Below are 57,671 nucleotides of genomic sequence, written 5' to 3'. Positions count from 1 at the left end.
CAACTAATTTAGCAGATAAAGCCGATAGTTTTGAAACTCAACTTGTAGAGCGTTTTCGCAACGAACCGAAGACTTTAGAAATTACTGGCTTTCGCACCTTGTCAGAAGGCGAAGTATTTTATATTGCCCAACCACTCAAGATTACACAACAGCAATGTCTGCGATGTCATACTACACCAGATCAGGCTCCTAAGAGTCAACTGGTAACTTATGGATCGGAAAATGGTTTTGGCTGGAAACTGAATCAGATTGTTTCTGCCCAAATAATCTCTGTTCCCTCTCAAGAGATTTTTGCTAATGCCAAACGGACTTGGATATTGATAATGGGAATTTTAATTACTATCTTTGCGCTTGTACTTTTCTTAATTAACTTTTTAATCAAAAAATATGTGATTCAGCGGATTAGAAGAATAGAGAAAATAGCCCAAAAAGTTAGTGTGGGTGATATGAGTGCTGATTTTGAAGAAAGCTCTAGTGATGAAATTGGCGGGTTAGCAGAAGCATTTAATCGAATGAAAGCTAGCTTAAAAATAGCTCTGGAGATGCTGAATAATTAGAGCTAATTCCATTTTAGATTTTATATTTTGGCTGATGAAATCAAGCGAAATACAACCTACCCATTTGTTACATTTTTCTCAAAATTGGTATCAGCTAAAAATTTAAGAAAGTAGACGTTGCTGAAATTGCAAAGCTTTTTGAGGATCGGGAATTTGTAATGCTAAAACTTTCACAAATTCTGCACGAGAAATTTGCCCAGAAGACTTAACAGCTTTTTGGACTAAGAACGTAGCTATTGGACCAATTAAATTAGCTAATTCCCGTTCGCACTGATGCACAAAGCTATTACTGATTCCTTGAGGTTCTTGGCTTGGTAAATTATTTGACTTAATTTCCGATTTAACAGTAAGTTCTTGTAGTAGAGTAGGTTTCTCTAGTAGAAACATTGTTTTCTTCTTAAAATCAATTTGTTGATTTCCTCGAAGATAAAGGGCCAATTGATTAATTAATTCTTCGGGGTTGGGCGCTGATGCTGCAACTTGTCGTAGTAATCTTGAGGCAACGGGGCCGACAAATTCTAAAAGAATTGTTTCCAACCGACTGTAATTTTCTGGAGACAGGATAGAAGCAGGCGGATACCCAATTGAGTTTTGTTGAGAAAGTAAAGCTTGAGGCGGTTGTGTAAAAGATAGTGGTTGAAGTGATTGCGCTTCTACTTTAGTATCGAGATCCTTAAGCGCCTGTAGAACTTCAGCCGCAGACTGATAGCGTTGTTTAAAGTGGTGTAGTACCATCTTAGATAGTACAGATGCCAACCCAGAACTGACGTTAGCCTGATGCTGCCAAGAAATTTCTCCTGTATTTGGGTCTTCCTCAAAGTTTATAGGATGTAACCCGGTCAGCGATTGAATACCAATAATTCCCAAGGAATAAATATCGCTGTTGGGGCGGGGCTTACCTTGCCCCTGTTCTGTAGACATATATCCTGGGGTACCAATGATAATACTAGCCCCTATCTGTCCTAAAACTGTAACCAGTTGAGTTTGGACTTGTTTAACTGCACCAAAGTCAATCAGCACTAACTTGCCGTCTTGTTGCCGCCTGATTATATTGTCCGGCTTGATATCTCGATGGATAACGTTGTGGCTGTGAATAAATTGTAGAATACCCAACACCTGTTGGAGCAGTTGAATTACTTGATCTTCTGTCCAAGGTTGATTGGGGAATAGTTCCGCTTTGAGAGTATGCCCTTCAATGAACTCTTGCACCAAGAAGAACTCTTGGTTGTCTTCAAAATAGGCTAAAAGCCGAGGAATCTGGTCATGGTTGCCCAGTTGTTCTAGTGTTTCTGCTTCACTAGTAAATAGCCGTCTAGCAGTTTCAAGAAATTCAGGGCTACGAGTGACAGGCTTAAGGTGTTTGACAACGCATTTCGGCAAACCTGGTCGATGGGTATCTTGGGCCATGTAAGTTTGACCGAATCCACCTCCACCTAAGACTTGAAGGACTTGGTAACGTCCGTCTAATAATTGTCCTAACATTGTCTCACTTGCCTAAGTCCTCAAATTAATCTTGGCACAACTACCAGCTTTGGCAAGGTTTGTTGAGAAATAAACTAGGTAGGTAGTGCTGAAATACCAAGGTTTTTTGAGGATTGTACTACAAGTTCATGACTTCCTAAACTCCAGATCAGCTTGTAGCCATTTTATTGTTGAAGCTTTAATTTCTTAGAGGATGTTTGAAAAGTATTTTTTTTAACATCAAAGCCTCTGAAACCTAACCCCCCTACCTCGCTTCCCTACAAGGGGATGGGAGTTTCAAAGCCTCTCACCGAAAGGTCGAGAGGAATGGAAGCGAGGTTTCTAATATACTTTAAGACTTTTCAAACATCCTCTTAGAAATCGGCAGTACTTCAACTTGGAAATACTTGCTGGTTGAGAGACTACGGTAACTTCTCCCTGTGCAGTTTTATTTACAAAGTAGGTGATTCCCCGAAAGCTCAATTTATAGACTACTGGTGCTAGGGGAGCTTTCGCCGCTTTGGAATTTGGATCAACACGATAAGTAACGCCACGGTACATCAGATTATAAGCTGGCCCAATTTGAGGAGCCGGTTCAAACGGCTGTTCTGTTTTTTTGCTGGCAACTTTGCTTGGGTCGTATTCGTAGCTCAAACCACGATAGTAAAGTTTCATAATTTTTGCCTCCTGAATAACTGTTGTTCAGCAATGCTAATGAGTTATCAGAAGTCAATTGGAGAGTTATGCAACAGCTAATATAAACTTACACTTTTTAAGGAACTGGTTAAAGGATTAGGCGTCTACAGTGAAGAGTCATACAGCATTGGTCATTGGACATTAGTCATTTATTCCCTTTTGCCCCTCTGCTCCCCCACCTCCCGTATGCTTACCCTTTTCATTCGGGGGTTACGTGGTTAACAATGGGTTGAATGTTTTTCAAACGATCCAACCTTATGCCTAGAACTGCAAATGAATATGCCGTATACCTCCTACTGGAAAGCGGTCACCGGGAAGAAGTACGTTTTCCTACTATTCAAGAGTTTCAGAAGTGGTATAGTGGCGAACTTGTGCCAAAGTCTGCTTCTAATGACTTTATTAGCGTGCCGATCAAAAATATTCAAGGGGAGTATATGGTCATCCGCCCTTCTCGGATTGTGGCAATCCGGGTAGAACCCGTTTTTAGTTCCAGTGTTGAAAGATTCAACTAAATGATGAGAAAAACCCTTGCTTTGCTTTCCTTGAGTTTGGGAATTGCCCTTATAAACCCTCTCTGGTCGGCTGTTGCTCAGGTTCCTTACTTACTGCCGTTGCCAGTACCCACAACTCCTGATCTTCCACCTCTACCAGTACCAATTACTCCTGAGTTAACGCCACCGCTAAAACCAATCGCTATTGCAAGCGATTGTACGTTCGGGCAGACTTGTTTGGGTTGGGATGACCAAATTTGGAGTCAAACAGGTAAAATAGGTGATCGCAATGCGTTGTTGGCTTCCATTGACAACAGTCTGCTTTACCTAACAAAGAAGGAGGCGATCGCAGCATATCAAAATTATCCAGTTAAGGAAATTACCCTTGATCGCGTCCGCACGAGTTTGCTACGTTTCCGCGAACTGGTTATCGGTTCTAAATCAGCAGCGCAATTACAAGCCGCTGTCCGCCGTGAGTTTGTCTTCTACCAGTCTGTGGGCAATGATGGCAAGGGTACTGTTAAGTTTACTGCTTACTATGAGCCTGTTTACACCGCTAGCCGTGTCAGGACTTCGATATATAAGTATCCTCTTTATCGGCTACCACCTGATTTCAGCCAATGGCCTAAACCCCACCCAAAACGAATTGATTTGGAAGGGAAGGATGGTTTAAAAGGGAATAAGAGCAAGTTGCGCGGTTTAGAACTACTTTGGTTTCGCGATCGCTTTGACGCATACATGGTACATATCCAAGGTTCTGCCCAAATTAAGTTAACTAATGGCAAAACAACGTCAGTTGGCTATGCAGGTGGAACTGATTACCCTTGGACTAGTATCGGCAAAGAACTAGCCAAAGATGGCAAACTTCCACTAGATGGATTGACACTGCCACGGATGACTGCTTTCTTCCGGCGACGGCCGCAGGAGTTGAGCAATTATCTGCCACGCTGGAAACGATTTATTTTCTTTCAAGAAACTGGTGGTACCGCAGCTACAGGCTGTATTCATGTGCCAGTGACAGCAGAACGTTCCATTGCTACAGATAAGTCTCTCATGCCACCGGGAGCGCTAGCCTTGATTCATAACTCATTTCCCTATCCTGCCAGTGGTGGCAAACTAGAGAGGCGTACTGTCAGCCGCTTTGTGCTTGACCAGGATACAGGAAGCGCCATCAAAGGCCCAGGAAGGGTAGATTATTTCATGGGGTCTGGTAAACTAGCAGGCGATCGCGCTGGCATCACAGGCGGTAATGGTTCACTATATTATTTGCTGCTCAAAGAATAAAGTTAGGAGTTAGGAGACGCGATTAATCGCGTCTGTACAGGAGTTAGGAGAGACGCGATTAATCGCGTCTGTACAGGAGTTAGGAGTTATTAATTCAAAATTCATCATTTATCACTCCTCACTCCTCACTTTTTTAGTACGGCGGATAAGCAAAATCATCTTCATCAGCATAAACGTAAGAGTTGGAAACTCCTGCCATCGCCAATTTAGGCGTTTCTGATTTTACAGGTTCTTTCCCAAAATCTTTGTATTCTTCAAAAGTCTTGCAAATCATTGCAGACTCAAGAGAATCGGAAGCAATTAAGTATTGTGTTAAAGTTGCTACTGTCGGATGTTTGTAGTCTACAGTTGAAGCGACCAGAACTGTATTTGGTTCAATACCTCTTTCTTCACACTCAATTATCGGGCAAAAAATCCCGTGAGCGTGGAACAAAGGGCCTTTTGGTGTCAAAGGTTGCTTGCGGTAAACAGCATAAGCCTTTTCTAGTTCAGCAACGAATCCACTAACTACTTTACCTTGTTGATATTCGCAGTAGGTTTTGCTGAAACTTGCTCCGGCGGCACCATTAAGAGTTAGTTGTAGTGGTGATTCATGTAAAAACTTTTTATTCTCACCCACTATAAAAATTAGATAGCGAGTAAAGGTTTTAAATTTAAGTTTGTCAGCTAAAAAAGCATCATAATTTTCTTTGAGCGTACCCAGTTTTAGACCACTTTCCCGGTCTTTGACAGACAATGGTCCTCGACGCACTAAAACCAAGTGTGGACTAGTGCTAATAAACACCGTTTCGACTCCAGAGCTAAATTCATGCTCTACCTGCTGCCAATTATCATCTGGCACAAAGCCGACAGCATTGGCATTATCTAGCTTAATCGCCAAACCGTGGGATTGCATACCATCTGCGCCATACCGAGGATTAATCATCTGACACCAGGGGATGACTTGAGAAGGCGGTGCATTGAATTTCTCGTCTTCAAAGTCGAAATTAGCAGATGCTTTCATCGTTTTAGGCTATCAAAGTGTTTTATTGAACAAGTTTATCAGCACGCTGATCCTGGAAAGCCAGAAGGAGAGCGTTGGTACGAGCGTCACCCGTCCTTTGCACGTCGCCCTCAAAAGAAGGGCGAACCTGGCATCAAACTGGCTTAGTAGTTTTTCCAGATTAAGGCAGAATCAATCTATGTTGCAATCCCTGTTTCGTTTTGTAACAACAAATCCTCATCGAAATAGTGCTAGGCAATCAGCACTTATTGCTCAGTATTGTTTCGGTGAATTCCCGTGCGATTTATTTTTGGGGTTGTGGCTGTGGCGTTGGAGGTTGTTCCCCAGATGTAGGCGATAAATTGGTCTAACTCGTAAATGACTAGAGTCCTTGTATCAACTAGCTTTGATGATATTTTTTGTTTTCTCATTGGTTAACAAATTGCTTTAAAGCTAATCGCTCGCGCACTTCACCAAGAGCACCAGCGCCGCGCGATGGCGTACACGCTCTTTCTGGTGGCGATCGCACCGGGGGGAAGCTGCACCGCGATCGCACAAGGGCAGCAGCCCGATGGCGTACACGCTCTTTCCGGTGGCGATCGCCTACCGTCCCAGCGGATAGCGATCGCAGTATTGTTAAAATTCGGGAACTGGTGCTCAGACTTGCCCACCTAAACCGGGTTCAGTCACCTATAATTAACCGCATCCGCCAGGATTTAGCGTGGCAGTTTCCAGAGGTGGCGCTGGTGCGATGGCGTACCCGCCCACCGTAGGTGATCGCGCCGGGGTGAATCGGGTGAAGTGCCGCTACTATGGGGGTGGCTAGCAAATGAGCGCTTTAGCACCCGCTACGATCGCCTCTATTCCCAAACTGTGGGCTTGGGCATTACTGACTGAGGAGTAATTTAGCCTAGTTTGTGCCTATTCCTCTTGCCATTATTGCTGCCAATAACGGAATCAAACCAAAAAGTGACCAATAATTCAGATTTTCATTGACTACGAACCCACAATCATTAGCAGGGGTTGCTACCGCATTCCCTGGTGATTCCAGCTTTGACTCGGAAGAATTAGCTGGTATCAGCTTTGTTGTAGCCTTTGTTTTAAAGTTTGATGGTTGTAGATGAATATAGGAATAATCGAGCCTTACAGTAACGGGTTTTTAGAAGTTGTACCAGAGGGTGAAGACAGCGATTATTGGCAGATTGCAGCTATACACATCAATGGCCAAGCTTACTGCCCTACCCCTCGGCTTTATCGTTCAGAAAGAGTGGCATTAGCAAAAGCTACACAAATTTATGATTGGATAGCTGACCACGAAGGAGAAATTATTAATGGGGCTTGCAACTGCTCTGAATTGAAACTCATCCTATGGCAGCAACCAAAAGTATCTTAGTTGCGCTACGTTTTCAAGATTGTCCAGAAATGCTTTATTGATCGGATCGTTGAGTTCGACACCAATCATAGGCGCTATACCATCTTTGGGACTGCGATCGCTCCTCACCCCATCAGTATAATTTATGCACCTGTATGAGAAATTGAAGAAGTTTTGCTTGCAGCGATCGCTTCATCACCCAAAGTATCCAGCAAAAAGGTTTATTGTTTGGGGTAGTATACAGGAGAGAGATTAGAAGTAGGAGGTTAATTCGCGGTGAAAAATTGGGGAAAGAAAAGTTGCTACTAGAAACAGCGAGCGCTTCTTGAGTGCAACTTTGACTCGCTTGTATTTTCTAAAAGCGATTTTTCCTCAGTAATAGTCTTCACAGTATTTAACCGTATTTTTTAGGAAAATTTGTATAATTTTTTAACTTCTACCCTAATCATCAAATCACACCTTTGACTGAATATGAATTCAATTTAAGTTAAGTAAACGCTAAAAAATAGCTGTGTATTTACTTAATAAATATATAAATAATTATACCATAAATTCAAACTTATGGGACAAAACACTTCACGTCGCTCAGTTTTACAAGGTTTGATTACCAGTGCAATTGTTATCGGGTTTGATTTAACTACTCGTTCCTGGGTAACATCTGCCAGTGCCACATCTGTTTTTGAAAGTTTACCTTCCTTAGATGGAGTGCTTTACACTGATAATATGACACTTGCTGATGCCAGTATTGACTTTGGTAATATCGTGCATCGTCAACCGATAGCAGTACTTAAACCAGGCTCAATTGAGGATATTATTCAAGTTATTCAATTTGCTCGGACTCACAAGCTCAAGGTTGCCCCACGCGGTCAGGGTCACTCTACCTACGGTCAGTCACAAGTAGAAGCAGGCATTGTCATTGATTTAAGTCCGCTCAACAAGATTCATTTCATTGGTACAGACCGAGCAATTGTTGATGCTGGAGTGGTATGGAGTCAGTTATTGCAACAGACACTTAGGCAGGGATTAACACCGCCTGTTCTCACTGATTACATTGAGCTTTCTATCGGCGGCACTTTATCAGTGGGGGGTATTGGCGGTGCAACTCATCGCTATGGTGTGCAAGTGGATAATGTTTTAGAACTGAAGGTGATAACTGGTACTGGTGATCTGGAAACTTGTTCACTGTTGTACAATCGCAATCTATTTACAGCAGTACTAGCAGGGTTAGGTCAATGTGGAATTATCGTACAGGCAACTGTTAAGCTAATTCCCGCCACTACCAATGCCCGTGTGTTTCAGTTGTATTATGACGATTTGGCTACCTTTACTCGTGACCAATACGAAATCATAAATGATCAGCGCTTCAACTATGTAGAAGGTCAGTTAGTTTCTAATAATACTGGTGGATGGCGTTATCTGCTAGAAGCGGCTAGCTTTTACAGTCCTCCAAGCATACCTAATAACAGTTTGTTACTTGCGGGGTTAAACTATACTCGCGGTACAGAACAAATAGAAGATAAAACTTACTTTGATTTTCTCAACCGTTTAGCTCCTGCAGTTGCCCTTCTCAAATCTATTGGTGTTTGGTCAAATCCTCATCCTTGGTTAAATCTGTTTGTACCTAGTAGTGCAGTTAACAGTTTTGTTGGTGAAGTCGCTGCCACCTTAACCCTAGCTGACACTGGTCAAGGGCCAATTCTGCTGTATCCAGTTAAAACTAAACGCTTTGGGCTACCCAATTTCCGGGTTCCGAACCAAAAGGTTGTGTTTCTGTTTGCCCTATTGCGAACAGCAGTACCACCAGATGATTCTGTAATTAAAAAAATGCTCAATGATAATCGTAGACTCTTTGAGAAAAATCGTGATTTGGGTGGTTATCAATATCCTGTAAACGCCCTGTCCTTCTCCCATCATGATTGGCAGCAGCATTTTCGTCCGATTTGGGGAAATCTGGTAAGTGCAAAGCGACGTTACGATCCAGATAATTTACTAACGCCAAGTCAGGGCATTTTTGCAAACTGTTAGCCCAAACTTTTCTCTCAACGAGACGCTGAACGCGAACGCTTGTATATTTTTAGCTGGGATACTCAGTCTTAATGAGGAGGAATAGAAGTGAAATAATAAACTAGTATGCCTTGCTAGGAGATACAGCCAATCAGTATTGAGATTGTGATCATCGCTTCTAACTGACTTGTAAAATGTCAACCCCAAAAAAATCCCTCTACCGTTATGACTGTAAAAATCCAGACCGAAAAAGACTTTTTTACTGCAAGCATTAATATAAATATCAATCAAGAAACAGAAAAGGAAAAAGTTTTATGTTGTCATTGCCAGCGCACAGCTACGAACGGTATTAAATGTAAAGGAATTTGTGTGGCTGACAATGACTATTAAGGGATGATTTTCTGACAACGCATACGCTCGTGAATCGTGTGAACGGATTGCAAGGCTTGATCACTAAACTGAAAATTTTCCCTCATATTACATTAGGAGAGTAGCAATACTCTCCTTTTTTTCACTAAGCTTGATACAGAAAAATAAATATTAAAGCTTCAGATAACATATAAAATATGTAGTGTTAAATAAGATTTTTTATCCAGGATAAAAATATGGAAAACAATCAAGAATACCATATGTCCTCAGATGAATTTCGTCATTGGGGATATAAAACTATTGATTGGATAGCTAATTATTTAGAAACAGTAGAGCAACTGCCTGTTTTATCTCAAGTAGAACCTGGAGACATTAGAGCCAAACTACCAGAAACAGCCCCGGTAAAAGGAGAGTCTTTTGCAGACATTTTACAAGATTTAGATGAAATCATCGTACCAGGATTGACTAATTGGCAGTCTCCAAACTTTTTTGCTTTCTTTCCTACAGGTATTTCTGCACCATCAATTTTAGGAGAATTAGTCAGTGCGGGACTTGGAGTTCAGGGGATGTTGTGGGCAACTTCTCCAGCTTGTACTGAGTTAGAAACTCATGTTCTAGACTGGTTAATAGATATGTTGGAACTTCCCTCGCAATTTAAATCTTCGACCACAGGAGGAGGAGTAATTCAAGACTCAGCCAGTAGTGCTTCTTTAATAGCTTTGATAGCAGCTAGAGAACAGTTAAAAGCAGATATTAATCAACTGGTTGTCTACACTTCTATTCAAGCACACTCTTCAATTGAGAAAGCTGCCATTGTAGCGGGAATTAAGCGAGATAATTTCCGTTTAATTGAGGTTGATGCTGATTATAGAATGCGTCCAGAATTACTACAACAGCAGATTATTTCAGATATTGAATCTGGGTTAATCCCTTTTTATATTACTGCTACTGTGGGGACAACATCATCTCATGCCATAGATCCATTAACAGAAATAGGTGCGATCGCTCAAATACATAACATTTGGTTCCATGTTGATGGTGCAATGAGCGGTACAGCAGCTATATGTCCTGAGTATCGGTGGATTCATCAAGGATTAGAACTAGCAGACAGCTATTGTTTTAATCCTCACAAATGGATGCTAACTAATTTTGATTGTACCTGTTTTTATGTGAAAGACCGAGCTAAACTAATTCACGCACTATCTATAATGCCTGAATTTCTTAAAAATCAAGCTAGCACGTCTGGTAAAGTTATTGACTATCGAGATTGGCAGATTTCTTTAGGACGTAGATTTAGAAGTCTCAAACTGTGGTTTGTAATTCGGCACTATGGCATAGAAGGCTTACAGCATTATATTCGTAAGCATATTGCTTTAGCACAAGAATTTGCTGAATGTGTAAAATCTCATCCTCGTTTTGAACTGGTTGTGAATCCCCCGTTAAATTTGGTATGTTTTCGCCATAAATTGGGTGATGCAATTAACCAAGAAATTATTAACAATATCAACTCTTCGGGTAAAATCTATCTCACTTCCACTAAGCTTGAGCAAAAATTAACTTTAAGAATGTCAATTGGACAAGCAACCACAGATAAAATACACGTACAGCGCGCTTGGCAATTAATTTGTCAAACTGCTGAGAATATAGAAAATCATTAACTCACTTTTTGCCACACACGCTCAACAGCTAAACCATTAAGTATACGTTGAGCGTGCAGCTTGACTGAATCAATTTCAGCCTGACTGATTTGGAAGCCTTCATCCCTTGTCTGTTGCCTGCTAGCGTGTAGAATACAAGCACGGAATACAGCGCTAACGTGCTTGTTTATCAAAGGTTTTCGGTATTTATCTTACAAGGTTTCAGGTGGACTGACCAGGCTTGAGTACAATCTTGATACAGTTGTCCTGCTTGTCCTTGAAAATTTGGTAGCCGTGCGGTGCTTGATCTAGCGGCAGACGATGGGTAATCACGAATGATGGATCGATATCGCCATTTTGAACGTGATCGAGCAAGGGACGCAAGTACCGATGAACGTGTGTTTGTCCCGTTTTCATCGTCAAACCTTTATTCATGAAAGCCCCCATAGGTATTTTGTCTACAAAGCCCGTGTAAACACCGGGAACGGACACAGTGCCGCCTTTGCGACAGGCAACGATCGCTTGACGCAGCACATTGGGGCGATCAGTCTCTAGACGTACTGTTTGCTTGGCCTTGTCATAAAAGCCTTCCAAACCCAAACCGTGAGCTTCCATGCCCACCGCATCCATTACCGAGTCGGGGCCACGCCCACCCGTCATTTCTTTCAGGGCTTCACCCACCTCGACTTCTTCATAGTTGAGGATTTCTGCCCCACCGTCTTTCGCCATCTGGAGGCGTTCAGGAACGCGATCAATTGCAATCACCCGCTCTGCACCTAGTATAAAGGCGCTTCTAATCGCAAATTGCCCTACGGGGCCACAGCCCCAGATCGCGACCGTATCTCCAGGCTGGATGTCACAGTTTTCCGCAGCCATATATCCGGTGGGGTAGATATCAGTCAAAAACAAAACCTGTTCGTCTGTCAATCCATCTGGAATCTTAAACAAACCAACATCAGCAAAGGGAACGCGGGCATATTCGGCTTGACCTCCTGCGTAGCCGCCTGTGAGATGGGAGTAGCCGAAAAGACCAGATGGGGAATGACCCAGCATTTTTTCTGCCATCCAAGCGTTGGGATTGGAGTTATCGCACAGCGACCATAAATCTCGATTGCAGAAGAAACACGATCCACAGGAAATAGTAAAGGGGACGACAACGCGATCGCCTATATTTACATTCTTGACAGCCCTCCCCAACTCAACGACTTCTCCCATGAATTCATGACCCAGGATGTCGCCCTTTTGCATCGTAGGGTTGTAGCCATTATAAAGATGTAAATCAGAACCACAAATCGCCGTTGACGTAATTTTTACAATAGCATCACGCGGATTAATAATTTTAGGATCGGGTACGGTTTCGACTTCTACTTTATTGGTTCCTTGCCAGCAAACTGCTTTCATTTGTTGAAATTTCCTCAAGTTAAGTTGTTTATTAATAGTAAGATACGTTTACCAAGACTTTTGTCAATTACCTTTCGGTCGAGCCGTGTTCACCGCAGCAAAACTGGTTGAGCGTCAATGCGGATGCGGAATAGGGTATAGGGCTTCTGACGCAGGTCTTTTCCTTTTTGGTATTTCGCCTGACGATGCAACTGGTTTGCAGTAACGTAAAGATACCCATCTGCTGCAACCGAGAGTGTATCTGTCCACATAAGATGCGGATCATGGACTACCGTTTCCCACTCTCCACCGGAACGGCGGCGGAGGATTGCCTGGTGTTCGTAATTTGTCGCGTAAATATATCCTGCCGCATCCGATTCGAGTCCGTCTGCACCCCCGCCTTTGTCTCCCTCATCAGTTACGGTTGCTGCAACGGCGCTATCATCTATTGAGCGATCCACTAGTGCGTCGGTGGCAACGCTGTAGAGCCGTCGGCTGGCGAGTGGGCAGTAGTAGAGGCGTGAGCCATCAGCGCTAATGGCAATCCCATCTGCCCCCATTTTGAGGGGCTTGGTTTTGCCATCCGGCTGACGCTCCATAAACGGACGACCTTCGACGATTGGCAGAAAGCTCGTCGGCTCCTGTGCCTTGGTTGAAGGGTGATCGTGAAGCTTTCGCCAACTCTCGCCCGATGCCAAATCTACTACAATAATTCCGTTCGCCCCTTGGTCAGACGAATCTGTGATGAATGCTACACCCTCGGCACCACGCCGCAGGTCAAAGCGGATATCGTTTAGATAAGTTGTTGGCAGAGCAACATCCTGGGGGAAGAGAATTGTCTTGATGACACGATCGCTTGCCAAATCCACACAAACCAGTTTTGGGCCGCCATACTGCGTTGGCTGGAACATTGGACTGCCAGTGTCGAGAATCCACAAGCGATCAACGGGATCGACAACGACACTTTGTACAGATACAAGTGTTGTCGCGAGGTCGTTTGGGTTGGTGCGATTGATCGCCTCATCTGGATAAGCCACAGGGCGACCTTCCCGGATCTCAGCCACTGTGAATGCCACCTCATCGCCCCACTTGGGAAAATTGACGAAGATCCGCCCTTGATGGGATACCGTTACACCGGTTGGCATTGCACCGTCGAAGTGAGTAACTGGTTCCAGTGTGCCTAGCAACTCATTTGTAGGCAACTTTTGTAACTGAATAACCATGAGTAATATCTCCTAAATAGGGCTAGGATTTGCCTGAAGGTCAGCAGCATGAATCAGTTCTGGTTTGGACAAATGATTAAATTTCTAGTTTTGAGATCCGCTAGATTGGTCAGCGAACGCTTTGAACTCGACAGCATCGTGACTACAGAAGAGGCGCACGCCCTTATTGCGATCGCTCGATAACGCGTGTAGCCGATCTTGATTGAGCAACCGAGCCTGGCGATCCACCTCCATCATCCATTGGTAGGCACGCAAACCTGGCGTACAGCGTCTTTTGGATGAGTCCATCTCGTGCCGATAAAAGTAGGCGTCACCTGCATGTAGAAGCCAACCCTCTGGTGTATCAATGGCGATACCAGCATGACCCCGCGTGTGACCAACAAGCGGGATAAAGAGAATCTCCGGCGGTAGTCCGTCGAGGTCACGTACTGCTTCAAAGCCGAACCAAGGTTCGCCTCCCGCCGAATAATACTTCCAGTGCTTAACCTCGTCCCACTGTTCTGGACGATAGCGCCTTTTGGCGATGAAGCCGCGCCGATTCTGCGCGGTTTCAATTTCTGTCTGCATTACATGCACGGTTGCTTCTGGGAAATCTTCTAGACCACCAGCATGATCGAAATCGAGGTGAGTAAGCACAATATGACGCACATCTGGCGCGGAAAATCCCAGCCGCTCAACTTGATCGAGTGCGGTGTATTTTTTATCAAACTGGATGCCATTGAAATGAATGAAGAACGGACTGAGGCGGGAGTAAGGGGACTTGATATCGCGCAGTCCGAAGCCAGTATCAATCAGAACAAGTCCCTGCTCTGTCTCCACAAGCAAACAGTGGCAGACGAGATGAGCTGTTGGGCCCCGACTGAAGCCATCGAAGAAAGCCCCACCAATCGGGCACATGCAGCCGCAATTGAGATGATGAATTTGCATGAATCCTCCGTTACGACTCTGATTCCTCAGAACCAGCCTAAATGTGTGAGATTGCCGACTGCGCGATTAACTTTGTTGATGCCGTTAGGGACTTCCAAATAGAAAAATGTCCCAAAACTGACGCAAAAACCCTCTCTATTTCTCCTCTCTCTGTGTTCTCTGTGTCTCTGTGGTTCGTTTATTTGGATAATTTATTTCTTGGAAGTCCCTTAGCCCAAGCGATGCCTACGGCGGGCTGCGCCAACGCTCTCCATTTCAAAACAGTGCCAACTGAGCATATTCCATTGATTACGCGTAAATTACTAGTTGCCTGATTTAGGCTCAGTGAGCTTGCGATGCAGTTCAGCACTTACGGTATCAGGTAAGACCTTGCTCACAGTGCCCTGAAGCTTCGTCTTCAGTGAACCTGCGATGATCTCATCCTTACCTGCCATCAAGGCGTCGAAACCCTGCTTGGCGACCTCAGCTGGATCGTCCTTTTTAGCCGCGCTTACCTTGGTGTCGTCCATATCCGCACGCTGGAAGAAGTTAGTATCAGTCGGCCCGGGCATGAGCGCGGTGACGGTAACACCCGTATCCTTCAATTCACTACGTAGCCCCTTTGAAAAAGAATGCACAAATGCCTTAGAGGCGGCGTAGACTATCTCGAACGGGCCAGGCATCAAGGCGGCTATCGACGATGTGAAAAGGATTCGACCCTTGCCAAGCTCAACCATATCTTTCACCACCCGTTTGGCAAGATGTACAGATGACACAACGTTCAAATTAATCAGATTTAGTTCTTCCTTCAGGTCGGTTTCACGAGCGAACTCACCACCGACACCGACACCCGCGTTAATCGCGATCGCATCCACTGGTCGGCCAGTCGCTTTAATCTGGTTGTAGAGCGTCTCAACACCGTCATAGTTAGCCAGATCAGCCTGCACCGTCTCAACCTGAGCACCTAAATCTTTGAAAGCTTGAGCAGCTTCATTGATACTCGATCCGGTGGCTGTGACTAAAAGGTCAAAGCCGTTTTGGGCAAACTGTTTGGCAAGTTCGTAGCCAATACCGTTTGAGGCACCCGTCACGACAGCAAGGGGTCGGGTCAAAGAACTGTTCATAACCGTTCGTTCAAACTCCTATATAACTGCTCCACGCTCGTAAATCTTGGCAAGCTTCTGTCTCATTACCAGACCGTCTGCGTGGACTGTAGGCTTTCAATTCTTATAATCTTAGGGAGGCAGCAGTGTAGTTACGTCTTTCCCAGGAAATATCACTGCTGTGTCTTTAAGGTTACTTTTATGGAGTTTTGGATATATTTTTAGCCCTCATTTAGTCGGATAGACTGTGCTTTACTTCTACCTCTGGCAAACCTCAGATTTTAAGGGACTAAGTACAGGTTTGCATAAAATTGTATCGTTTTTAAATGCACAGAGACGCATTGCCATTGCAGAGGGAGACATTGCCATTGCAGAGGGAGACATTGCCATTGCAGAGGGAGATATTGCCATTGCAGAGGGAGACATTGCCATTGCACAGGGATGCATTGCCATTGCACAGGGATGCATTGCCATTGCACAGGGAGACATTGCCATTGCACAGGGAGACATTGCCATTGCCAAATTTAATTCACTACGAATTAATGAAATGCTGTACTAATAAGTAGTGACAGTCACATAGCAATGGTGAAATAGGACTTTTAGCTAGCTTTGATAGTCTATTTTTTCCAAAATTAGGACTTACGCACAAGCAACGGAAAATCGAACCACAGAGGACGCAGAGAAGCCAGTGCGTTGGGCGGGTTTCCCGACTTGAAGCAACTGGCGTGACACGGAGGGGAAGAATAAGAGTTTGAGAGATTTTTTGCGTAAGTCCTAAAAATATTTAAACAAAACCTCAGCCCTATTTGCAGCAAACTCCAACTCTGTATTATGCGTGAGCTATCAAATTTAGATGTAGCACTTGCAGCAACTGATGGGTAGTACGTAATCTTGACAGTTAACTACGAACTTTGGTAAGGATTTTTTGAGAATAAAAGGAAGCTGATTCTTCATTTTTGGCACAATCTTGAGCAAACTTAATCAGATGGTGTCCCACAAGTCCAACGTGAATCAAATTTTCAATATCACCCGCTTTCAGGGCTGGCTTGGCCATTTTCCAAAAAGTCTGACGATAGTTACTAAATATGCCTATCCGCAGCAAAATATTCCCTAAATAAGTTAAACCTTTGCGAATATTAGCCCCAGAAGTGCGAGCTGGGCTGTTTGGTACTTTGATGCGGTTTGGGTAGGTGTGTTCCATATTATAGGCGAACCGCTGATATAAAAATTCTGGCTCATAAGCTGTTGTAATGCAGCGCCGCCACATCTCAATAACTTGCTCGTAGGGCATCAAAAATTCAACATTTGATTCCCGGCTTTCATCAAAGACAATTCGTCCTTCTGCTTCTAACCTCCGCCATAAAGGAGTTCTCGGTAATGCATGAAGGAGGTTAATTGTCAACATCGGAATTTGGGATGCCCGCATAAATTCGATAATTCGGTCTGCTGTTTCTGGTGTATCTGTATCTAACCCGATGATGATTCCTGATACTACTTCCATGCCATAGCTATTTAAAATCTGAATCGCTTTTAAAATCGGTAGACTTAGATTTTGGTCTTTGGAAATAGCATGGAGAGCATTTGGTTCAGGTGTTTCAATACCGCAAAAGACTGTGCAGAAATAGGCTTCGCGCATCATCTCTAGCAATTTTGGACTTTGAGCTAGGTTGAGCGTTGCTTCACAGGCAAACTGGATGGGATAGCCATTGCGTTTTTGCCAGTCAATCAGGTGAGGAAGCAACTTCATGGCGGCGCGGCGATCGCCAACAAAGTTATCATCGACAAAATACACTGCCCCCAAATTCCCAGATTGTCGCATTGCATCTAGCTCCGCAACTACTTGCTCTGGTGTTTTCATCCGGGGACTGTTGCCGTAGAGTTCTGGAATATCACAAAACTCGCAGCGATAAGGGCAACCACTGGAAAACTGGACATTTGCCAGGAAATAATCATTGATATTCAGCAAATGATAAGCTGGAGTAGGAAACTCTGTTAGGGGCAAACGTTCCTTAGTTTCAAAGCGAATTTGCGCTTGGGGACGTTCCAGGTTTTGGTCAAGATATTCGATCATGCGATCGTTCGCATCTCCCAATTCACCCAAACTTAAAATGTCAAACTCAGGATAATATTCTGGACATCCAGATACCGAGGGGCCACCCACAACTGTGATTTTGCCAGCTCGATGGGCAAGTTCATTAATTTGATTAATCTGTGGTTTCTGGATATGCATTCCACTGACAATCACCACATCAGCCCATTGGTAATCAGCCCTAGTTGCTGATTTGACATTCTCATCAATAAACTTTACTTCCCATTCTTTGGGTAAGTAGGCAGCCACAATTAAAATACCTTGGGGTGGCATAAAAGCCCGGACATTACCCATAAGTGGGTAGGCGTGATGAAAAGTACCAAAAGAGCGGCTGTATTTAGGAAAGATACACAGAATGCGTCGATGGTGCAAAGGAACGTAGCGGGTTCCTTGAGTAACAGGAGCGGTTTTAGAATCGGCCGCGACATTAATTTGTTGATCCAAAGACTTCATATTCACAGTCATCGCAAATTTCACCCCGGAAAACTGAGCAGCTAACTTGACAATCTACTGGCAGAATCAGTTGTAATTGCAACTAGCTTACCGTGATATTTCAGAAGTTTTTAACTGTAAAATATAAAATCTCTCCTAAAAGCGCAAACTGAATTGGTTTACAAGCTAGTGTGATGGAAATGGGGCATTGGGGAACCACTACTGAACGCGAATGTGTCTCCCTTAGGAGTAGACGGGTTTCCCTTATCTAGTTGGCGTTCGGGCAATGCCCAACTTGTACTCCTTTGGAGAACCCGTAGGGTAGCAACTGGCGTCATGGGGGTATGAGCGTTTGTTATGAATTTAATTTACTTTCTTTTGCGTTCTTCTTGGGGGATGGTAGCGATCGCGATCGCTACCGGATTCCTGAGTGGCGGTAGTAGTGCTGGCTTGATTGCCCTAATTAGCCGTGCTGCTAGTAGCAGTTCCACTTCCTGGCTGACATCCATAACTTGGGGTTTTGCGGGGCTGGCAATAGTTGCACTGATTACCAGTATCATTTCCCAAGTGATGCTGATTCGCCTTTCTCAGAATGCTGTTTTGCAATTACGGATACGTTTGAGTCGCCAAATTCTCGCTTCTGAGTTGAGTCATCTGGAACGCTTAGGGAATCCTCGATTATTGGCAACTTTAACAGAAGATATTCAGGCGGTTGCCAATGCTGTTTATCAGTTGCCTTTCATCTTTATTAATCTAGCGATCGTCCTGGGTGGCATAGCGTATATAACTTGGCTCTCTTGGTTAGTACTGCTGATGGTTTGTGGTGTTACAGTAGTAGCGATCGCTAGTTGTCAGTGGCTACTCAACAGAGGCGGGAAATTGCTAGCCCTAGCTCGTGAAGATGAAGATCATCTGTTTAAACATTTTCGCACCATTACCGAAGGAGTCAAGGAACTCAAGCTAAATTATGGGCGGCGTCAAGACTTTTTAGAAGAAAAACTGCAATCAACTGCTAACGAATTTCGTGATCACAACGTTAACGGTCTAACCCTTTTTGCCATAACTTCAAGCTGGGGTCAACTCGTATTCTTTTTTGCCCTTGGTTTTGTCCTGTTTGCGCTGCCCCATCTGCTTACCATCAATCCTCAAACTCTCTCTGCCTACATTTTGACCTTGACTTATTTGGTGTTACCAATGGATAACATCATCAGCAAACTTCCTCTATTAAGCAAAGCCAGCATTGCCTTGCAAAAAATAGAGTCACTGGGTTTATCTTTAGCTAGTCGAACTGAAATATCGACTGTTCCACCTGCCCTGAAATCTGACTGGCACAGCTTGAAATTTAAAAATGTTACCCACACTTACTACACAGATCAAGAAGACAATAGTTTTATCTTTGGCCCCATCGACTTGATATTTTATCCTGAAGAATTAGTCTTCATTGTTGGCGGTAATGGTAGTGGTAAATCTACATTAGCTAAACTAATTACTGGACTTTACATCCCTGACAACGGCGAAATTTGGTTTGATAGTGAGTTAATTAGCGAACAGAACCGAGAATGGTATCGCCAGCATTTTTCCGTGGTATTTTCCGACTTTTATTTATTTGAAGAACTTTTGGGATTAAAAAATTCTAACTTAGATGCTCAAGCGGCAACATATTTAAAACAACTACAACTAAACCATAAAGTTAAAGTTGAAAATGGGCAACTTTCCACCACTGCACTTTCTCAAGGACAACGGAAACGACTAGCTTTACTCACAGCCTACTTGGAAGATCGACCAATTTATCTATTTGATGAATGGGCAGCGGATCAAGATCCAATATTCAAAGAAATATTTTATACGAAACTACTCCCAGAACTGCGATCGCGGGGTAAAACAGTGCTGGTGATTAGCCACGACGACCGCTATTTTCATTTAGCAAACCGAATTATCAAACTTGACTATGGACAAATAGAATACGACAAAACTTAACCCAAGCGGATTGGGGTAAACGACTTACTTATTTGATTTGTGAGAATTGCAACCTCCAGCTTTCCGACTTTTTTAAGAAGTCGGAAAGCTTTTTTCTCACGAACGATTCAAGATTGCTATAGTTTTTCAAGTTAAAATCTGAAGGTAGTACGGAGCCAAGCAACTACACTATCAGGATTGTCAGCATCAAAGTCTGGTGCAGTAATCCATATTACACCGGGCGTGATCGCAATATTATCATTGAGTTGATATTGGTAAAAGCCCTCAATATGTAAGGAGGTATCTTTGTCTACTTGACCAAGGCCCGCTCCTAAATTGATGTTCTTACTCAGAGTAGTCAACTTTGGCTCCATGCCCACAAAAATGCCTCCCAAACTACCTTTGTGAAATAAATCGGGAAATGATAGTCCGGCACCCCAGTCCCAAACTTCTGCATCACCCCTCCCTAAGTAACGGTGCGCGGAATAACCTACCCATCCATTTAATGCCACAGATGGATTAATCCGATAAAACGCTTCTACACCATAAGTATTTGCTAAAGTTGCTTTTCCAGCCACGGTGCTGTTTGCTAAGTTACTGCCGATGACTGGACCGAAGTTTGTGCCACTTAGACCTGTAGTGTTTGGTGGACTATAAGTATTGGCGTAAGTCAAAGCCAGCCGGAAATTATTCTTGGGGCTGCTGTATAGTAATTGTCCTAAAGCTACATACCTGCCTGAAAATAAGCCATTATTCTCTGTAGGATTGTTACCGTTAATCGAGGTGTACTCCAACCCTAATTGAAATTGTTTACTAAAGTCATGGAGAATGGCAATTCCGGCTCCGGTATCTCCGTAGTCATAGACCATATTTCGCCGCGAATATCGTGAGATCCCATTAGCTGCTGACCCTTCAAAATACGGGTTGATGGTTCCACTCAAGCCTAGTTCAAAGGCTCCATCAGACTGAGCAAAAACATTAATTGCAGTATTACTACCAGCTAAAAAACGATAGCGCAGGCCAGAGAGGAAAAATTGATTGTTGGGGAAAAGTGGACTGGCGTAATCAGAAGTTTTGCCATCATTAGTTCCAAGTATTCCACTTCTTGTTCCTCCGGAAGCGGTAATATTTCCTCCTGTGAGTGCTATCCGCAGTTGATCTGTACCAGTGAAACTGGTGTTTAAGCGCAAAATAACCCGGTCTTGAAATATGAAATTGTGAGGTGCGGGTTGCTTGGTGACGACGTTATTGCCTGCAACAATTCCTCCAATCACAGTCTCAACTTCACCAACAAGTTTAGTTGTAGTAGAAAACTGCTGTGCTTGCAGAGTCGCTGTTCTTGCTTCCAACGAATCCACTTTCCCCCGTAGTTCGGCTAGTTCTGGCGCAAATTGACTTTGGAGTTTTTGCAATGTTTCTAAATCTTCTTTTCTCAGCAGATCGCTAGTTCCTGCACTTACCAACTCATTGATTCGATCCAGCGCTGCATTTAGTCCAGCGGCAAACTCGTAACGAGTCATTGCCCGATCACCTTGAAAGGTTTGATTGGGGTAGCCTGCAATCACCCCATACCGTTCCACTAAAGATCGCAAGGCTTGAAACGCCCAATCAGTAGGTTTGACATCTGATAACTGCGAAACAGAAGTTACCTGTTCCATTGCTGTATTGTCATCTGGCGATCGCACTTGATGTCTGCTGACTGTGGGATCGGTAGTCTTAAAAGTAGGTAATGGTTTAGGTATAGGTGAGAGTAATTGTGAAATAGGTGTAACCTTCTCAACCACATAATTGTTGCGATCACGAAAAAATACAGGTGACTGCCCAGAAGCAGGAACAAGGGTGGTATCACTCACAGTAGATGCAACAGATTCAGGTATATTAGCTTGACTTTTTGCAGGATTAATAACTGAGATAATTGAAATATTTACCAAAAAAAGTAAGCACAATCTAAATCTAGAATTCCAGCGAACAATCGACATGACTCCTCAACCTTAAAAGTGAAATAACTGACTAAAAATTGAACAGCAAAAGCCGCAGAAATATTTATCACAATACTTCTGCTTAAATGCCAGATTATTTACTAGCAAAGATTTAGCTGGCTATATATCTGAAATTTCAGAGTCTCAAACCAGCAATCCAGTGATTGAATATGAAAGGAAAGAAAATCGCATCCGATTATTTTTTATTTAAATACTGTAATCCGATAGGGTTATAGTACTTTAGCAACCTATTTTTGCATAGAGATTTGTAAAATGCAAGCATCGTTACTTTAGGACAGTAAATTTTAATTCAAGATTTGCCATACCCGAATTGCCTGCATCGTACTTGTAAAAAGGTGCGTTGTGATTTACACAGCACTATTTCGCGATCATTCTGGCAGCGAACAAGACTAAGGTGGTTACTTTGCGTTTGAAAGGTAAATAACACTAGTACCGCAAGGCGGAAGTCAAAAGTCAAAAGGCAAAAGTCAAAAGTATTATGGAATGGGATTTTTATAGTTTTTAAATGGTTACTCGTCTTGCAAAGTTCTGATGCCTGCGGCGGGCTGCGCCAACGGCAAGAACCGCCGCTCAGACTTTGCGCTATTTACGCCGTGACGTACTAGTAGCTGTAACCCGCAAATTGCTTTCCTCAACAACACAGACATTGTTAAGAGTAATGTTTATAATGTCAATTGCTGTTTAAAAGTTAACTACGTACTAATCTTCATGTCATTCTTCTGTCAATCTTATCTCAGAATAATTTTTTGTATAAAATAATTATCTGTGACAGCAAAAAATTATCAGGCTTTTATCAAGTCATATCTTCTGCCGCGCTAGTCGCCAAAAATTAAAAAAAATTAACTCAACTTTAAAGGCCAGCAGAACAGAGTTATTCCACTTCGCTGATTACAGAAAATCAGGTAATTGCTTTGAGGCTTGGAAAATAAATCAAACGAGAAATGCTGATTTTTTGGTTGGTTCTTAACCTTGGTTTTGGTCAAAACTAATTTAGATGCGATCGCCCTGCTTGTCTCTCTCATCAGGACAATCGTCTTTATTAGCAAGCGCATTCACATTTTTGACACAATTGTGTAATAGGTTTGTCAAAATCATGTGTTATACATAGTGAACACAATATCAATTAATTATATAAGGCAGGTAATCCCTGTCTTTTTTTATAAATACTTTGGGTACAATCAAGTAATATTGTCACATTTTTGACATTAACTCATCATAGTGCCAAGACAAAGTGCAGTATTTAATTTATTAACTGGGGTTTTTGTCAAGAATCATTTATATACCAATACGGTTCACTTAAGAAAATTGTAGGTTGGGTAGAACGAAGTGAAACCCAACAAAGTCACGGAAGTGTTGGGTTTCGTTCATTAACCCAACCTACGCAGAAGTTGAGTTTTAGGCTTAACTGAACTGTATTGATTTATATACGCTTACCCTGAGCCGAGCAACATTATTACAAGCGTCCATAGCAAAAATTCAACATCTCAACAGTCATCGATTAAGAAGTTTATACAGCAATCTGGAATCAAACGCGCAGGAAATTTTGATCGTTTTTCTTGAGTGAATAGCAAAGCGATCGCTAAAGTAATTGTTGAGAGACATCACCACAGCCTATTCTCTGGCAATAACTATATCGTTGGACTTAATAACGGCATAAGCCTCTTTCCCCTCAGACAAATCCAACTCTTCTACCGATACTCTGGTGATAATCGAAGTTAACTCAACTTTGTGAACAATCTCCAGGGTCACCTCACTATTAACGGCTCCAGTGACAACTCGTTTAACAATACCCTTGAGAATATTGCGGGAGCTAACTTTGAGTGGTTTCTTTTGAATACTAATTTCTATCTCAGGCTGTTGAGCGTAGATATCTTCCTCTTCTGTGTTTATGGTTGGTTGCGAGTTGGATGGTGAAGAGTGTTGATTAAGACCACGTACTAGTTCCCGGAGAATCTCGGTCTTGGTGCGCTGAGACTGGCCGCAGAACTCTTCCAAAATCTTCCGCTCCTCTTCTGAGGTTTGGAATGTGACCCACCCTTGGTCTTTTTTAGGCATAAATTTACTGATATAGTTGGGGAAATATTGGTATTATTATTATTCTATCTAGCATCAATTTTAGAAAAAAACCTCTCAAGCACCTTTTTTATGAAAAGAAGACAAATTCTTGGCTTCCTGGGTATAGCAGTTGCAGGCTTGCTTCTGGCAATTGGTTTACCATTGGTTACTCCTTCTGTTGTAATAGCACAGTCAAACACCAGCATACTCGTGTCCGCAGCCGCCAGCTTAAAAGAGACACTAGAAGAAATTAAGCCTATATACCAACAAACTAAATCAAATGTCAACATTACTTATAATTTTGGGGCTTCTGGTGCCTTGCAGCAACAGATTGAGCAAGGTGCGCCAGCAGATGTCTTTATTTCTGCTGGCAAAAAACAAGTGGATGCCTTAGAAGAAAAAGGACTTTTGGTACCAGGTAGCCGTACTAACCTGGCAAATAACCGTCTAGTCTTGATTGTGCCTCAAGATGTTGTTGGCATCAGCAGCTTCTACAATTTAACAGATAGTAAGATTAAAAAAATTGCGATCGGTGAACCCAGGAGTGTACCTGCTGGACAATATGGGGAGCAAGTCTTAAAGAAATTGAAACTTTATGATCGAGTCAAGTCCAAATTCGTCTTTGCTAACAATGTACGTCAAGTCTTGGCAGCAGTAGAAAGTGGCAACGCCGAAGCTGGTTTAGTTTATGCGACTGATGCCAAAATCTCCAACAAAGTAAAAGTTGTAGTCGCTGCTGACGATAAGTTTCACTCACCGATTGTCTATCCAATGGCAGTAATTAAAGGCAGCAAAAATATTCCCGCAGCCAAGGAGTTTATCGAGTTTTTATCTGGCAGTCAAGCCAAGACTGTACTCAAAAAATATGGGTTTATTGTAAGTTAGTCAAAAGTCAAAAACCCTTTTATTCTGAGTAGAAAATGTGTAGGGTGTGTTAGCGATCGCGTAACACACCGAAAGCATCTTCAATGGTGCCTTAGGAACGGAACACACCCTACAAAAGTTACACTTTATTGAAAAAATCCATCAGAGGACTTTTCAAATATCCTCTGAGGCGAATCGTCTAAGAAGCTGCGGACTGTAATTTTTCTAGTCGTGCCAGCACTTCTGAACTGTGGATGCTTGGGTTGACTTTGACAAAAGTCTCGCGCAAGATGCCCTGAGGATCGATGAGAAAACTGTGGCGCATCGATAAGAAACCGAGCCACGAACCGTAAGCTTTACTCACTGAACCATCAGTGTCAGCCAACAGCGGGAATTTTAGTCCCTCTGAATCACAAAATTCGGCGTGAGAATCAATGTCATCAGCACTTACGCCAATAATCTGGGCGTTTTTTTCGAGGTATTGCGGTAAGTCTTGCTGAAAACGGCGAGCCTCTATAGTACAACCAGAGGTGAAGTCTTTAGGATAAAAGTAGAGGACTAACCACTTACCGCGCAAGTCAGAGAGGGAAATTTTGCCATCCCCTGTATTGGTTGGCAAAGTAAACTCTGGTGCGGATTGATTAATTGCAGGAAGTTTACCACCAAGAGCATCAGCAGCAGGGGTAAAATTCAGCCAGCTGATCACAGAAATACAGCTGACAAATAATATGCTTAAAAAAGTACGGCGGGAAATCATAGTGCAAACCAGAATTACAACTTTACACAAGTTTACAATTCTTGGTTGCTATTAGTCTCGCTCTGAGTGAGATTCGGGAGGGGTATCTGTACTTTCGATGTATTGGCTATCTAGGAGAAAGGCTCCCTTAGCGAAGCGAATACCCCAATATCCACCGGGACGGCGGTCAATGACTATACCTTCCTCGCCAATGTGAATCACATCGGGAGGGCGCAGCATGGGCATAGGTTCAGCAGTTTTGACGTAGGGCGGTAGTGCCACAATCCGGACTTTACTACCAATAGCGAATTCTTTAGACATTTTGAAACAGCTAGGAGTTATGAGTTATATGATGTCCGGCAAATCACCTATAATATGTCATTGCGACTGAAACGACGCAATCACAGGGTTTTTGGGATTGCTTTCCTTCTCTACGAGACGCTCCTCGAACGCTCGCAATGACGGTTATTTAAGCGGACTTGATATTAATCAAAACTCATAACTCCTAACTTTTACTAGGGGTTATCCAATTTTCTATTTTGGTATGAAGAAAGAGGGAAAGGAAAAGGGGAAAAAATTTCATCCCTTTTCCTCATCTTCTGCAAGAAGTCTATTAATTTTTGACTATGGAAAACAATGCCTGGACATCAGTCAAGGGTAAGTGCCATAGGAATTCTGGTTACCAAGTATCTGGGTCAAAGCCCCAGACTTATTAACTATTTTTTGAAAGATTATTATTGAGGATTGCCTTGTTGACGGCGCGAAGGGGCATTTTGACGGAATTGCTCTATTTTTTGCCGCTGTTCGGGGGTTAAGACTGCTTGAATCTGTTGTTTCTCAGACTCCCGGATTTGTCGGATTTGGGTTTTCTGTATTTCACTCAGATTTAAGTCAGCAAAATCACCTTTTCTACGACCGTGATGCTGACCTGGTTGCCGTTGGCCTGTTTGCCCCTGAGCCTTACGCGCTTGCCACTCAGCCCGACGCGCTTGTTTCGCTGCCTCTAACTTGGCCTTTTGTTCTGGGGTGAAAACTGCCTCCATTTTGGTGCGGCTATCGCGGCGAATTGCCTGAATTTGGTTTTTTTGGGCATCTGTTAGATTCAAGTCTTTCCAAGGGCCCCTTTCTTTTTGTGGACTTTGTGCAAGTAATACGGGTGAAGGAGAGGCTGTTTGAGCATCAACAGTAAAGGAGGTTGCAGTTAAAGTTAAGGCGATCGCTCCAGCGACTAACGATAATGCTTTGAGTTTCATTACTTGTCTGGTGGTTTTTTCCTGGTTGGATGCCACCATCATAAGAACTTATCTTCAGTAGTCACATGAGGAGAAAGTCATGGTTTTACCCATGACTTTAGTCATGATGGAATTTTAACAAATTTGACTGACAATAAATAATTAGGAGTTAAGAGTTAGAACTGATAAGTTATGAATAATGCAGATTTTGATTATGATTAATTTATAAATCCTTATTTTGCGTATTATCTAATTTTTTGGACATTGCACTTGCTCTTAATTGCTCATTTAGCGATAGATTTAAACATCTGCTGAAGTTCTAATCGTTGGATGCCGCTCAAAAGTTCTGAACTCCTAACTCCTAATTCATAACTCATAACTCATAACTGGAATGAAGCGACTAATGAATCGTCCAATTGAAATTAAGAAACATCCTTTTCCATCTCTGCTTTATCTGGAGTGGATACTACTAGCAATCACTGCATTGACAGCAGTTATACCACCTCCGTTACGGCGATTTGGTCCCAAACCTCCAGAACTATCAATTTGTGGTATATTTCCAGACTTATCAATTTGCAATCTCTTGCCAGAACTGTCAATTTATAGTCTAATTATTTTTGCCTTAATGGGCTTAAGATTACCCAAAAGTAACCAGATAACTAAGGTAATATACACAGTAATTGAAATTATATTGATTTTAACAACTGGACTTTTTGGTGAAAGATTTGCTCGCCTTTTCCCCGTTTTATACATAATTTTAGTTACTCGCAGTTGCTTAATTTTTAAGTTACCTGGACGTTTATTCATTACAACTTTATCATTTACCTTATTTTTAATTACTACACAGCTAAAATACCAGTTATTCAATTATCAAGCATCACCACAAGCACAAGAACGAGCTCGTTTTTTTAGCTGGAATTGGTCTTTAACATTTGGCTTAAGTTTAGTTTTTGTGTTGTTGATGATGAATGCAGTATTATCTGAACGGCACAGTCGAGAAAAGTTAGCGATCGCTAATGAAAAACTCCGTCAATATGCCATGCAAATTGAAAATCAAGCTACCTTGGAAGAACGTAACCGCATTGCTCGTGAAATTCATGATTCATTAGGACATTCTCTGACTGCTTTAAATCTACAATTAGAAACTGCTTTAAAATTGTGGCAATCTAATCCAGGTAAAGCAGAAACATTTCTAGCAACAGCAAAAGAATTAGGATCAAAAGCTTTAAAAGATGTCCGTCAATCTGTTTCTACTATGCGTTTTAATCCTTTACAAGAGCAATCTTTAGAACGTGCGATCGCTAGTCTTTCAGAAAGTTTTCATCGCTCCAATGGCATTTTACCAATTTATCAAATCAATCTGGAATCTTCTCTCACACCTGAAATCAACACCGCTATTTACCGGATTACTCAAGAATCGTTGACAAATATATCTAAATATGCGTTGGCAACAGAAGTGAAACTAGAACTTACTGAGATCAGAGGAAATTTACGATTGATAATTCAGGATAATGGTAGAGGTTTTGATTTAAGGCAAAATACTACTGGTTATGGACTTCATAGTATGCGCGATCGCACTTTAGCACTTGGAGGTGAGTTTAATATTAATAGCGCTCCTGGTTCTGGTTGCAAAATTACAGTTAATATTCCTTTAACAAGGTTAACATGATGATTAAAGTGTTGTTGGTAGATGACCAAGGTTTAATTCGTCAAGGATTAAGAGCGTTATTAGAATTAGAACCAGATTTAGAGATAGTGGGAGAAGCAGAAAATGGTGAACAGGCGATTAATTTGGTTGCTAAATTTCAGCCAGATGTTGTATTACTAGATATCAGAATGCCCATTATGGATGGAGTTGCAGCTACGCGAGAAATTCAAAAACGTTTTGCAAAAACTAAAATTTTAGTACTGACGACTTTTGATGATGATGAATATGTGTCAGCAGCCTTGCAAAATGGGGCAATGGGTTATTTATTAAAAGATACGCCCTCGGAAGAATTAGCTGTTGCTATTCGTGCAGTTTATAAAGGATATACTCAATTAGGCCCAGGTATAGTTAAAAAGCTGTTAACTCAGTTTTCTAATAGTACACCAACTCAGTCATCGGCTGTACCATCTAATTTAGCTGAACTTACTCCTAGAGAAAAAGAGGTTTTGCGGTTAATTGCTACAGGCGCTAGTAACCGAGAAATTGCCCAGCAACTCTACATTTCTGAGGGGACTGTGAAAAATCATGTTACAAATATTTTAAACAGGTTAAATTTGCGCGATCGCACTCAAGCTGCGATTTGGGCAAATACATATTTATCCTATTTGAATGAGCCAAATTAAGTAATTTGTAATTCGTAATGACGCTCTCTACGATCCGCTACGCCTAACAAGATCCCCGTAGGGGTACGAATACTCGCTAACGTAATTCGTAATTTTAACGTCTATATAATTTATGGGGTGTGTTAACCCTGAAAGTACGACACCATTTCGGGGTTTTCGGTGCGTTGTGGAAGCCGTAATCCGCTCTACATCAGAATTCACACCCAGATAGATCCCCGACTTATTCAATAAGTCGGGGATCTAAATCTAGCTTATTTAGTAAAATGTCTTTTGTTACTTTGATATTATCTAAATGACTTATACCAATTCTCCGTGAGCTTGCACTTAATGATTACTCCTTCTGTCAAGGCGTACTTGGCCTACTTGGCGGTTCGTTTAATAATTAAGTGCATCTTCATAGCGAATTGGTATTAGCAATCACCTCTTCGCAAAAGATATTAATTTGTGATTGATTTACAGTGATTAAATCTTGAATTGAAGCACGATATACAATTTATAATACACCACTCCAAACACAAGCAGTTGTACACATCAGACAAAGTTTGGCAGTTGTATACATGTTATAACCTTCTAAAGAAGGGTTTTTAAGTTTAGGTGTTAAATTACGAATGACGTTGATTTATGCATGGGTTAATCAAGCGTTGTCTCTTTTCACAGTGTTATGAGCTATGTCCATGACTTCGTTATCTTTAACAATCACGGTACCGGAAGACACATCTCCTTCTTTTGCTTCTGCCAAAGCTAAAGGCATAAAATTTTCTGGGTTACTATAAGCTGAGGTTAACATAAGGATAATGATTAATAATATCGTATTTCTAATGTTATAACTGGGAATTAAGATTAGTTAATGGTCGAATATGTTACTGAGCAGACAAGAAACAGAATTTTACTTAACAGACCTGGAAACACCATTAGGGAAAGCGATTAATTTAACACTTGCTGCGATGGTGCTATTATCATCAGGAATTTTTGTGGCAGAAACTTATAATATTCCTGATTCTGTGCGGTTTCAATTACATGTAGCCGATACTGCGATCGTTATCATCTTTGCGGTGGAATATTCACTCCGTCTTTGGAGTGCAGAAAATAAAATTAAGTATATTTTTAGCTTTTATTCGATTATTGACTTAATGGCGATTTTGCCATTCTTTCTAGGAATGGTGGATATCAGCTTTATCCGCCTACTGCGATGGTTTCGGATTTTACGATTAATCAGATTTATAGATAGAAAATTTTTATTCGCCACTATCAGCACCGAAGATGGCATGATTTTTGTGCGAATCCTATTTACATTATTTGCAATTGTTTTTATTTATTCTGGCTTAATTTATCAAGTAGAGCATCCGGTTAATCCTCAAAATTACAGGACATTTTTTGATGCATTTTATTTCTCTGTTGTCACAATGACAACTGTGGGATTTGGCGATGTTATTCCAATTTCTGAATTAGGACGTTTGCTAACAGTACTGATGATTTTTACAGGAATTGCACTGATTCCTTGGCAAGTGGGAGATTTAATTAAGCGAGTGGTGAAAACTGCTAATCAAGTAGAAACAGTTTGTTCAGGTTGTGGTTTGGCTTTCCACGATGTAGATGCTGGGTTTTGTAAAAGGTGCGGGACTAAGTTACCTAGTCGCAGGGTTGATTGAGAGAGTAAGTGGTGGCGCTGACGGCGCGTAATTTAAGTGTGTGCTACAAAGTCCAGACGCGATGAATCGCCAAGCAGCGATCGCAATTTGGTTTCGGTTATTAGAGCGATCGCTACCTCCATAGCAGAGATAATAGTTTCATTTACGCTAAAATAATCTTTCTCCGGCAGCCGTTCAGGAAAGAGAATATAACCAATGCCTAACCTCAACCTCCTTTCAGAATATAAAAGCTTTGGTGGCAAACTTGGCTTTTATAGTCATCCCTCCTCAACCTGTAACGCTGAAATGTGCTTTGCTGTCTATCAACCACCACAAGCAACTCAAAAACCAGTGCCGATTCTCTATTTCCTCTCTGGTTTAACTTGCACTGAAGAAAATTTTATGGGGAAAGCGGGGGCGCAACGCTACGCAGCCGAGTATGGTTTGATGCTGGTTGTGCCAGATACTAGTCCTCGGAACACAGGTATTCCTGGTGAGGATGATGACTGGGACTTTGGCACAGGTGCGGGCTTTTATGTTGATGCTACAGAGGAACCGTGGCATCAACACTACCAAATGTATAGCTATGTCGTCCAGGAATTACCTGCTTTAATTACCGCAAACTTCCCCACGCAACCGGAGAGACAAGGTATTTTTGGTCATTCAATGGGGGGACACGGGGCGCTTGTCTGTGCAATGAGAAACCCAGAACTCTACAAATCAGTATCAGCCTTTGCACCTATCACTGCACCTATGCGTTGTCCTTGGGGTGAAAAGGCTTTCAGTGGTTATCTTGGCAGCAATCAAGAAAGTTGGCGTGCTTATGATGCCAGTGAATTAATCAAGCAAGTAGGATATCATAGTCCAATTCTAATTGACCAAGGGACTGCTGATAAATTTTTAGTTGAGCAATTACTACCAGAGGTGTTTGAACAAGCTTGTGCAGATGTTAAGCAGCCGCTAAACTTGCGTTACCAAGAAGGCTATGACCATAGTTATTATTTCATCGCCAGTTTTATTGAAGATCATATCCGCCACCATGCGTTAGCGTAGCTTACCGTAGGTATCGCTTTATTAATTACAGCAGTTTTCATCTATTTAAACCCCACATTTCTATTTTGATTTTTGAACCCAAGTGAAGTACTGACTCCCCTTAATCCCCTCCCCACCTGCGGGGAACTCAGGGTCACCTCTGGGGATTAGGGGCAGGGAGAGAAAGCATAACTTTGAAGGGGTGGGGTTCTTGGGGTTTAATTAAGTAATTAAGCGGATATGATATAGCGTTTCCCAATAAGAGTAGTGAATCGGTGATACATAACAGATATATAATTGGTTAAACTTTGTTTGTGAGCAAATAAACATGAGTTATTTTAACCATCATCAGCATCGAAAAGACTATATCATCCTCTTAATAATTTGGCTGATAGCATTAGCTATAGATAGAGCTTGGTTTTTATTAGATGAATCGATTCCATCTTATGATCAAAGTGCCCATTTAACGACAGCATTACATCATTATAGAATTTTTCAAAACCTCAATATCTTCTCAGGAAATTGGTGGTTATCTCTGTGGCAATTAACTCCTAGTTATCGCGCTCCTTTTGTATATATTTGCACCGTACCATTTTTGATATTGTTTGGACGTGGATATGATCAAGCAAGTTTGGTCAACTTATTGTATACTGCGATGATTATACTTTCAGTGTATCATTTAAGTAATTTTTTATTTCAAAACCGAAAAATTAGCATAACTGCCAGCATATTTTGTCTATTATTTCCTATTTTGGGAATTATGCGGACAGATTATTTATTAGATTATGGTTTGACAGCAATTGTTGCAGTAACTTTTACAGTTCTGACAATTTGGAAAGATAGTTATATTGGGTTTTTCTCATGGGGGTTAACTATCATATTGGGCGTAGGAATAGGTTTAATCTTGTTGGCTAAACCTACAGGCATTATTTTTATTTTAGTTCCTAGTATTTGGGCATTAATTAGTTTTATTAGAAAACGTAAATTCATCAAGCTAATTCAAACTTGCTTATCTTTGATGATAGCTTGGTTAATTTGTCGTTTTTGGTATGGCTTAAATTGGTTAACAATTATCACATCGGCATTAAACGCTAACCAAGCCGGAAAAGGGGAGGGCGATCCTTCTGCGACAACTATTGCTGGATGGTTATACTACCCACAAATGATCCCAGAAAGCGTTGGTTTACCAATATTCTCTGTGAGTATTGGTATTTTATTGGTTTATCTTATTAAATATCAATTTACTACTGATTTAATTCCAGGATATGTTTATAAATCGGCTCGAATTTGGTTATTAGTTACCTTAGTGAGTAGCTATATAATTTGTTCTTTGGGCACAAATAAAGACATTAGATTTATTCTGCCATGCTTTCCTATAATTAGTTTAATTTTAGCGGATTTATTCAATTTAATTGAGAATATATATTTTGATAGACTGAGATTAGCAACTCTGGTATTAAGTTGCATAGTGTTACTCAATAATTTGTTCCCATTACCCCTAATTCAAGCATGGGGTGGTAAACATTTACCTAATAATGATGGCAACAAATATCCTTTAGGTAAACTGATAAATCAAATCACCGAAAAAAATTTATATTTAAGGTCAAATTTAGGGGTAATTCCCGTTTCTATACCTCAAGTAAATGAGTTTACTTTCAATTATTTTGGGGCTTTAGCAGATTTTCGCGTATATGGCAGAAAATTAACAACGAAATTATCTCAGATAGAGGAAGATTTACAATATTTTTGTTGGTATGTCACCAGAGAAAATGAATCATACAAACCAGGAGAAAAGGGAGAAACTAAACGGAAATTAAAATCTTTAGTCGAATCTTCTACTGATTTGAAATTAGAGGGCGATTGGATATTACCTAATGAAGATAAACTTAGATTATATAACTGCAAAAATCCTCATGTAGTTGTGCAAAAATTAAGTAATACTGAGTCTGTAATTAATATAGAAAAAGTGGCGATTTCTCAGGAACTAATTTTAGATAAAAATAATCCTGTAACCTATCAAATAACAGGTTCATGGGATGATTTGCAAAATGGTTTATTACTGTTAAAATGGCAAAATAGCCAATCATCTTGGGATCACGATCATGCCATTGGCTTGGGTAATTTATACTGTGGTATCAAATGTCATCCTCAAGGAACTTTCCGGGTAAAAGAAGCCTTAGCCACATTTATTCCTAAAACACTACCAGTAGGAAGATATCAACTATCAGCACTATATTTAGATAGAAGAAACAGCAAAATCACATCTTTAAATATTCCAGATATTACTGTAAATGTGACAGATTTAGGAACAGTAGAAAAATCGCCAGCTTTAGATTTAGTTACCCGCACTTCACAACTAGCACAAGATTTACAACAGGGTAAATTAAAGAATATATTTGTGCAGATATATAATTTCAATCAATACGATCCTACTCAAGATTATTTAAAACAAATTGAATTTGCAGGTAATTATCATTTGCAAAAAGAGCCAGATAACTTAAATTGGCGTTACACTCTAGTTTTATCACAACTTTTACAGCGCCAAGTTCCAGAATTAATCCAAAATTTAATAGAATTAACTAAATATGATGCTCAAAATCCTTACACATGGCTTTATTTAGCTTTTGTTTATTTATATAACTTTCAACCTGCACAAGCTGAACAAAAATTAGCGATCGCAGAACAATTAAAACCAGATATACCAGAATTAAAAACTTTAAAAACTGTAACAAATATTATGAAGTTTTTGCCATTAATCCACTTTTAAAATATCAGTAATGAACAAAATAATGTAGCAGTCCTATTTGAATTGTGAAAAATATAGACAAGAAAACAAATCACCAATAACGCTTTCTCTACGAGAGGCTTCCACCAACACGCAGCGTCTCGTAGACAAGAACGTAAACGGAAGAAAGAAGAAAGAGATATATAATTTTCACAAATGATTTAGAACTGCTATAGTCAATTTACCTTTCTTTAAAGGGACTTGCAAAGAAATAAAATTGCTCCTACAAAAATCATCCGATTTTGCTAAAACAAACTATTTTGTCAATTAAGCACTCACAATATAAGGCGAGTCGATCGCCGCTACACGTCTAGCATCCACCAAAGCTTGATATACCATCGCCGCTACCTCTGCGCGTGTAGCATCGCGGGTAGGATTGAGTTGTTTGAGATTCGGGTGATTGACGATAATCCCCTTATTTATAGCTTTTACTACCTCATCCTTGGCATATTCAGGAATCTTTGCTTGGTCATCAAAAACTTTGATAGTTGCTGTACCATCACTAGATAACTTCAATCCATTCACTAGGGAGACAATCACTTGCACACGCTGGATATTTTTGTTGGGGCCAAAGGTATTGTCAGGAAAACCAGAGAGAAATAAACCCTGATATGCCTGCTGAATTACCTTGGATGCCCAGAAGTCTGCTGGTACATCTTTGAATTTGATCACAGGGCGGTTTGGCGATGGGTTGAAAGCTTTTACCAGTAATGCGGCGTATTGCGCCCGTGTCATCGTCGCATCGGGTTTAAATGTGCGATCAGGAAAACCATTAACTATCCCCAATTTGACTAATTCCCGAATAAACCCACCCGCCCAATGATTACTAATATCGGTTAATTCGATACTAGGAGTAGGCGTGGGTGTAGGTGTGGGCGTAGGCGTAGGCGTGGGTGTGGGCGTAGGCGTGGGTGTGGGTGTGGGCGTAGGCACAGGAGTAGGCGTGGGCGTGGGTGTAGGAGTAGGCGTGGGAACTGAACTATCTGCAAACTCTACGTTTCCCGTGACTTTAGACGCATTTATTTTATTTCCCACAGAAACCAGCTTGTTGGAACTGGCATTTTGCAAATCAAATTTACCGTTATTTTGTAGAGTATTGCCGCCTGGATTATTAGTACTGCCGATATCCGGTAGGGCACTTCCAATTACTGTGATCCCATCGTCAGTGTTATTCTCACTAACATTGTTACGCAATACAGGACGAGTGCTACCAGAGATGACAATTCCAGAACGGTTTTCGGAAATTTTGTTATCTCGAAGGGTGGGTGATGCAGTATCACTAATAGCAATGCCAAAACCTGTTTTGAAGAAGGTATTACCTTGAATTTGACCTTTGGAATTTTTAGCGATCGCAATTCCATTGGCTGCATTTTCACTGAACACATTACCTAGAATAACTGGGTTAGCATCGCCTGTAGCAAATACTCCCTCCCGCTTACAGTTAATGAAGGTGCTATTAGCAACAGTAGGAGCAGTTGATTCAATCCAGACACCACTACCACGGCTAGCCAAATTTGTTACAGTCACCCCCCGGAGTTCAGCTTTATCCAGCAGCACAAATGTGATATTCTGAGCAGCAAAAGTACGGCTGAGGTAGTTACCACTTCCTTCAATCAAAATGCCATCACCTTTGTTGGCTTCATCACCCACCACTATTACGCCAGATGGAACCGTTAGCGGAAAGACTTCACCGTTAGCAGCATTATAATTCCCTTTTGCCAGTTGAATTTTAGTGTTATCTGTAGCTACCTTGAGGGCTTGGGCAATAGTTTTGAACGGGGCTTGTTGGCTACCAAGGTTGGTATTGCTACCTGATACTGGATTTACATAAAAAGTTTGAGCCATATTTATACTTCAAAAAAATACATAGCTATCTTAGCGCTAACCATGAAAGTGAGTAGCAGTTGATGCATTAAATTACTTAAAGTACTTGTCACTACAAAGTTCAAAAATTACGCATAACCCTGATTTACTCGCATATTTGTGTAGGCGTAGCCCGTCGTAGACATCGCTGGGTGCTAAACATGGCTGAAATACTCAAATTACGTATAGGACTTATGTACTAACACATAAGTCCTATTTATGTAAAAACCCTAAAGACATAATGAACTAGATTGTGTAAAACTGAACAGTTGTTTTTGAAATTTTGGAGTTTAGGGATGTCAAGCGATCGCCTGAGTCACCTTGAGGAAATTCTGACCCGTTATCGTCAACAGGTGTCAGGTAAAGAATTGACGTTGACAACGACTCCCGATGAAGACAAGGAGCGAATTAAGTTGCAGATCAGCGACGTGAAAAAATCGATGCAGCCGTATGAGCAAGAGTACTGGGAGATTCTCTCAGAGCAGTCACGATCTATGGAAATTTCAGAACAAGAGGCACAGGTTGTAGTTGCAGAAATTGTGAACCAAGTTCGTAAAATTGAAGTAAGCTCATCTACATATCCTGATGAAGTTCTTATGCTCTTGAGAGGAATCCGAGATAAACTGAATCAGCCAGATAAATCAGCAGCAGCAAAGCTCAAAGGAATAATTTCTTCAATCCCGCCTTTTGTGGGAATTTCTTACGAAGCGGAGCTAGATACAGAAAACTTCTTGCGTACCCATTTCCCAACTTTTACTAAATTGATAAAGGGAACAATTAAAAAAAAACAGCTTTCTTAACTTCTAGTGAACACGACTTCAGTAATTTAAGTACTCCTTCAAACTCAAATATAGAATTTTCAAATGAATTTAAAGATTTCCTTGATGATACTGGAATAAAGTTTGCACATCGAAATCGTGAAACTATTTCTCTAAATGATTTATTTGTCTATCCTAATTTAAGAGTTATAAAAGAATCGTTAGAAGGAATCTCATCAAATATTTCAGGTGAAAAGCTACTAGAATATGATAGCCGTATGCTTATTTTAGGAGATGAGCAGTCAGGCAGAACTACTCTTGCCAAAAAAATCTGCCTAGATGCTCTTTCCTTTGGATTCTTACCTTTACTAGTTGATGGGGCAAATATAAAAAGTTCTAGGATTGAGGAACAAATTGCAAAGTTAGTTTCAGATACATATCATTTTATATCGGTAGAAGAATTTATTAATAAATCTAATATTATTTGTATTGTTGATAATATATCAACAGTCAAACTTAATCAGAAGGGTAAAATTAAATTTATAGCAAGTCTTAATTCGATTTTTCCTCGTACTATTCTGTTTGCTGAGGAATCTTTTAGATTTGCCGTACCTGATTTTCCTGATCTTGATGATTATAAAAAATTAGAAATTCTCCCTTTTGATAATGTCCATCGTGCCAAACTAATTGATAAATGGGTTGCACTAGACTTAACTGAAGAAACAGATGATCAGCAGATTTGGGCAAAGATAGATGAACTGCGTCTCCATGTAGACTCGCTTGTACGCAAGAATGTAGTTCCTGCAAAACCATTCCACATTTTAACGCTTCTTCAGTCTTTCGAGACAATGACCACGCAGAGACTTGAACTCACTGCTTATGGACACTATTATCAGTATTTGATCTACCAAGCCCTAGAGCGTGTTCATGTAGAACGAACTGAGATTGATAGGTACTTCAATGTTTTATCAGAACTTGGGGGAGCAATTTTAGAGTCTCCCTCCGAAAGTCTTGATGACTCTGATTTGCATGCATTCTTTAAAAAATATTCAACTAATTTTCTTCCAGTTGATCAACATAAAGTGATTAGAGATTTGGTCAGTTCATTTATTCTGCAACGATCAGAGACTGGTTTAAAGTTTCGTTACCGTTATCTATTTTACTTCTTTGCAGCGAAAAAATTGGCAGACTCTCTTCATCGAGGCGAAGAAGCTAAAAAGAGAATAAAACATCTAGTAAATACGATTCATCTTGAGAAGGCATCGAACATAGTTCTGTTTCTTACGCACCATTCTAAAGATCCGTGGATTCTTGATGAGATTCTACTTTCTGTTATAGATATTTTTTATGATGAGAAAGAAGTAACACTAGAAGCAAGTTCTTTATCTTTTCTTCAAGATTTTGTTCAAGAAATACCTGACCTTGTTTTAGAGAATCGTGACGCAAGCCAAGAACGATTAGAAGATGATAGACAAAAAGATTTTATTGAACAACATGAAGATCAGGATAGCCCTGTAGATGACGACAAAGACGTAGAAGAATTTATGGTAAAGGTGAATAAAGTATTCAGAGCAATTGAAGTCTGTGGACAGATTTTAAGAAATAGGCTTGGCTCTCTAGAGCGAAATTCTCTAGAGTTCATCTATGAAGAATCAGTTTTGGTTTCACTAAGATTTCTTAGCGTCTTTATAAGATTTTCGGAATACGTGCGAGAAGAGTCAATCAGGAAAATTAAAAAGATATTAGAAGAAGAGCCAAATCTTCCAGACTCAAAAATTATTCGGGAAATTGAGTCTTTTTACTTAGGAATTAATTACACAGTTATTTTGGCGATGCTTTACAAAATTTCGTTTTCTCTAGGTTCCCCTAAAGGTCGTGACATATATATTAAAGTAACCGAAACCAACGATAAGCCTTCATTTTGCTTGATTCAAGAAATCATTGAATTGCAGTTTGAAAAAAATTTAGATACCGATAAAATTGATAAATTACACTCTGAATTCTCCAAAAATCCTGTTTGCGATCGCTTATTGAAACAGATTGTTTTGCGCCACTGTTATATGCACGATATAGGATATAAGGTTCGTCAAAAACTAGCGAGCATACTTAATATTCCAATTCAGGTACAGCGTTCAATTTTGCTCGCATCAAAAATAACTCAAGATTAGTTTGTTGCTCACATAAAAATGAAATGCTATAAAACTATGGTTAAGCAATAACAACAATTTGATAAGAAAGCACCACTGGCTCTTGCGTTAAACCGCCTAATTTTCTCATGCCTTAAGCTTTCCTTCCCCTTGAAGTATCCAGTACAGCGAAACTAGCTAAAGGTAGATTAAGTAATGACCTAATTATTAATTTCCAACAACCCAGACGGTGGTGTAATTTCAATGCGACCAGATGGCAAGTCTACCACTGGTGCGATCGCTTGTACAAATGGAATCAAAACAGTCTTTTGCTTTTTGTCAGTAGCAAATGATTCATGCAACTTCACTTCTAACAAATCATTCCCCGCAGGAATGATATCTACCACCGTACCAACGAGTTCGCCAGATGCTTGCATGAAGACTTCCAAGCCAATCAAATCGAGGACATGATATTCATCTTTGCCTAATTGGGGGCGATCGCTTGCTGGCACCATTAACTTACAACCGCGCAACGCCTCCGCCTGATCGCAATTTTCCACACCAGCTAATTTGATCACATACAAGTTTTTGTTACTGATGTAACGTCCTGTCAATAATTCGATTGGTTGTGGTTCTGTTTCACCTGAACGCAACAACCAACGTTTTCCTGGCACCTCAAATCTTTCGGGGAAGTCAGATACAGGATAAACCCGTAATTCTCCAGATAATCCTTGAGGGGCAACAATCTTACCTATTTCTAGCCAATTATCTGATTTGGGCATTGGGAAAAGAATTCTTATAACTCCTGTACAGACGCGATTAATCGCGTCTCTACCCCTAATCACGCACTCACAGCGGCACGCTGATAAGCTTCTTCAGCCACTTTTGCTAAACGTTGCATAGCGGTGGCAATCTCCTCATCGCTGCCTGTAAGGCTGATGCGGAAGCATTGGTGCTTGTGCGCCCACTCTTCCTCTAAACCAGGGAAGAAGGTACTTCCAGGGACAATAATCACACCTACTTGCTTGAGTTGCTGGTAAAATTCCCAGTCACTGATGGGTAGATCCTGTAACCACAACCAAGCAAAAATTGCTCCTTCACCGCGATGGAGATACCAAGGTAAATTCTTGGGCATCGCTTGTTCTAAGCTGGTTTCTAAAACGGTAAATTTATTTTGGTAAAAGGGACGGATGACAGTGTGAGAAATTTCCACTAATGCACCAGAATTGATTGCAAAAGCAGCGATCGCTTGGCCGTAACGTGAAGAATGGAGACTCATATTTGCTTGGAAACACTCCAACGCCTCAATCCACTTTTCATTTCCAATGGCAATACCAATCCTTTCTCCTGGTAATCCCGCTTTTGATAAACTCATGCAGTGTAAGATATTATCACCAAACACTGGTGTCATTTCGGTAAAGTTCAATGCTGGGAAGGGAGGCGCATAAGCCGAGTCAATTAACACGGGTACATTGTAAGGTGCAGCCAGGGCAACAATCTTTTTCACCTCATCATCACTGAGGACATTGCCAGTGGGATTACAGGGGCGAGAGAAGAGGACACAACCCGTGTTTTCTGTAATCGAGAGTTGGCTGAAGTCGGGGCGATATTTAAATCGGTGGGCAGCTGCATCAATATCAAGAGTCGGTTTGTGAGCGATTAGGGCTTTTGGAACTAAGCAGATACCACCGTAACCTGTGTAGTCAGGACAGAGGGGCAAAACAATTTGTTTTAACTCGCCGCTGGGAGTATAGCCAGCGAAGGCATTCGCAGCGTAGAAGTAAAGGGTTTGACTGCCGGAGGTAATGAGGATATTGCCTTCGGTCAAGTTTAACCCGTAGCGTTTGTTAAAATCATTGACGATCGCTTCAACAAATGGTGCATAGCCCTGACTTGAGCCGTAGCGACAAACTACCTCACCATATTCTGGACTAGCGAGAAGTTGTGCAGTACAATCCCGCCATAACTGCTCTACCTCTGGCAAAATCAACGGATTACCAGCACTCAAATTAATAAACTCCTGCCCTGCACCCGCTCGTAATGTCTCGATAATATCCTTCATGATTGCTCTTACGCCAGTCAGGTTTGACATTTGAGCGCCAATTTGAGTTAGGTCAGGGTTCATAAGCTGTGACAAAATATATTAATTGAGGAGTGGACAAAATATTTGGGGGTTGCTGCTGACATCAAGTTTACATCGTTGGCAAAACAGCTGTTGCCGCCTTTAACCAATTTAGCTACAGAATGATATTTTAACAAAGTGATATTTATGGTTTTAGTGGCGATCGTGCTTACTAAATACGATGAAGTGATGCAAAAGTGGTTCATGCACTCAATATGTTTAAGTGAAATAATCCCGGTACTTCAGCACTGGTAAGAAAGTCAAAAAACTATATAGGAGGGCTGACGTTGCAAGTTAAAGCAGCAGTAGCTTACAGCGCAGGTAAGCCGTTGACGATTGAAACCGTTCAACTATCGGGGCCACAAGCCGGCGAAGTGTTAGTTGAGGTTAAAGCCACCGGAGTTTGCCATACCGACGCCTTTACTCTATCTGGTAACGATCCCGAAGGTTTGTTTCCAGCAATTTTGGGACATGAAGGTGCTGGTGTGGTGGTAGAGATAGGCGCTGGTGTCACCAGCCTCAAACCAGGGGATCACGTGATTCCCCTTTACACTCCCGAATGCCGTCAGTGCGAATATTGCCTGAGTTTCAAAACTAATCTTTGTCAAGCCATTCGCTTAACTCAAGGACGCGGTGTCATGCCCGATGGCACCAGTCGCTTTAGTATCGATGGGCAGATGATTCATCATTACATGGGTACATCCACTTTTGCCAACTATACAGTACTGCCGGAAATCGCCCTGGCAAAAATTCGGGAAGACGCCCCATTTGATAAAGTTTGTTACATTGGCTGTGGTGTGACTACTGGTGTTGGTGCAGTCATCAATACTGCCAAGGTGGAACCGGGAGCAAATGTCGTGGTTTTCGGCTTGGGTGGTATTGGTTTAAATGTCATCCAAGCGGCGCGGATGGTGGGAGTGAATATGATTGTCGGGGTGGATCTTAATCCCAGCAAACGCGCCTTGGCAGAAAAGCTTGGCATGACGCACTTTGTCAATCCCCAGGAAGTAGAGGGTGATTTAGTTCCCTATCTGGTTGATTTAACAAAAGGCGGTGCTGATTACAGTTTTGAATGTATCGGTAATGTCAAAGTTATGCGTCAAGCATTAGAATGCTGCCATAAAGGTTGGGGCGTCAGTGTGATTATCGGTGTTGCTGGTGCTGGACAGGAAATCAGTACTCGTCCTTTTCAATTAGTAACTGGGCGCGTTTGGAAAGGTTCGGCATTCGGTGGCGCTAGAGGACGTACAGATGTGCCGAAAATTGTTGATTGGTATATGGAAGGTAAAATAAACATTGATGATTTGATTACCCATGTGATGCCGATTGAGCAAATTAATGATGCTTTTGAGTTGATGCATAAAGGGGAATCAATTAGGAGTGTGCTGACTTTCTAGTTCGTAATACTCGCCTCCGGCGAGAAGCAAGCTACGTAATTTGTAATTTGTAATTAAAAAGGCTTTGTAGCTGATGGAATGCTACGAATAAAAGCCAATACGCTTGGCTTTGTGGAGAATTGTAGGTTGGGTTAAGCAAAGCGCAACCCAACCTATACAATTTAAGGTTTTTGGCGCTAACCCAAGCGTATTGTAATAAAAGCCTAAAGTTTTGTGTCGCTCGTTCCCAGCCTGGAGGCTGAGGATGTATTCAAACAGGTCTGCTGCCTCTCGTCAATCCGCAGAGCGTCTTTGGCTTTGCTCCTGAATTCTGATTTTTAAATTCTGAATTCTTCTTCAAGTATATTTGCTGATTACTTTATCAAAATACTTAATTACTTTATCAAAATACTTAATTACTTTATCAAAATACCTAATTACTTGATTAAAATAGCATTTGACTTACTCAAAAGCTCATTCGACTTACTCATTTTGGTGTTTTCCGCAAGTAAAAGCTCATTTGACTTACTCAAAAGCTTATTCGACTTCCTCATTTTGGTGTTTTCCGCAAGTAAAAGCTTATTCGACTTCCTCATTTTGGTGTTTTCCGCAAGTAAAAGCTCATTCGACTTACTCTTTGGGTCTATCAAGCATTAATTGTATTGTAAATAGATAGGTGTGAATAATTAAAGGACTTTCATCCAGGCTAAAGCACCCTAGAATTAAGGAAGGTTCACCAGGTTTTGAATCAACTATGCAAACACCACAAACAAGACAAATAGAGGGAAACCTGATGCTAAACTTCTATGAAGCAGACTTTTACAGTTGGACTCAAGAACAGGCTAACCTTCTGCGTCATCACCAATGGAATAAGCTTGACTTGCCAAATTTAATTGAGGAAATTGAATCTTTGGGAAGAAAGGAATGCCAAGAATTGAGAAATCGTCTTAGTATATTAATTGGACATTTACTCAAATGGGAATATCAACCAAAGCAACGGAGTCGTAGCTGGTTAGCGATAATTAGAGTCCAACGACGGAAATTCTCAAGTTGATGAGCGAAAATCCTAGCTTAAAGCCTTACCTTGAAGAAGCACTCCCGGAATCCTATGAAAACAGTAGGGATTTAGCATCAGGAGAAACAAATCTACCACTCTCAACTTTTCCCCAGCAATGCTTATATCCTTTTGAGGAAATTCTGAGCGATCGCTTTTATCCGGGTGAGCCTGCGACAAATGATTTAATGGATTGACTTTTCTCCAGTCTCAAGACGCAAGTAACAAAATTTCTTAACTTGATAATACCCCATCAAAGTATCGATCAATTTCTGCCGTAAGTTTTTCAAAGTCCACAGGCTTGGTTAAGTGGCATTTAAAACCAGCCTGAAGCGCAAGTTCCCTATCCTCTTGGCTACCGTAGCCGGTGAGCGCAATCAGAATTGAGCGAGTAAATTTGGAGTCTTTACTCAATTCCTGTGCAACGGCGAATCCATCCATCTCAGGAAGTCCAATATCACAAATAATCACATCAGGCTCAAACTCTCTTGCAGTTTGTACCCCTGAAATTCCATTGTTGGCAATGGAAACTTCATGCCCGAAGTACTCAAGCACTGCTTTTAATGTTACGGCTGAATCGTCATTATCTTCGATAACTAAAATCTTCAACGATTTTTTAGCTGCCTCTATAATCTCTAGGTCGTTGTCCAAGGCTGTAATCTCTTCGCATACAGGGAGAGTGACTTTGAATTCTGCTCCCAAATTGATCCCTCTACTTGAGGCTTCAACATGACCACCATGAAGTTCAACAAGACTTTTGACTACCGATAGTCCCAGACCTAGCCCGCCCCTCGAACGGTCTAAGCTGCGATCGGCCTGGGTAAACGGCTCGAAGAGTTCTGGTAAGATTGTCGGGTCTATCCCTATGCCTGAGTCTCTTACAGATAAGACCGCTATACTACCTGAGCCATTCTCACTTGAAATCAATGAGAGATCGACCCAGATCGTCCCATCTGGCTTTGAAAACTTTAAGGCGTTCTCAAGAAGGTTGCGAAAGACTTGAAAGAAGCGGGTGGAGTCAACATCAGCCCATACAGGCGTGTTTGGCAGGTCTTGTACTACGGTAAGGTTGGATCTCTTTATTGCTTGTGCATGGTCATTGAGAGTCTGGCGAACCAAATCTACCAGATTAAACTTCTCAAGATTTAATGAAATCTTCCCGTAAGTGATGGACGATACGTCGAGCAGCTCATCGATCAACTTCGAGAGGTGCTTAATCTGGTGTTGCATCATTAAGACTGTTTCCCCGACTGCGCCAGTCTCGCCCAGCTTCAACTTGAGAAGCTGAACCCCGTTGGAGATCGGGGCAACGGGATTCCTCAACTCGTGAGCTAGCATCGCAATGAATTTGTCTTTAAGCGCGTTTTGGTTCGTAAGTTTCTGGATAAGTTGAACGTTCGATATCGCAACTGCCGTAGTGTCGGTCAAAATCTCAAGCAATTCTATCTCTTCAGTCGTGGCTCGGTGTCGTCTACTCCAGTAGGCTCCGATCGCACCCAGTGGATCAGAAATCCGTATGGGAACCATCACTAAACTTTTGACAAAAGTAACTTTATATGCATCAAGAGGAATTCGTGCATCCTGGTAAATGTCCTCAATCACCGCTGCTTGTTTATTGAGCATTGCCCAACCGGAGATGCAAGACTTGAGTGGAAAACGCATACCTTTCCAAAGTGGCCCAATGGCGTTTTCATCAACATAGTGGCAACATTCACCATCCCGCAGTACAAAAGTTACTCCATCAGCATTCGTGAGATCCCGAGCCGCCAAACGCACAATCTCAATAATTTCCTCAATAGTCCGCACACTAGCCAAATCCTTCACAACCGAAAGTAGCCTATTGTAAGACGAAATGCTATAGCTCTGATGCGAATTCTGTTCTTGAGAGATGGAGGTTTGTAATATATTTTTCATAAAGAACTCTGAACAAAAGGGAAGTCTGGGTAAAAACTTAAGTAAAGCGGGTAGGTTTCAGCAGACACATAATCTTAACTTTGATGTTAAAAGTACGACCTGTTAACGCATTTTTTGTTCTCCTCTTTAAGAGTATAAATATCTTTAAGGCTGCTGGGTAAATATTCAGTATTTACGTAGGAAGAATCCAACTTATACTGTTTAATATAGCGAGTGAATGTAGTTAGTATCGTTATTTAAACGTATCAGTTGCGAGAGAATGCAAGATGTGTTACTGATAGCGTTTGCGTAGTGTTTCGTAGGAAGCTCTCAACTCTTGGAGAGGCTGCGTCAACGAGTTCTTGGAGCGTCACAGTCCGTTTTAGACATAGCTTATGGACATTAATAGAACTTACGCACCATAACAAAATTACCTCATTGCGAGCGAAGCGTCTCCTAGAGAAGCAATCTCAAACCTTGATTTTACATTCTTAGTGCGTAAGTCCTAATTATTTCCTCAACGCAGACAAATTATTTGGCAATCGATAGATAATACTCAAATCGCTCCCGAAGTTGTTTAATTGTCAAATTTTGAGTCCAGTACTCCACTAGGGCGTGACCAAATGCCCAAGCGTTGCGATCAGGTGAAGCGGAGTTTTCTAGCAGTAGCGGCCAGAGGGATACCAATTCAAAGTTGAGCGAGTTAGGGTTGCTTGTATTCAAGAGCGAGAAAAGCTCATATCCCATTTGGAGTTTGCCAATTACAATCGGCAACTGTTCCACGGGAATTTGCTCCGCCAGCATATAGGCTAGGGCTGGAGATCCGGTTGAGAGGGTAGAAACAAACTGGAGGACGGGACTTTTGAGCAATGCCGTTAGTCCCTGTGTTGTCGTCATCTGGAAGGTATAATGGTCGATAATTTTGGCAGCGGCGATGGTGCGGGCTTCAAGGTTACGCAAAAAGCGGGCGAGACGGAGTTGCTTGGTAGGTGCGATCGCATCTATTAATCCCAACGATAGCGCCTCTACTCCCCAAGCGATTCTACTTGTTTTGCTGTCAGCTGTAACCACAGGTAGAACTAGATTACAGAAGTTTCCTAGCAGTTTGGCGCGATACTCAGTGGCTTCGCGAATCGCAATTTCCTTGGGACGATCGCCCCATTCCCAATCATAAGGCGGTTGCCATTCGCGGATGGGACGCAGACGATCTACCTGGGTAACGATCGCGATCGCAGGTAAATCTGCAACTTCTGCTTTCATATCTTGCAGAAAGTCTACATCCATTTGTAATGCAGGATCGAGAGCAGGGGTAGCTAACAGCAGCAAATCTGCATTGATGGCATAATCAAGCACTAGGTCTCGGAGAGCGGCACGGTTGACTTGTTCATAACCAGGTGTATCCCAAAGCGTCAAGGTTTCCCCACTTTGAGTTTGCCATTGATAATTCTGAATGCGATCAGTACTGGGTAAAACATCTACCTCTGCTAAATCCGCCTGAAATAGTGTGTTAATCAGGCTACTTTTTCCCGACCCTGTGCGTCCCACCAGCAGAATATTCACGGGTTTTTGCTCAACTGCCTCGGCTGGTTGAGCTTGAGTCAGGATTTCTCGGAGTGTTTGAGTTTTTACCTTGGGTAAAGTTGGGGTAGAAACAGCGGTTGCTGAAGCTGGTAATGTCCCACCTCCGTAGAGAGCGATCGCCTGTCGGCATAAGTTTCTCAGGGCAGCTTCCCGGAATAACTGGCTCAAATTCCCCAATAATTGCTGAGTTGCTTGGTTACTAGAACCCTGACTAACTTGTTTTGCCACCGCCGCCACCGGATTTAAGACCCACTGTGCCCAGTTCCAAGCTTTCCAGAATTTCCGAGCCGATGGTTCCAACTTTCGGTAGACTTCGTATCCTTGGTATGCTTGTCCAACCGTCACCTGATTAAGGACAGGAGATAACTTCTGCATCCACTGATCCACATCATCCACCGTTCCCCGAATCAGCCCATAAGCTTGGGGGACGTAAATGTTCAGCAGGGGATATTGAATTTGAGGATTGTAGATATGAGCGATCGCTACAACCAAATCCTGGCATCGTGTCCAAAAGGTTTGCCAGTCTTCCCAAATCGGGCGATCGCTTTGTGCTGCTTGCAAAATCTCTTGGAGTGCGGTTTCTGCAAGCTTTGTGACATCACTTCCCACTCGTGGCCCTACTGTATCCTCTGCTGCCGATTCCAGGTCTTCGCGGACTTGGGTTAATACAGCTTCCACTTGGTTAACAGCAGGTTGAGTCCATTTTACCAACAGCCAACGCCAACCCACAAATAAAAGGGTGAATACACCCCAAATCCAATTAATGCCCCACGCATGAATTTGTGAACCAGCGGCTACCAATAAGAAAATGATGATGAAAGCGATCGGGATTGCTAAGACGACCCACTGCCACGGTTTTAATCGCACCATTGCCCTATACCTGCTTTGAAATGTTGGGAAATTCGAGTTTTTGCAAAAATTACTCTTATAAAAAGTCTATCGTCTCCAATCTAAGCAGGATGTTTGGTATTCTGGGATTAGTGCTAGACTCCTAATTATTAGGGATAAATGTTTTATTTTGGTGTGGGCAGCCAAATAAATAACTGGACATTTATATTTCTAAATTAGAAGAAGTTTTAAATTGCTCAGTTGCTTATGGAAGCAAAATTTAGTAAACAAGCTATGCAAACCATTACCGACATTGGCACGCTGATTGTCAGCACACTGGGAACTTGTGGTGGTCGCCCTCGGATTGCGGGACACCGGATTACAGTACACAATATTGCGATCGACTTTAACGCAGGCATGAAACCGGAAGAGATAGTTGCCCAAAGACCACAGCTAATGTTGGCACAAGTTTATGCAGCGCTAGCTTACTACTATGTTAATAAAGAAGTAATAGACACGGAGATTGCCATAGAAATCGAAGAATATGACCGTTTGGAAGCTGAATACACGCCGAAGAGACAGTGAGCCAAATTCGTTTGTATTTAGATGAGGACAGCGTTGAGAAGTCTTTAATCAAAGCTTTCTGTAATGCAAACTTGGATGTTATGACAGTTGCGGATGTGAGCAGGCAGAGCTATTCTGATGATGAGCAGCTAATTTGGGCAACAGAGCAAGGGCGTGCCATATATAGCTACAACCGAAGAGACTTCTGCTGTTTGCATAACGAGTTTTTAGCCACACAGAGAAATCACGCTGGCATTATTTTGTTGCAGCAGCAACGCTATTCCGTAGGGCAACAGTTACAAGGGTTACTCAAGTTAGTTGCTACTCGTTCGGCTGAGGAGATGCTAAACCAATTGGTATTTTTGAGTGCTTATATTGATAAAAGCTCTTAGAGCACTGTCAGCGTTTTAATTAATACTAGGTTTCATTGAGAAGACCGCTATTTTAATAAAAATATACTCAAAGTGATCTAACATGTCATCAGCTAATTGCAAGGCAATAACTAAATCTGGAGAAAAATGTAAGCTCAAAGCTAATTCTTCTGGATACTGTCATATACATGATCCTGAAAAAATTGCTGAATCCGAGGCGAAACAACATTTACCTGAAATGTTCGCAGATGAGGTTTCAGCCAAGAGCTTTAGCCAACGACGAGGCTTGAAGCCAATATCTGAGATTATCCAAATTGATAGTATGAATGATGATCTACGGAATTCTCTTTGGAATGTTTTAAGTGCAAATTTCTTACTTGAGTACTCAGAAAAATTAAGTTTTGAGATTATGAGATATTCAGATATAGATATAGATAATTTTATTAAATATCTTTGGAAAAACTATTTTAAGTATCCTTTGGATAACTTGCCTAGAGGATCAAGAGCATCTGTAAACTGGTTACTAAAATATTTCCAAAAGTGCCAATATAATGAAGTTTATGATTTTCTTGCGTTTATAATCAACTATTTCAGAACTCCAGAACTTGTAGAAGATATAAATTTTGTATTAGAAAGAGAACTTGCAGGTTATAGATTTGTCGGAGGTGTATTCACAGATATCACCAATGATCAAGAAATTGAAATGCTTGAGCAAGCAGTAGATGATAAAAATTTTCCTGCTGTGTCCAGCCATTTGAAGCGCTCCCTTGCTTTAATGAGTGATAAAGAAAATACTGACTACAGAAACTCTATAAAAGAATCTATTTCCGCAGTTGAAAGTCTTGCAAAAGCTATTACCGGAAAACCAAAAGCAACTTTAGGAGAAGCCCTGAAAGTTCTGGAAGTTTCTAATAAGTTACATCCCGCTTTAAAAAATTCATTTTTAAATCTGTATGGATATACAAGTGATGAGGGAGGTATCAGACATGCTATGTTGACTGAGCCTGATCTAACTATTGCTGATGCAAAGTACTTTTTACTTTCATGTACGTCTTTCATAAATTACCTGAAATCGAAAATTTAGAGTGGGAGCGCTTTTTAATCGAATTTTGTAAGATAAGGAGCGATTATCTTCAACACACTCCACGATCACAAGCAAGAATAAAGATAGGGATTACCTGTCAGAGAGACTTAAAATACTAAAAATGTTACACTTTCTTAGCATTCAAGGAGTAATGGCTGTGGCTTCCATCACGATCAATATTTCTGATGAACAATTGTAGAAGCTGCAAGCATTAGCACGAGAGAGTGGGATCTCGCTTAAAGATTTATTATGTCCCAAAATAGAAGACTGGCTCAATCACCCGACGAGCGAGTTGGCTCAAGCAGCCAACTATGTGCTGAGAAAAAATGCCGAATTGTACCGACGTTTAGTGCGTGATTAAAAAAACGGTGGTTGTTCACGCGTCGTGGCTTTATTTGAAGAATTTATGCGATCGCTAATGGAATAGTGATAAATTTCATAATCATATAAGGTAGTTTTAAAGACAAGCCGAACTTGCAAAAGTCCGGCTGAGTTTAATCAATCTTCTATACGCAGTAGCTTGCGGTAAAACAGTTGTGAAAAATCGGTCGCACGATGACGTTTATAGTTGTCCATAAGTTCAATTAAAAAATTAATAAACTCGAAACTGGCCATCATCAGTTCATAACTTAGTTCAGCGTTGCCATCAAACTGGATTCGGCAACGCGTTAAGTCTGAGGGTAAAGTAGCAACATTCCAGGAGGCGACAAAGGGGACATGCTCACTGCCTTCTATCTTCCGTTGTCCCTCCAAGACCCCTTTTTGATAGAGACTGATGGCATAGGGTAAAAAATTGCGCCTAGCACCCTGAATGTAAGGTAAGTAAACACTGGCTTGTTGTTGAGTGACAGGCTGGAGTTGCTCAATAGACATTGTTAAATATTCCTCAAGTTAGTTAGCAACTGGGGATATTAGCGTTCTTTTATTACTCTCATTAGAGAATATTTAAAACCTTGTTTCTCCGTGCTTGGTTCCAAACAAGGATTTTTTTGGCTTTGCTGATAAAGCGGTCAGCATCTTATTTTTATCTCCTCAAAGATATAAAAGAGCGTTAGTAGCTCTTAGTAGTATTCCCAAAAAATGTGTCTAAAGCACACAGTAGAGGAGCATGGGAAGAAGAACTTTTGACCCATAGCCCATGCCCAATGTCCGATAAATGAAGTTACTGCTAAGAAATATTAAAATTTCGGTTACAATGATGCTGCATTAACTTTTATCGAAGCTGGGGCAATAACACTAAAAATCCTCACTGGAAAGTGGTGGATGTCGTTATTGCTATTGCTGGCAACGACAAACTGCTGCTACCTTGTGATCACTTTTCCTAATCTGGAGTTTCCATTAGTGAAAGTCCGACTTTACAAGCTTCCTACCCAAGTGGTTATCAAAGGAATTAAGCCTCTGTCTAAGAGTAGCAAAGGTGGTTAACACAAGGTAATTAAGCACAGTGACGGTGAAAACAAAGGTAGTCCCAGCGGCTTGTAGCTTAGGGATAGCGGGTATTGCAGTTTACCCATTTCGATTAATATCGGGAAAAGTAGCTTGGGGATATTTGTCCGTAAAATTACTAACTGTAGACAAATACTGGTTTTTAAATCAACTAACCTATGCCAGCGAATTCCTGGCCCGAAGAAGATTCTTATCAAGAGCTTGATTCGCTCAACTCCTTGTTGTCTGACCTATCAGTAGATGAGGAGTCAGGGTCTGAGACAGAACCTGTGTCTCTAACATCCCAGTTTCAAGGTCGTAGACGCAAAGCCGCTCTAGTCTTGACTATCGTCTGGAGTGGCACGATCGCTCTACATTTAGTTTCTTGGGCTTCCATATTAATTCTAGGACTGACCACCATTCTAGGATTTCATGCTTTGGTGGTAGTGTTTGCTAAATCCCGTCGCTATCCAAAAGAAATACAAGGAGATTTGCCCTTTGTATCTATGCTAGTGGCTGCGAAAAATGAGGAAACGGTAATTGCTAAATTAGTCAATAATCTTTGTAATCTGGAATATCCAGGTGGGCAGTACGAAGTATGGATAATTGACGATCACAGCAGTGATCGCACGCCACATTTATTAGCAGAACTAGAACAGAAATACGAACAACTGAAAGTACTAAGGCGTTCAGCAGAAGCTAGTGGTGGCAAATCGGGGGCGTTGAATCAGGTATTGCCGCTGACAAAGGGCAGTATTATAGCAGTATTTGATGCTGATGCCCAAGTGACACCAGACTTGTTACTACAGGTAATACCTTTATTTCAAAGAGAAAAGGTAGGGGCGGTGCAGGTGCGAAAAGTGATCGCCAACGCTAAAGAAAACTTTTGGACTAAGGGTCAAATGGCAGAAATGGCACTTGATACCTGGTTTCAGCAACAGCGGACTGCCCTTGGTGGTATTGGCGAACTACGGGGCAATGGTCAATTTGTCCGGCGTTCAGCCTTGGAAAGCTGCGGTGGCTGGAACGAGGAAACCATTACCGATGATTTAGATTTGACAATCCGCTTACATTTAGAAAAATGGGATATTGAGTGTGTTTTTCATCCAGCGGTGCAAGAAGAAGGAGTGACAAGTGCAGTTGCACTCTGGCATCAGCGCAACCGTTGGGCAGAAGGCGGATATCAACGCTATTTGGATTATTGGGATTTAATTCTCAAGAACCGCATGGGATGGCGCAAAAGCTGGGATTTGCTGATTTTTATGCTGATTATGTATATCTTGCCTACAGCAACAATACCAGATTTACTAATGGCGATCGCCCGTCATCGTCCACCAATGTTAAGTCCGATCACAGGCTTGTCCGTTACTATGTCGATGGTGGGGATGTACACAGGTCTAAGGCGGATACGTCAAGATCAGAAATTCTCACTTTCTACATATTTTCTGATGCTGGTGCAAACCCTGCGTGGCAGTTTATATATGTTGCACTGGTTAGTAGTCATGAGCAGTACTACTGCCCGCATGTCGGTAAGACCAAAGCGCTTGAAATGGGTGAAAACCTTGCATACGGGGAATGGGGAATAGCCCCCAACGGAGAATTTAAAATTTAAAATGCAAAATTAGCAAAAATAATTTTGCATTTTTTTATTCATCATCAACTTCTGATTCCTCTACCCACTCAGGTGTAGTTATAGAATCGGAAAATTGTGTTGAATCCTCTGCAAAGCGGATAATTTGTCCGTTGAAGAATTCTGCTAGACGTTGAGCTGCGATCGCTACTTCGTCAGGTTCCCAATCAGGTGCGGGTGTTTGCTTTGGCGCTGTAGGCAAAGCGAACACCCCATTTCCATTTACGCCATTTCCATTTACACCATTTCCATTCCTTGCTACCGACTCGCTTTTTACTGGTGCTGGTGTCGGTGCTGGTGGTGGAGTTGCTGGCTGTGGTACTGACGCTGGAGGCGAAATTTGCTGGTTATAACTAGGAGATGGTGGCTGCTGAACGCGAGTAGAGTCTTTTGGAGGAGAATTTTTTTGGGCTGAGGTAGAGTTTGAAGAAGTTCCTTTTTCTATATTTATCTGGATTTCACGCTGAAAAGTCTGCTGGAAAGCTGCCGCAATCATAGGTAGATAAGATTTCCCCTTGTCATACCATGCCTGTTTGATAGCAATTTGAGCCACAACACCGTCGAACTCTATGAGTTGGCTCATTTGACGCAGCATTTCTTGCCTTGATTTTGGCTGGAGGTTAGCAAGCACCTGTTGCCAAACCTGAGTTAAGTCATATTCTGCTTCTTCAACAACTTCTGAAGTTACTGGTTCAACGTTCGCAGGCGGCACAGGAACAGATACAGGTTCTGGGGTTGGTGGTGAAACTGAGTTAGCAGCAGAATTGTGATTTGTTTGTCGTTCAACTGCGGGGGATGAAGTGACGGGCTGATTTTGGGTAGCTGCTAGGTGAGAATTGTGATTTGTTTGCCGTTCAACTGCGGGAGATGAAGTGACGGGCTGATTTTGGGCAGCTGCTAGGTGATTGGGAGATGCAGAATTATGATTTGTTTGCGGATCAGCTAAAGGTACAGAAGAGACTGCCTGATTTTGAGCAACTGCTGGAGGATAGCTTGGAGATACAGCAGGTGTGTTAACTCGCGGCGCGACACTTGGGGCTTGTGGCTGAATATTCGTCGCACTGGGTAACAATCCTAGTAATGTTACTTCCAACCACAAACGCGGCTGGGTGGTATTTTTAATTTGCACTTCAGCTTCTCGCAGGTGTTTCTGTCCTGCTAAAATCGCGCTCATATCGAAGTATTGGGCAAACTCAACCAGTGCTGTCCAGGTTTGTTGAGTACAAGCAACTAAATCGTGGCGCTTGGGTGCTGTTCTGGCAATCAATAAATCGCGGTAAAAGGCGGCAAGATTTTGCAGAAGAGTTAGCGGTTCTCGACCACGATCTAGAATTTTATGGGTACAGTCCAGAACTGCTTCGGGTTTATCTTGAGCGATCGCATTTAAAAGCCCCAGTAAGTCCTGTTCGCTCACTGTTCCAACCAAATCCCAAACTCTATCCGGTGTCACTTCACCCGCTAACAAACCCAATTGGTCAAGTAGACTTTCGGCATCCCGCAACCCTCCCTGAGCAAGTTGGGCTACCAACGTTACAGCATCGCCTGAAATATGAATGTTTTCTTTAAAGGCGATCGCACTTAAATGCTTGACCATCGCTTCTAACTGAATGCGTCTAAAATCAAACCTTTGACAGCGCGAAATAATCGTTGGTAACACCCGTTGCGGATCTGTTGTAGCCAATACAAATACTACGTGTCTTGGTGGTTCTTCTAGTGTCTTAAGTAGCGCGTTAAATGCCTGGGTACTGAGCATGTGGCACTCGTCGATTACATAAACCTTGTAGCGACACTGCACAGGAGCAAACTGGGCTTTTTCAATTAACTCGCGGATATTATCGACACCAGTGTTGCTGGCGGCATCGATTTCAATTATATCTAAGGCGTAGCCCTTGGTGATTCCCTGACAAACCTCACACACGCCGCAGGGTTGAGCAGTGGGCTTGTCACTTTTGAGACAATTGAGGGATTTAGCCAGAATCCGGGCACTAGAAGTTTTCCCCGTACCTCTAGGCCCAGTGAATAAATAGGCGGGGGCAATTTTGGATGTGCCGATCGCGTTCGTGAGGGTGGTAGCGATCGCCTCTTGGCCCACCAGTTCAGCAAAACTTTTGGGGCGATATTTGTGGTGCAGGGGTTCGTAAGACATGAAAATATAGACTTCAATGCCTTTCAAAGTTAATTACTAGCACCGAGTCGAGTTTAGGATTCAACTATTTTAAACTCTTGTACCTGCTTTGTTTGTTGATTTTGCCATAGCGCAAGACTCAAATAATGGTGGAAATTTTGGTACTTAAGAAACTTACAGCTAGAGCTTATCCTCTACTATGATTTCAACCAACATCAACGTATGGCAATTATAGCATATTCTTTAGTACATTTGTTCTATAAAGAAAAATTGGGAGTAGGGAAGAATAACTATTGCTCAATCAGGACTTACACGCTCAAATCTCCCAACCTCCTTAAGAGGTTAGGGGGATCTACGTTTCAGGCTTCAGTGCGTAAGTCCTATATATACTCAAGCTAGACTTAGAACAGAAACGCAATTTTTTAAGTGTTTATACTGTAGCTTAAAATAAAAAGTATCGTTAAATTTACATAAATTACAAAAAAAATGTCTTTTAAAATTACACCTAATAACTTGTGATATAGAGGCTAAAGCTTTATAAACTAACATTTTGAGGTTTCTTTAGTTAAAAATTTTCAGGCGTTGCATAACAGTAGCAATTATATAGTATTTGTCCTTATTCTACAAAGAATCAGGACGCTATTTCCGTGTGCTTTTAAATAGTAAACAGTCAGCAATATTTAATCAGTAAACCGAAAATTTTCCCCAAGATGAATTATAAACTAACTCAACTGCTTTTTATTGATGCGACTGTTAATGATATTGAGACTTTATTGCAGGGGGCTTTACCTGGTATTGAAGCGCATGTCCTTTCTGGTGAGCAAGATGGTGTAGCCCAAATTACCCATATTCTGCAACACCGTCCAGAAGTTAATACACTTCACATTGTTTCTCATGGTTCACCAGGTTGTTTGTATTTGGGTAACAGTCAACTTAGTCTTGATACCCTGAATATTTACACATCTCAGTTGCAAAGTTGGTCAAGAGATGAACTGACTTTGATACTCTACGGTTGTAATGTTGCAACCGGAGATGCGGGGGAAGAATTTGTTAATAAATTGCACCAGTTAACAGGGTCAAATATTGCTGCTTCTGAGAGTCTGACAGGGAATGCAGCTTTAGGGGGAAATTGGGAATTAGAAATAACATTGGGTAACGTTACCACAGGTAAAGCTTTTACCCTTGAGGCGATGACGACTTACTCAGGGGTTCTACCTGGAACATACAGTTATCAAACGGTTAATACAACATTTCAGGATATTAATGTTACGGGTACGAGTATTACTGGTGCAAGTAATACCTCTGATGACGATGAATATAACCTAACCCTACCTTTTAACTTCAATTTCTATGGCGTTAATTACAACCAAGTAAGAGTAGGTAATAATGGTGGGCTAATCTTTGCCAATACTGGTGATATTCCTGTTACTAACGCTTCTTTACCGACAAGTGCTCTTCCAGCACCTGCTATTCTCCCTTTCTGGGATGATCTGTATAACGGTAAAATATACTCTCAAACCATAGGCAGTGCTGGTAGTCGTCAGTTTGTCATTCAGTGGACAGTACCCCACTATTCTGCTCAAACCAATACCGCCAACTTTCAAGTTCTTCTCTACGAAGCAACTAACAAAATTGATTTCGTTTACAACGACGTATCATTTGGCAACGCTAGTTATGATGGTGGCAAGAGTGCTACGGTTGGCATTCAAGAAAATAGTACTAATGCGCTACAGTACTCCTTCAACACCGCCAGCCTAAGCAATGGCCAAGCTATAGGTTTCGCGTCATCAAACAGCGCACCTACCCTGAATACTCCCACCGCCATCAGTTACACTGACACCGCCAATGATGACACCTTTACTGCTGAAACTGGTACATTAGCGGCTACTGACCCAGATAGCGGACAAACCCTCACCTACGGGATTACTGGTGGTACAATCAATGGCACAACTGTTACCAAAACCGGAACTTACGGTACTCTTAGCCTCGACAGCAGCACCGGAGCATATACCTTTACACCCATTGATAGTGCAATTGAAGCACTGACAAGCAACGCTACAGAAGGATTTACCTTTACAGTTAGTGATGGTAGTGCTAATGATAGCAAAACCCTAAATATTAACCTGACTGGTGTAAACGATACACCGACTCTGAATACTCCCACTGCTATTAGTTACACTGACACCGCCAATGATGACACCTTTACTGCTGAAACTGGTACATTAGCGGCTACTGACCCAGATAGCGGACAAACCCTCACCTACGG

Annotated in this window: 45 protein-coding genes and 2 pseudogenes (1 of these 47 running past the window's edge); 25 read left to right on the top strand and 22 right to left on the bottom strand. The window is 41.7% G+C overall.

The genetic code is table 11. The annotated features are described in order from the left end of the window. Positions 1 to 557, top strand: the 3' portion of a protein-coding gene (locus V7K40_RS23355; protein ID WP_334963909.1) for a DUF3365 domain-containing protein. The gene continues 352 nt to the left of window position 1, outside the view; the window shows 557 of its 909 coding nt (coding positions 353-909); its start codon lies beyond the left edge, outside the window; it ends in the stop codon at positions 555 to 557. Between the two features lie 102 nt (positions 558 to 659). Here the strand turns inward: V7K40_RS23355 and V7K40_RS23350 are convergent, their stop codons facing one another. Both V7K40_RS23350 and V7K40_RS23345 read right to left on the bottom strand, forming a co-directional pair. Next, a complete protein-coding gene (locus tag V7K40_RS23350) occupies positions 660 to 2,039 on the bottom strand; it encodes a serine/threonine-protein kinase (RefSeq protein WP_334963907.1) in 1,380 nt (459 codons plus the stop codon). Positions 2,040 to 2,360: 321 nt separating this feature from the next. Continuing rightward, complete coding sequence (locus V7K40_RS23345) at positions 2,361 to 2,693, bottom strand: DUF4278 domain-containing protein (protein ID WP_334963905.1); 333 nt, start codon at positions 2,691 to 2,693, stop codon at positions 2,361 to 2,363. Between the two features lie 278 nt (positions 2,694 to 2,971). On the opposite strand from V7K40_RS23345, the gene V7K40_RS23340 reads away from it, so the two are divergent. Beyond that, positions 2,972 to 3,226, top strand: coding sequence for a hypothetical protein (locus tag V7K40_RS23340; RefSeq protein WP_229463410.1), 255 nt, complete (start codon positions 2,972 to 2,974; stop codon positions 3,224 to 3,226). Between the two features lie 3 nt (positions 3,227 to 3,229). Continuing rightward, positions 3,230 to 4,489, top strand: coding sequence for a murein transglycosylase A (locus V7K40_RS23335; RefSeq protein WP_334964119.1), 1,260 nt, complete (start codon positions 3,230 to 3,232; stop codon positions 4,487 to 4,489). Positions 4,490 to 4,622: 133 nt separating this feature from the next. On the opposite strand, the gene V7K40_RS23330 is transcribed toward V7K40_RS23335, so the two are convergent. Further along, positions 4,623 to 5,492: a DUF5895 domain-containing protein gene (locus V7K40_RS23330; protein ID WP_334963903.1), complete on the bottom strand. Its 870-nt coding sequence runs from the start codon at positions 5,490 to 5,492 to the stop codon at positions 4,623 to 4,625. A gap of 398 nt (positions 5,493 to 5,890) precedes the next feature. Between V7K40_RS23330 and V7K40_RS23325 the strand changes: the two genes are divergently transcribed. The 5 genes from V7K40_RS23325 (at position 5,891) to V7K40_RS23305 (ending at position 10,874) form a co-directional block, all read left to right on the top strand. Continuing rightward, positions 5,891 to 6,244 carry a hypothetical protein gene (locus V7K40_RS23325; protein ID WP_334963901.1) on the top strand — a complete coding sequence of 118 codons (354 nt, stop codon included), beginning with the start codon at positions 5,891 to 5,893 and terminating at the stop codon, positions 6,242 to 6,244. Between the two features lie 219 nt (positions 6,245 to 6,463). After that, positions 6,464 to 6,595 (top strand): hypothetical protein, encoded by a 132-nt coding sequence (locus tag V7K40_RS23320; RefSeq protein WP_334963899.1) that lies wholly within the window; start codon positions 6,464 to 6,466, stop codon positions 6,593 to 6,595. Beyond that, positions 6,592 to 6,864 (top strand): hypothetical protein, encoded by a 273-nt coding sequence (locus tag V7K40_RS23315; RefSeq protein ID WP_334963897.1) that lies wholly within the window; start codon positions 6,592 to 6,594, stop codon positions 6,862 to 6,864. The genes V7K40_RS23320 and V7K40_RS23315 overlap by 4 nt, the downstream gene beginning before the upstream one ends. A gap of 540 nt (positions 6,865 to 7,404) precedes the next feature. Further along, positions 7,405 to 8,868, top strand: a complete 1,464-nt coding sequence (locus tag V7K40_RS23310) for an FAD-binding protein (protein WP_334963895.1) — start codon at positions 7,405 to 7,407, stop codon at positions 8,866 to 8,868. A gap of 584 nt (positions 8,869 to 9,452) precedes the next feature. Beyond that, positions 9,453 to 10,874 carry a pyridoxal-dependent decarboxylase gene (locus V7K40_RS23305; protein WP_334963893.1) on the top strand — a complete coding sequence of 474 codons (1,422 nt, stop codon included), beginning with the start codon at positions 9,453 to 9,455 and terminating at the stop codon, positions 10,872 to 10,874. Positions 10,875 to 11,075: 201 nt separating this feature from the next. Here the strand turns inward: V7K40_RS23305 and V7K40_RS23300 are convergent, their stop codons facing one another. The 4 genes from V7K40_RS23300 to V7K40_RS23285 form a co-directional block, all read right to left on the bottom strand. Further along, positions 11,076 to 12,254 carry a zinc-dependent alcohol dehydrogenase gene (locus tag V7K40_RS23300; protein ID WP_334963891.1) on the bottom strand — a complete coding sequence of 393 codons (1,179 nt, stop codon included), beginning with the start codon at positions 12,252 to 12,254 and terminating at the stop codon, positions 11,076 to 11,078. Positions 12,255 to 12,343: 89 nt separating this feature from the next. Next, positions 12,344 to 13,456, bottom strand: a complete 1,113-nt coding sequence (locus V7K40_RS23295; protein WP_334963889.1) for an L-dopachrome tautomerase-related protein — start codon at positions 13,454 to 13,456, stop codon at positions 12,344 to 12,346. Between the two features lie 84 nt (positions 13,457 to 13,540). Next, positions 13,541 to 14,383, bottom strand: coding sequence for an MBL fold metallo-hydrolase (locus tag V7K40_RS23290; RefSeq protein ID WP_334963887.1), 843 nt, complete (start codon positions 14,381 to 14,383; stop codon positions 13,541 to 13,543). A 302-nt stretch (positions 14,384 to 14,685) separates the two neighbouring features. Continuing rightward, positions 14,686 to 15,486, bottom strand: a complete 801-nt coding sequence (locus V7K40_RS23285) for an SDR family NAD(P)-dependent oxidoreductase (protein ID WP_334963885.1) — start codon at positions 15,484 to 15,486, stop codon at positions 14,686 to 14,688. 226 nt (positions 15,487 to 15,712) lie between these two features. On the opposite strand from V7K40_RS23285, the gene V7K40_RS23280 reads away from it, so the two are divergent. Then, positions 15,713 to 16,024 carry a hypothetical protein gene (locus V7K40_RS23280; protein ID WP_334963883.1) on the top strand — a complete coding sequence of 104 codons (312 nt, stop codon included), beginning with the start codon at positions 15,713 to 15,715 and terminating at the stop codon, positions 16,022 to 16,024. Positions 16,025 to 16,363: 339 nt separating this feature from the next. Here the strand turns inward: V7K40_RS23280 and V7K40_RS23275 are convergent, their stop codons facing one another. Continuing rightward, positions 16,364 to 18,019: a B12-binding domain-containing radical SAM protein gene (locus V7K40_RS23275; protein WP_334963881.1), complete on the bottom strand. Its 1,656-nt coding sequence runs from the start codon at positions 18,017 to 18,019 to the stop codon at positions 16,364 to 16,366. Between the two features lie 324 nt (positions 18,020 to 18,343). Between V7K40_RS23275 and V7K40_RS23270 the strand changes: the two genes are divergently transcribed. Then, on the top strand, positions 18,344 to 19,963 hold the full coding sequence (locus tag V7K40_RS23270) for a cyclic peptide export ABC transporter (RefSeq protein WP_334963879.1): 1,620 nt from the start codon (positions 18,344 to 18,346) through the stop codon (positions 19,961 to 19,963). A gap of 131 nt (positions 19,964 to 20,094) precedes the next feature. On the opposite strand, the gene V7K40_RS23265 is transcribed toward V7K40_RS23270, so the two are convergent. Next, a complete protein-coding gene (locus V7K40_RS23265) occupies positions 20,095 to 21,921 on the bottom strand; it encodes an iron uptake porin (RefSeq protein WP_334963877.1) in 1,827 nt (608 codons plus the stop codon). A 1,632-nt stretch (positions 21,922 to 23,553) separates the two neighbouring features. Continuing rightward, positions 23,554 to 23,997 (bottom strand): molybdopterin-binding protein, encoded by a 444-nt coding sequence (locus tag V7K40_RS23260; RefSeq protein ID WP_334963875.1) that lies wholly within the window; start codon positions 23,995 to 23,997, stop codon positions 23,554 to 23,556. A gap of 90 nt (positions 23,998 to 24,087) precedes the next feature. Between V7K40_RS23260 and modA the strand changes: the two genes are divergently transcribed. Beyond that, positions 24,088 to 24,882, top strand: a complete 795-nt coding sequence (modA, locus tag V7K40_RS23255) for a molybdate ABC transporter substrate-binding protein (protein ID WP_334963873.1) — start codon at positions 24,088 to 24,090, stop codon at positions 24,880 to 24,882. Between the two features lie 178 nt (positions 24,883 to 25,060). Here modA and V7K40_RS23250 read toward each other — a convergent pair whose 3' ends face one another. From V7K40_RS23250 to V7K40_RS23240, 3 genes are all read right to left on the bottom strand, one after another. Further along, a complete protein-coding gene (locus V7K40_RS23250) occupies positions 25,061 to 25,618 on the bottom strand; it encodes a peroxiredoxin (RefSeq protein WP_334963871.1) in 558 nt (185 codons plus the stop codon). Positions 25,619 to 25,669: 51 nt separating this feature from the next. Then, positions 25,670 to 25,918 (bottom strand): DUF3148 domain-containing protein, encoded by a 249-nt coding sequence (locus tag V7K40_RS23245; protein ID WP_334963869.1) that lies wholly within the window; start codon positions 25,916 to 25,918, stop codon positions 25,670 to 25,672. 413 nt (positions 25,919 to 26,331) lie between these two features. Continuing rightward, positions 26,332 to 26,850 (bottom strand): P pilus assembly/Cpx signaling pathway, periplasmic inhibitor/zinc-resistance associated protein, encoded by a 519-nt coding sequence (locus V7K40_RS23240; protein WP_334964117.1) that lies wholly within the window; start codon positions 26,848 to 26,850, stop codon positions 26,332 to 26,334. 382 nt (positions 26,851 to 27,232) lie between these two features. On the opposite strand from V7K40_RS23240, the gene V7K40_RS23235 reads away from it, so the two are divergent. After that, on the top strand, positions 27,233 to 28,498 hold the full coding sequence (locus V7K40_RS23235) for a sensor histidine kinase (RefSeq protein WP_334963867.1): 1,266 nt from the start codon (positions 27,233 to 27,235) through the stop codon (positions 28,496 to 28,498). Further along, positions 28,498 to 29,160 (top strand): response regulator transcription factor, encoded by a 663-nt coding sequence (locus V7K40_RS23230; protein WP_334964115.1) that lies wholly within the window; start codon positions 28,498 to 28,500, stop codon positions 29,158 to 29,160. Before V7K40_RS23235 ends, V7K40_RS23230 begins: the two co-directional genes overlap by 1 nt. Before the next feature lie 394 nt (positions 29,161 to 29,554). On the opposite strand, the pseudogene V7K40_RS23225 reads toward V7K40_RS23230, so the two are convergent. Next, positions 29,555 to 29,947: pseudogene (locus tag V7K40_RS23225) on the bottom strand (nucleoside deaminase). Positions 29,948 to 30,017: 70 nt separating this feature from the next. On the opposite strand from V7K40_RS23225, the gene V7K40_RS23220 reads away from it, so the two are divergent. After that, on the top strand, positions 30,018 to 30,809 hold the full coding sequence (locus V7K40_RS23220; protein ID WP_273764347.1) for an ion transporter: 792 nt from the start codon (positions 30,018 to 30,020) through the stop codon (positions 30,807 to 30,809). Between the two features lie 32 nt (positions 30,810 to 30,841). Here the strand turns inward: V7K40_RS23220 and V7K40_RS23215 are convergent, their stop codons facing one another. Beyond that, complete coding sequence (locus tag V7K40_RS23215) at positions 30,842 to 31,018, bottom strand: hypothetical protein (protein ID WP_334963865.1); 177 nt, start codon at positions 31,016 to 31,018, stop codon at positions 30,842 to 30,844. Here V7K40_RS23215 and fghA point away from each other — a divergent pair. Together fghA and V7K40_RS23205 are read left to right on the top strand one after the other, a co-directional pair. Beyond that, positions 31,005 to 31,841, top strand: a complete 837-nt coding sequence (fghA, locus tag V7K40_RS23210; protein ID WP_334963863.1) for an S-formylglutathione hydrolase — start codon at positions 31,005 to 31,007, stop codon at positions 31,839 to 31,841. The two genes, V7K40_RS23215 and fghA, sit on opposite strands and share 14 nt — an antisense overlap. Positions 31,842 to 32,148: 307 nt before the next feature. Next, on the top strand, positions 32,149 to 34,587 hold the full coding sequence (locus V7K40_RS23205; RefSeq protein ID WP_334963861.1) for a hypothetical protein: 2,439 nt from the start codon (positions 32,149 to 32,151) through the stop codon (positions 34,585 to 34,587). Positions 34,588 to 34,872: 285 nt separating this feature from the next. On the opposite strand, the gene V7K40_RS23200 is transcribed toward V7K40_RS23205, so the two are convergent. Continuing rightward, positions 34,873 to 36,450: a DUF1565 domain-containing protein gene (locus tag V7K40_RS23200; RefSeq protein WP_334963859.1), complete on the bottom strand. Its 1,578-nt coding sequence runs from the start codon at positions 36,448 to 36,450 to the stop codon at positions 34,873 to 34,875. Positions 36,451 to 36,743: 293 nt separating this feature from the next. On the opposite strand from V7K40_RS23200, the gene V7K40_RS23195 reads away from it, so the two are divergent. After that, on the top strand, positions 36,744 to 37,268 hold the full coding sequence (locus V7K40_RS23195; RefSeq protein ID WP_334963857.1) for a hypothetical protein: 525 nt from the start codon (positions 36,744 to 36,746) through the stop codon (positions 37,266 to 37,268). A gap of 236 nt (positions 37,269 to 37,504) precedes the next feature. Next, positions 37,505 to 39,394, top strand: coding sequence for a hypothetical protein (locus V7K40_RS23190; protein ID WP_334963855.1), 1,890 nt, complete (start codon positions 37,505 to 37,507; stop codon positions 39,392 to 39,394). A gap of 179 nt (positions 39,395 to 39,573) precedes the next feature. On the opposite strand, the gene rimM is transcribed toward V7K40_RS23190, so the two are convergent. Beyond that, positions 39,574 to 40,134 (bottom strand): ribosome maturation factor RimM, encoded by a 561-nt coding sequence (rimM, locus tag V7K40_RS23185; RefSeq protein ID WP_334963853.1) that lies wholly within the window; start codon positions 40,132 to 40,134, stop codon positions 39,574 to 39,576. A 59-nt stretch (positions 40,135 to 40,193) separates the two neighbouring features. Then, the gene (locus V7K40_RS23180) at positions 40,194 to 41,477 is read right to left on the bottom strand and encodes a valine--pyruvate transaminase (protein ID WP_334963851.1); all 1,284 of its coding nucleotides are present in this window, start codon (positions 41,475 to 41,477) and stop codon (positions 40,194 to 40,196) included. 284 nt (positions 41,478 to 41,761) lie between these two features. On the opposite strand from V7K40_RS23180, the gene V7K40_RS23175 reads away from it, so the two are divergent. Further along, positions 41,762 to 42,871: an S-(hydroxymethyl)glutathione dehydrogenase/class III alcohol dehydrogenase gene (locus V7K40_RS23175; RefSeq protein WP_334963849.1), complete on the top strand. Its 1,110-nt coding sequence runs from the start codon at positions 41,762 to 41,764 to the stop codon at positions 42,869 to 42,871. Positions 42,872 to 43,604: 733 nt separating this feature from the next. Beyond that, a pseudogene (locus V7K40_RS23170) lies at positions 43,605 to 44,101 on the top strand (DUF29 domain-containing protein). Between the two features lie 37 nt (positions 44,102 to 44,138). On the opposite strand, the gene V7K40_RS23165 reads toward V7K40_RS23170, so the two are convergent. Beyond that, positions 44,139 to 45,818: an ATP-binding protein gene (locus V7K40_RS23165; RefSeq protein WP_334963847.1), complete on the bottom strand. Its 1,680-nt coding sequence runs from the start codon at positions 45,816 to 45,818 to the stop codon at positions 44,139 to 44,141. A 510-nt stretch (positions 45,819 to 46,328) separates the two neighbouring features. Then, entirely contained in the window at positions 46,329 to 48,248 is a 1,920-nt protein-coding gene (locus tag V7K40_RS23160) for a GTPase family protein (RefSeq protein WP_334963845.1), read from the bottom strand. Positions 48,249 to 48,473: 225 nt separating this feature from the next. On the opposite strand from V7K40_RS23160, the gene V7K40_RS23155 reads away from it, so the two are divergent. From V7K40_RS23155 to V7K40_RS23145, 3 genes are all read left to right on the top strand, one after another. After that, positions 48,474 to 48,791, top strand: a complete 318-nt coding sequence (locus V7K40_RS23155; RefSeq protein ID WP_334963843.1) for a DUF433 domain-containing protein — start codon at positions 48,474 to 48,476, stop codon at positions 48,789 to 48,791. Further along, positions 48,788 to 49,162 (top strand): DUF5615 family PIN-like protein, encoded by a 375-nt coding sequence (locus V7K40_RS23150; RefSeq protein WP_334963841.1) that lies wholly within the window; start codon positions 48,788 to 48,790, stop codon positions 49,160 to 49,162. Before V7K40_RS23155 ends, V7K40_RS23150 begins: the two co-directional genes overlap by 4 nt. An 82-nt stretch (positions 49,163 to 49,244) precedes the next feature. Next, complete coding sequence (locus tag V7K40_RS23145) at positions 49,245 to 50,225, top strand: DUF5763 domain-containing protein (RefSeq protein ID WP_334963839.1); 981 nt, start codon at positions 49,245 to 49,247, stop codon at positions 50,223 to 50,225. 498 nt (positions 50,226 to 50,723) lie between these two features. Here the strand turns inward: V7K40_RS23145 and ebsA are convergent, their stop codons facing one another. After that, on the bottom strand, positions 50,724 to 51,098 hold the full coding sequence (gene ebsA / locus V7K40_RS23140; protein ID WP_334963837.1) for a type IV pilus biogenesis protein EbsA: 375 nt from the start codon (positions 51,096 to 51,098) through the stop codon (positions 50,724 to 50,726). Positions 51,099 to 51,829: 731 nt separating this feature from the next. Here ebsA and V7K40_RS23135 point away from each other — a divergent pair. Continuing rightward, positions 51,830 to 53,236 carry a glycosyltransferase family 2 protein gene (locus V7K40_RS23135; RefSeq protein ID WP_334963835.1) on the top strand — a complete coding sequence of 469 codons (1,407 nt, stop codon included), beginning with the start codon at positions 51,830 to 51,832 and terminating at the stop codon, positions 53,234 to 53,236. A 60-nt stretch (positions 53,237 to 53,296) separates the two neighbouring features. On the opposite strand, the gene V7K40_RS23130 is transcribed toward V7K40_RS23135, so the two are convergent. Beyond that, positions 53,297 to 55,426 carry a DNA polymerase III subunit gamma/tau gene (locus V7K40_RS23130; protein WP_334963833.1) on the bottom strand — a complete coding sequence of 710 codons (2,130 nt, stop codon included), beginning with the start codon at positions 55,424 to 55,426 and terminating at the stop codon, positions 53,297 to 53,299. A 689-nt stretch (positions 55,427 to 56,115) separates the two neighbouring features. Here V7K40_RS23130 and V7K40_RS23125 point away from each other — a divergent pair. Further along, a partial coding sequence (locus V7K40_RS23125) for a DUF4347 domain-containing protein (protein WP_334963831.1) occupies positions 56,116 to 57,671 on the top strand: 1,556 nt, incomplete at its 3' end.

Source organism: Nostoc sp. (assembly GCF_036917195.1).
Classification (GTDB): Bacteria; Cyanobacteriota; Cyanobacteriia; order Cyanobacteriales; family Nostocaceae; genus Nostoc.
Note: the sequence above shows the minus strand (reverse complement) of the source record. Positions and strands in the feature narration are given on the sequence as shown.

Bases quoted from the DNA above. Each gene is read 5' to 3' on its own strand.
- V7K40_RS23350 (WP_334963907.1), bottom strand. From the start codon at position 2,039: ATGTTAGGACAATTATTAGACGGACGTTACCAAGTCCTTCAAGTCTTA.
- V7K40_RS23345 (WP_334963905.1), bottom strand. From the start codon at position 2,693: ATGAAACTTTACTATCGTGGTTTGAGCTACGAATACGACCCAAGCAAA.
- V7K40_RS23340 (WP_229463410.1), top strand. From the start codon at position 2,972: ATGCCTAGAACTGCAAATGAATATGCCGTATACCTCCTACTGGAAAGC.
- V7K40_RS23335 (WP_334964119.1), top strand. From the start codon at position 3,230: ATGAGAAAAACCCTTGCTTTGCTTTCCTTGAGTTTGGGAATTGCCCTT.
- V7K40_RS23330 (WP_334963903.1), bottom strand. From the start codon at position 5,492: ATGAAAGCATCTGCTAATTTCGACTTTGAAGACGAGAAATTCAATGCA.
- V7K40_RS23315 (WP_334963897.1), top strand. From the start codon at position 6,592: ATGAATATAGGAATAATCGAGCCTTACAGTAACGGGTTTTTAGAAGTT.
- V7K40_RS23310 (WP_334963895.1), top strand. From the start codon at position 7,405: ATGGGACAAAACACTTCACGTCGCTCAGTTTTACAAGGTTTGATTACC.
- V7K40_RS23305 (WP_334963893.1), top strand. From the start codon at position 9,453: ATGGAAAACAATCAAGAATACCATATGTCCTCAGATGAATTTCGTCAT.
- V7K40_RS23300 (WP_334963891.1), bottom strand. From the start codon at position 12,254: ATGAAAGCAGTTTGCTGGCAAGGAACCAATAAAGTAGAAGTCGAAACC.
- V7K40_RS23295 (WP_334963889.1), bottom strand. From the start codon at position 13,456: ATGGTTATTCAGTTACAAAAGTTGCCTACAAATGAGTTGCTAGGCACA.
- V7K40_RS23290 (WP_334963887.1), bottom strand. From the start codon at position 14,383: ATGCAAATTCATCATCTCAATTGCGGCTGCATGTGCCCGATTGGTGGG.
- V7K40_RS23285 (WP_334963885.1), bottom strand. From the start codon at position 15,486: ATGAACAGTTCTTTGACCCGACCCCTTGCTGTCGTGACGGGTGCCTCA.
- V7K40_RS23275 (WP_334963881.1), bottom strand. From the start codon at position 18,019: ATGACTGTGAATATGAAGTCTTTGGATCAACAAATTAATGTCGCGGCC.
- V7K40_RS23270 (WP_334963879.1), top strand. From the start codon at position 18,344: ATGAATTTAATTTACTTTCTTTTGCGTTCTTCTTGGGGGATGGTAGCG.
- V7K40_RS23265 (WP_334963877.1), bottom strand. From the start codon at position 21,921: ATGTCGATTGTTCGCTGGAATTCTAGATTTAGATTGTGCTTACTTTTT.
- V7K40_RS23260 (WP_334963875.1), bottom strand. From the start codon at position 23,997: ATGCCTAAAAAAGACCAAGGGTGGGTCACATTCCAAACCTCAGAAGAG.
- modA (WP_334963873.1), top strand. From the start codon at position 24,088: ATGAAAAGAAGACAAATTCTTGGCTTCCTGGGTATAGCAGTTGCAGGC.
- V7K40_RS23250 (WP_334963871.1), bottom strand. From the start codon at position 25,618: ATGATTTCCCGCCGTACTTTTTTAAGCATATTATTTGTCAGCTGTATT.
- V7K40_RS23245 (WP_334963869.1), bottom strand. From the start codon at position 25,918: ATGTCTAAAGAATTCGCTATTGGTAGTAAAGTCCGGATTGTGGCACTA.
- V7K40_RS23240 (WP_334964117.1), bottom strand. From the start codon at position 26,850: ATGAAACTCAAAGCATTATCGTTAGTCGCTGGAGCGATCGCCTTAACT.
- V7K40_RS23235 (WP_334963867.1), top strand. From the start codon at position 27,233: ATGAATCGTCCAATTGAAATTAAGAAACATCCTTTTCCATCTCTGCTT.
- V7K40_RS23230 (WP_334964115.1), top strand. From the start codon at position 28,498: ATGATTAAAGTGTTGTTGGTAGATGACCAAGGTTTAATTCGTCAAGGA.
- V7K40_RS23220 (WP_273764347.1), top strand. From the start codon at position 30,018: ATGTTACTGAGCAGACAAGAAACAGAATTTTACTTAACAGACCTGGAA.
- fghA (WP_334963863.1), top strand. From the start codon at position 31,005: ATGCCTAACCTCAACCTCCTTTCAGAATATAAAAGCTTTGGTGGCAAA.
- V7K40_RS23205 (WP_334963861.1), top strand. From the start codon at position 32,149: ATGAGTTATTTTAACCATCATCAGCATCGAAAAGACTATATCATCCTC.
- V7K40_RS23200 (WP_334963859.1), bottom strand. From the start codon at position 36,450: ATGGCTCAAACTTTTTATGTAAATCCAGTATCAGGTAGCAATACCAAC.
- V7K40_RS23190 (WP_334963855.1), top strand. From the start codon at position 37,505: ATGCTTATTTTAGGAGATGAGCAGTCAGGCAGAACTACTCTTGCCAAA.
- rimM (WP_334963853.1), bottom strand. From the start codon at position 40,134: ATGCCCAAATCAGATAATTGGCTAGAAATAGGTAAGATTGTTGCCCCT.
- V7K40_RS23180 (WP_334963851.1), bottom strand. From the start codon at position 41,477: ATGAACCCTGACCTAACTCAAATTGGCGCTCAAATGTCAAACCTGACT.
- V7K40_RS23165 (WP_334963847.1), bottom strand. From the start codon at position 45,818: ATGAAAAATATATTACAAACCTCCATCTCTCAAGAACAGAATTCGCAT.
- V7K40_RS23160 (WP_334963845.1), bottom strand. From the start codon at position 48,248: ATGGTGCGATTAAAACCGTGGCAGTGGGTCGTCTTAGCAATCCCGATC.
- V7K40_RS23155 (WP_334963843.1), top strand. From the start codon at position 48,474: ATGGAAGCAAAATTTAGTAAACAAGCTATGCAAACCATTACCGACATT.
- V7K40_RS23145 (WP_334963839.1), top strand. From the start codon at position 49,245: ATGTCATCAGCTAATTGCAAGGCAATAACTAAATCTGGAGAAAAATGT.
- ebsA (WP_334963837.1), bottom strand. From the start codon at position 51,098: ATGTCTATTGAGCAACTCCAGCCTGTCACTCAACAACAAGCCAGTGTT.
- V7K40_RS23135 (WP_334963835.1), top strand. From the start codon at position 51,830: ATGCCAGCGAATTCCTGGCCCGAAGAAGATTCTTATCAAGAGCTTGAT.
- V7K40_RS23130 (WP_334963833.1), bottom strand. From the start codon at position 55,426: ATGTCTTACGAACCCCTGCACCACAAATATCGCCCCAAAAGTTTTGCT.